Source organism: Rhodococcus opacus, assembly GCF_012396235.1.
GTDB lineage: Bacteria > Actinomycetota > Actinomycetes > Mycobacteriales > Mycobacteriaceae > Rhodococcus_F > Rhodococcus_F opacus.
In genome coordinates this window covers 56,190-106,064 of record NZ_JAAXPA010000032.1, presented here as the reverse complement: position 1 = coordinate 106,064, position 49,875 = coordinate 56,190, and the positions used below count along the sequence as shown (strand labels likewise).

General features: G+C 67.6%; 45 protein-coding genes, 2 pseudogenes and 1 riboswitch. Of the genes and pseudogenes, 35 read left to right on the top strand and 12 right to left on the bottom strand.

Features of this window, described 5'->3' with window-relative positions; genetic code table 11:
• Positions 1-440 (top strand): annotated as a pseudogene (locus tag HGB39_RS31585) (anti-sigma-D factor RsdA); the annotation flags it as partial.
• An 85-nt stretch (positions 441-525) separates the two neighbouring features.
• Here HGB39_RS31585 and HGB39_RS31580 read toward each other — a convergent pair.
• Positions 526-930: a DUF5319 domain-containing protein gene (locus HGB39_RS31580; protein ID WP_005239778.1), complete on the bottom strand. Its 405-nt coding sequence runs from the start codon at positions 928-930 to the stop codon at positions 526-528.
• Between the two features lie 243 nt (positions 931-1,173).
• Between HGB39_RS31580 and guaB the strand changes: the two genes are divergently transcribed.
• The 4 genes from guaB to guaA all read left to right on the top strand — a co-directional run bounded on the left by guaB (position 1,174) and on the right by guaA (position 7,459).
• The gene (gene guaB / locus HGB39_RS31575) at positions 1,174-2,697 is read left to right on the top strand and encodes an IMP dehydrogenase (RefSeq protein ID WP_005570999.1); all 1,524 of its coding nucleotides are present in this window, start codon (positions 1,174-1,176) and stop codon (positions 2,695-2,697) included.
• Between the two features lie 33 nt (positions 2,698-2,730).
• On the top strand, positions 2,731-3,870 hold the full coding sequence (locus HGB39_RS31570) for a GuaB3 family IMP dehydrogenase-related protein (RefSeq protein ID WP_005257142.1): 1,140 nt from the start codon (positions 2,731-2,733) through the stop codon (positions 3,868-3,870).
• Between the two features lie 210 nt (positions 3,871-4,080).
• A complete protein-coding gene (locus HGB39_RS31565; RefSeq protein WP_005257140.1) occupies positions 4,081-5,823 on the top strand; it encodes a GMC family oxidoreductase N-terminal domain-containing protein in 1,743 nt (580 codons plus the stop codon).
• 64 nt (positions 5,824-5,887) lie between these two features.
• Positions 5,888-7,459, top strand: coding sequence for a glutamine-hydrolyzing GMP synthase (guaA, locus tag HGB39_RS31560; RefSeq protein ID WP_005570997.1), 1,572 nt, complete (start codon positions 5,888-5,890; stop codon positions 7,457-7,459).
• Between the two features lie 60 nt (positions 7,460-7,519).
• Here the strand turns inward: guaA and HGB39_RS31555 are convergent, their stop codons facing one another.
• Both HGB39_RS31555 and HGB39_RS31550 read right to left on the bottom strand, forming a co-directional pair.
• Positions 7,520-7,747 (bottom strand): hypothetical protein, encoded by a 228-nt coding sequence (locus tag HGB39_RS31555; RefSeq protein ID WP_005570995.1) that lies wholly within the window; start codon positions 7,745-7,747, stop codon positions 7,520-7,522.
• Positions 7,740-9,257 (bottom strand): PspC domain-containing protein, encoded by a 1,518-nt coding sequence (locus tag HGB39_RS31550; protein ID WP_043792227.1) that lies wholly within the window; start codon positions 9,255-9,257, stop codon positions 7,740-7,742. Before HGB39_RS31550 ends, HGB39_RS31555 begins: the two co-directional genes overlap by 8 nt.
• A 68-nt stretch (positions 9,258-9,325) precedes the next feature.
• Here HGB39_RS31550 and HGB39_RS31545 point away from each other — a divergent pair, with 68 nt between their 5' ends.
• The 6 genes from HGB39_RS31545 to HGB39_RS31520 all read left to right on the top strand — a co-directional run bounded on the left by HGB39_RS31545 (position 9,326) and on the right by HGB39_RS31520 (position 13,757).
• Complete coding sequence (locus tag HGB39_RS31545; RefSeq protein WP_210753098.1) at positions 9,326-10,708, top strand: ATP-binding protein; 1,383 nt, start codon at positions 9,326-9,328, stop codon at positions 10,706-10,708.
• 157 nt (positions 10,709-10,865) lie between these two features.
• Positions 10,866-11,369, top strand: a complete 504-nt coding sequence (locus tag HGB39_RS31540; RefSeq protein ID WP_005570989.1) for a YbaB/EbfC family nucleoid-associated protein — start codon at positions 10,866-10,868, stop codon at positions 11,367-11,369.
• Complete coding sequence (locus HGB39_RS31535; RefSeq protein ID WP_052024043.1) at positions 11,366-11,680, top strand: WXG100 family type VII secretion target; 315 nt, start codon at positions 11,366-11,368, stop codon at positions 11,678-11,680. The genes HGB39_RS31540 and HGB39_RS31535 overlap by 4 nt, the downstream gene beginning before the upstream one ends.
• A complete protein-coding gene (locus HGB39_RS31530) occupies positions 11,680-12,537 on the top strand; it encodes a WXG100-like domain-containing protein (protein ID WP_005570984.1) in 858 nt (285 codons plus the stop codon). The genes HGB39_RS31535 and HGB39_RS31530 overlap by 1 nt, the downstream gene beginning before the upstream one ends.
• Before the next feature lie 52 nt (positions 12,538-12,589).
• Complete coding sequence (locus HGB39_RS31525; RefSeq protein ID WP_005570983.1) at positions 12,590-13,057, top strand: RDD family protein; 468 nt, start codon at positions 12,590-12,592, stop codon at positions 13,055-13,057.
• Positions 13,058-13,097: 40 nt separating this feature from the next.
• Entirely contained in the window at positions 13,098-13,757 is a 660-nt protein-coding gene (locus HGB39_RS31520) for a response regulator (protein WP_005257121.1), read from the top strand.
• A 12-nt stretch (positions 13,758-13,769) separates the two neighbouring features.
• On the opposite strand, the gene HGB39_RS31515 is transcribed toward HGB39_RS31520, so the two are convergent.
• The gene (locus HGB39_RS31515) at positions 13,770-14,981 is read right to left on the bottom strand and encodes a serine/threonine-protein kinase (RefSeq protein ID WP_005257120.1); all 1,212 of its coding nucleotides are present in this window, start codon (positions 14,979-14,981) and stop codon (positions 13,770-13,772) included.
• Between the two features lie 211 nt (positions 14,982-15,192).
• Here HGB39_RS31515 and imuA' point away from each other — a divergent pair, with 211 nt between their 5' ends.
• From imuA' to HGB39_RS31500, 3 genes are read left to right on the top strand one after another with little or no spacing between them, the layout of a single operon-like run.
• A complete protein-coding gene (gene imuA', locus HGB39_RS31510) occupies positions 15,193-16,032 on the top strand; it encodes a DnaE2-dependent mutagenesis accessory factor ImuA' (protein ID WP_005570981.1) in 840 nt (279 codons plus the stop codon).
• Complete coding sequence (locus HGB39_RS31505) at positions 16,029-17,582, top strand: DNA polymerase Y family protein (protein WP_064080778.1); 1,554 nt, start codon at positions 16,029-16,031, stop codon at positions 17,580-17,582. Before imuA' ends, HGB39_RS31505 begins: the two co-directional genes overlap by 4 nt.
• The gene (locus tag HGB39_RS31500) at positions 17,575-18,177 is read left to right on the top strand and encodes a dihydrofolate reductase family protein (RefSeq protein WP_005572772.1); all 603 of its coding nucleotides are present in this window, start codon (positions 17,575-17,577) and stop codon (positions 18,175-18,177) included. The genes HGB39_RS31505 and HGB39_RS31500 overlap by 8 nt, the downstream gene beginning before the upstream one ends.
• 341 nt (positions 18,178-18,518) lie before the next feature.
• Here HGB39_RS31500 and HGB39_RS40370 read toward each other — a convergent pair whose 3' ends face one another.
• Complete coding sequence (locus HGB39_RS40370) at positions 18,519-18,575, bottom strand: hypothetical protein (protein ID WP_372448445.1); 57 nt, start codon at positions 18,573-18,575, stop codon at positions 18,519-18,521.
• A gap of 176 nt (positions 18,576-18,751) precedes the next feature.
• Here HGB39_RS40370 and HGB39_RS31490 point away from each other — a divergent pair.
• The 7 genes and pseudogenes from HGB39_RS31490 to HGB39_RS31460 form a co-directional block, all read left to right on the top strand.
• A pseudogene (locus tag HGB39_RS31490) lies at positions 18,752-19,822 on the top strand (RNA-guided endonuclease InsQ/TnpB family protein); the annotation flags it as partial.
• Positions 19,823-19,991: 169 nt separating this feature from the next.
• Complete coding sequence (locus HGB39_RS31485; protein WP_043793368.1) at positions 19,992-20,363, top strand: VOC family protein; 372 nt, start codon at positions 19,992-19,994, stop codon at positions 20,361-20,363.
• A 40-nt stretch (positions 20,364-20,403) separates the two neighbouring features.
• Positions 20,404-21,189, top strand: a complete 786-nt coding sequence (locus tag HGB39_RS31480; protein WP_005572774.1) for an alpha/beta fold hydrolase — start codon at positions 20,404-20,406, stop codon at positions 21,187-21,189.
• Positions 21,190-21,341: 152 nt separating this feature from the next.
• The gene (locus HGB39_RS31475) at positions 21,342-22,316 is read left to right on the top strand and encodes a R2-like ligand-binding oxidase (protein WP_005257095.1); all 975 of its coding nucleotides are present in this window, start codon (positions 21,342-21,344) and stop codon (positions 22,314-22,316) included.
• A 62-nt stretch (positions 22,317-22,378) separates the two neighbouring features.
• Positions 22,379-22,891, top strand: coding sequence for a hypothetical protein (locus tag HGB39_RS31470; protein ID WP_005572775.1), 513 nt, complete (start codon positions 22,379-22,381; stop codon positions 22,889-22,891).
• A gap of 10 nt (positions 22,892-22,901) precedes the next feature.
• Complete coding sequence (locus HGB39_RS31465; RefSeq protein WP_005572777.1) at positions 22,902-23,480, top strand: YdeI/OmpD-associated family protein; 579 nt, start codon at positions 22,902-22,904, stop codon at positions 23,478-23,480.
• A 29-nt stretch (positions 23,481-23,509) separates the two neighbouring features.
• Complete coding sequence (locus HGB39_RS31460) at positions 23,510-24,388, top strand: ferredoxin family protein (protein ID WP_054248810.1); 879 nt, start codon at positions 23,510-23,512, stop codon at positions 24,386-24,388.
• A 5-nt stretch (positions 24,389-24,393) separates the two neighbouring features.
• Here the strand turns inward: HGB39_RS31460 and HGB39_RS31455 are convergent, their stop codons facing one another.
• Together HGB39_RS31455 and HGB39_RS31450 are read right to left on the bottom strand one after the other, a co-directional pair.
• Complete coding sequence (locus tag HGB39_RS31455) at positions 24,394-26,388, bottom strand: SDR family oxidoreductase (protein WP_054248809.1); 1,995 nt, start codon at positions 26,386-26,388, stop codon at positions 24,394-24,396.
• 32 nt (positions 26,389-26,420) lie between these two features.
• Complete coding sequence (locus HGB39_RS31450; RefSeq protein WP_005561683.1) at positions 26,421-28,541, bottom strand: MMPL family transporter; 2,121 nt, start codon at positions 28,539-28,541, stop codon at positions 26,421-26,423.
• A 102-nt stretch (positions 28,542-28,643) separates the two neighbouring features.
• A riboswitch (cobalamin riboswitch) is annotated at positions 28,644-28,775 on the top strand.
• Between the two features lie 95 nt (positions 28,776-28,870).
• Here HGB39_RS31450 and HGB39_RS31445 point away from each other — a divergent pair.
• The 7 genes from HGB39_RS31445 to HGB39_RS31415 all read left to right on the top strand — a co-directional run bounded on the left by HGB39_RS31445 (position 28,871) and on the right by HGB39_RS31415 (position 37,080).
• Positions 28,871-29,866, top strand: a complete 996-nt coding sequence (locus tag HGB39_RS31445) for an ABC transporter substrate-binding protein (RefSeq protein WP_005561685.1) — start codon at positions 28,871-28,873, stop codon at positions 29,864-29,866.
• On the top strand, positions 29,863-30,951 hold the full coding sequence (locus HGB39_RS31440) for a FecCD family ABC transporter permease (RefSeq protein ID WP_005561687.1): 1,089 nt from the start codon (positions 29,863-29,865) through the stop codon (positions 30,949-30,951). Before HGB39_RS31445 ends, HGB39_RS31440 begins: the two co-directional genes overlap by 4 nt.
• The gene (locus tag HGB39_RS31435; protein WP_005561689.1) at positions 30,948-31,724 is read left to right on the top strand and encodes an ABC transporter ATP-binding protein; all 777 of its coding nucleotides are present in this window, start codon (positions 30,948-30,950) and stop codon (positions 31,722-31,724) included. The genes HGB39_RS31440 and HGB39_RS31435 overlap by 4 nt, the downstream gene beginning before the upstream one ends.
• Positions 31,717-32,460, top strand: a complete 744-nt coding sequence (locus HGB39_RS31430) for a (2Fe-2S)-binding protein (RefSeq protein ID WP_005561691.1) — start codon at positions 31,717-31,719, stop codon at positions 32,458-32,460. Before HGB39_RS31435 ends, HGB39_RS31430 begins: the two co-directional genes overlap by 8 nt.
• Positions 32,461-32,603: 143 nt before the next feature.
• Positions 32,604-35,858 carry an error-prone DNA polymerase gene (locus HGB39_RS31425; protein WP_168442983.1) on the top strand — a complete coding sequence of 1,085 codons (3,255 nt, stop codon included), beginning with the start codon at positions 32,604-32,606 and terminating at the stop codon, positions 35,856-35,858.
• Positions 35,859-35,881: 23 nt separating this feature from the next.
• Positions 35,882-36,775, top strand: coding sequence for a DUF4349 domain-containing protein (locus tag HGB39_RS31420; RefSeq protein WP_043786659.1), 894 nt, complete (start codon positions 35,882-35,884; stop codon positions 36,773-36,775).
• Positions 36,772-37,080, top strand: coding sequence for a rhodanese-like domain-containing protein (locus HGB39_RS31415; RefSeq protein ID WP_005560188.1), 309 nt, complete (start codon positions 36,772-36,774; stop codon positions 37,078-37,080). Before HGB39_RS31420 ends, HGB39_RS31415 begins: the two co-directional genes overlap by 4 nt.
• Positions 37,081-37,102: 22 nt before the next feature.
• Here the strand turns inward: HGB39_RS31415 and HGB39_RS31410 are convergent, their stop codons facing one another.
• The gene (locus tag HGB39_RS31410) at positions 37,103-38,152 is read right to left on the bottom strand and encodes a TDT family transporter (protein WP_005560186.1); all 1,050 of its coding nucleotides are present in this window, start codon (positions 38,150-38,152) and stop codon (positions 37,103-37,105) included.
• 89 nt (positions 38,153-38,241) lie between these two features.
• Between HGB39_RS31410 and HGB39_RS31405 the strand changes: the two genes are divergently transcribed.
• Positions 38,242-39,186: a LysR family transcriptional regulator gene (locus HGB39_RS31405; protein WP_005560184.1), complete on the top strand. Its 945-nt coding sequence runs from the start codon at positions 38,242-38,244 to the stop codon at positions 39,184-39,186.
• Here HGB39_RS31405 and HGB39_RS31400 read toward each other — a convergent pair.
• Positions 39,167-39,634: a tRNA (cytidine(34)-2'-O)-methyltransferase gene (locus tag HGB39_RS31400; RefSeq protein WP_064080565.1), complete on the bottom strand. Its 468-nt coding sequence runs from the start codon at positions 39,632-39,634 to the stop codon at positions 39,167-39,169. The genes HGB39_RS31405 and HGB39_RS31400 overlap by 20 nt on opposite strands.
• Positions 39,635-39,654: 20 nt before the next feature.
• On the opposite strand from HGB39_RS31400, the gene HGB39_RS31395 reads away from it, so the two are divergent.
• Entirely contained in the window at positions 39,655-41,490 is a 1,836-nt protein-coding gene (locus HGB39_RS31395) for a recombinase family protein (protein WP_064080564.1), read from the top strand.
• A gap of 206 nt (positions 41,491-41,696) precedes the next feature.
• Here HGB39_RS31395 and HGB39_RS31390 read toward each other — a convergent pair whose 3' ends face one another.
• Entirely contained in the window at positions 41,697-42,260 is a 564-nt protein-coding gene (locus HGB39_RS31390) for a hypothetical protein (RefSeq protein ID WP_081276571.1), read from the bottom strand.
• Positions 42,261-42,427: 167 nt separating this feature from the next.
• Between HGB39_RS31390 and HGB39_RS31385 the strand changes: the two genes are divergently transcribed.
• The 4 genes from HGB39_RS31385 to HGB39_RS31370 all read left to right on the top strand — a co-directional run bounded on the left by HGB39_RS31385 (position 42,428) and on the right by HGB39_RS31370 (position 46,358).
• Positions 42,428-43,291, top strand: coding sequence for a hypothetical protein (locus HGB39_RS31385; protein WP_155756053.1), 864 nt, complete (start codon positions 42,428-42,430; stop codon positions 43,289-43,291).
• 391 nt (positions 43,292-43,682) lie between these two features.
• Positions 43,683-44,699, top strand: coding sequence for an AAA family ATPase (locus HGB39_RS31380; RefSeq protein ID WP_064080562.1), 1,017 nt, complete (start codon positions 43,683-43,685; stop codon positions 44,697-44,699).
• A 394-nt stretch (positions 44,700-45,093) separates the two neighbouring features.
• Complete coding sequence (locus HGB39_RS31375; RefSeq protein ID WP_064080561.1) at positions 45,094-45,870, top strand: hypothetical protein; 777 nt, start codon at positions 45,094-45,096, stop codon at positions 45,868-45,870.
• 83 nt (positions 45,871-45,953) lie between these two features.
• On the top strand, positions 45,954-46,358 hold the full coding sequence (locus tag HGB39_RS31370) for a hypothetical protein (protein WP_155756052.1): 405 nt from the start codon (positions 45,954-45,956) through the stop codon (positions 46,356-46,358).
• Positions 46,359-46,475: 117 nt separating this feature from the next.
• On the opposite strand, the gene HGB39_RS40620 is transcribed toward HGB39_RS31370, so the two are convergent.
• A complete protein-coding gene (locus HGB39_RS40620) occupies positions 46,476-47,939 on the bottom strand; it encodes a zinc-ribbon domain-containing protein (RefSeq protein WP_162276245.1) in 1,464 nt (487 codons plus the stop codon).
• 222 nt (positions 47,940-48,161) lie between these two features.
• Between HGB39_RS40620 and HGB39_RS31360 the strand changes: the two genes are divergently transcribed.
• Positions 48,162-48,473 (top strand): hypothetical protein, encoded by a 312-nt coding sequence (locus HGB39_RS31360; RefSeq protein WP_064080558.1) that lies wholly within the window; start codon positions 48,162-48,164, stop codon positions 48,471-48,473.
• A gap of 690 nt (positions 48,474-49,163) precedes the next feature.
• Here HGB39_RS31360 and HGB39_RS39705 read toward each other — a convergent pair.
• On the bottom strand, positions 49,164-49,871 hold the full coding sequence (locus tag HGB39_RS39705; RefSeq protein WP_064080568.1) for a toll/interleukin-1 receptor domain-containing protein: 708 nt from the start codon (positions 49,869-49,871) through the stop codon (positions 49,164-49,166).
• Positions 49,872-49,875: the final 4 nt, after the last annotated feature.

The following is a 49,875-nucleotide window of genomic DNA, read 5'->3' as shown; positions in this document are numbered from 1 at the left end:
TGCGCAACGAACTCGACGTGTGGCGTGCGAAGCTCGCCGCGGAGGTCGAGAAGATCGCTCCCACCACGCCGCCCGCGGCGACGACGCCCGGTACCACCACCACCGACGCGCCGACACAGACCACCGAGTTGCCGGCCACGGTGCCGGGGACACCCGGTTCCACGACCGCGCCGGGAGTCGAGCAGTTGCCGGGAACCCTGCCCACGGATCTGCAGATTCCGGGACTGCCGCCCATTCCGCTGCCGCAGCTGCCCACGCTGCCGCCTCCGCCCGAGACGTTGCCGTCCACGAGCCCGGATCCCACGATCATGTTGGTTCCGACGCTGCCCTCGGACATTCCGGCGACGGAGCCATCCACCCAGCAGCCGCCGCAGGAGCCTTCGACGGTGCCGCTACCCACCACCACGACCCCGGTCCCGGTGCCGCCGCCCACCAGCTAGCGGTTCGTCGGCCCTTCCGCACAGACCACTGTGGCCCGACACTTCGCGTGTCGGGCCACAGTGGTCTGTATCGGGGTGTGCCGGATCAGGCGTCGAAACCGTCGCCGTGCAGGGCGTCGTTCATCGAGGCGTCCGCGTAGCCGCGGCAGTAATCCCAGGTGACGTATGCCTCGGGTGTCGGGTCGTAGGCGGGCTCGTGCGGGCGCACGGTGCCGTCGACCAGAAGCTGGAGGAGGTTGGCACGGAGCATGTCCCAATCGTGGTAGTGATCTTGCTGGCAGTCTTCGCAGCAGACGACGAGACCGCGGATCCCGCGATGCGCCAGCAGCGCCTCGTACACGGCGAGGTCGGCCAGATCTTCCTCCACGGCGAGACGCTCGTGGGGGTCGAGTGGCTGGCCCGGTTCGATCGCATCGAGAGCTGCGGAGGGGTCGGCGGGGTCGCCGGCGAAGGGGTCCGGGGGCAGACCTGGAGGCAGTTGATCGCGCACAGCACCACGGTACGCAGGTCAGCCCGGTCTGCGCCAGCCGTTCGGCGTACGCCCAGCGTGGGTGGGCTCCGTGGTGATCGCGTCGAGCCGATATCATGGTTTGTGGAGCTGGGAATATCGATCGTCGCTCCGGCCTTTTTCTTGTATCCGTGTTCCCGAAAGTTTCCACCAGATCGAAGATCTGAATGTCCACAGACGGCGCCACCGGCGCCGCACCTATGTTCCATGGAGGGCCCGAACCGCATGACAAGTTCAGCAGGGCATGTACACACCGGCGGTGACGACCCGAACAAGGTCGCGATGCTGGGTCTCACGTACGACGACGTCCTGCTCTTGCCGGCGGCGTCGAATGTCATCCCCGGCCAGGTCGACACGTCCAGCCAGCTGACCAGGGACATCCGGCTGCGAGTGCCGCTCGTCAGCTCCGCGATGGACACCGTCACCGAGGCGCGGATGGCCATCGCCATGGCCCGCGCCGGCGGGATGGGCGTCCTGCACCGCAACCTGTCGGTCGAGGCGCAGGCCGGGCAGGTGGAGACGGTCAAGCGGTCCGAGGCGGGAATGGTCACCGACCCGGTCACCTGCAAGCCGTCGGACACCCTCGCCGAGGTCGACGCCAAGTGCGCCCGCTTCCGGATCTCCGGACTTCCGGTGACCGACGAGGCCGGGCAGCTCGTCGGCATCATCACCAACCGCGACATGCGCTTCGAGGTCGATCAGAACCGCGCCGTGTCCGAGGTCATGACGAAGGCCCCGCTGATCACCGCCCAGGAGGGTGTGACCGCGGAGGTGGCGCTGGGCCTGCTCCGCCGCCACAAGATCGAGAAGCTGCCGATCGTGGACGGTCAGGGCAAGCTCACGGGCCTCATCACGGTCAAGGACTTCGTGAAGACCGAGCAGCACCCGGACGCCACCAAGGACCGCGACGGCCGGCTCCTCGTCGGCGCCGCCGTGGGTGTGGGCGACGAGGCGTGGAGCCGCGCAATGGCCCTCACCGACGCCGGGGTGGACGTGCTCGTCGTCGACAGCGCCCACGGTCACTCGGCCGGCGTGCTGGACATGATCTCGAAGCTCAAGGCAGAGGTCGACGAGCGTGTGCAGATCATCGGCGGCAACGTCGCCACCCGCAGTGGTGCGGCCGCTCTCATCGAAGCCGGTGTGGACGCGGTGAAGGTCGGTGTGGGCCCCGGCTCCATCTGCACCACCCGTGTCATCGCCGGTGTCGGCGCCCCGCAGATCACGGCGATCCTCGAAGCGGTCGCCGCGGCCAAGCCGCACGGTGTGCCGGTGATCGCCGACGGTGGACTGCAGTTCTCCGGCGACATCGCGAAGGCCCTGGCGGCAGGCGCGTCGACGGCCATGCTCGGTTCGCTGCTCGCAGGCACCGCGGAGTCGCCGGGCGAGCTGATCCTGGTCAACGGCAAGCAGTACAAGAGCTACCGCGGCATGGGTTCCCTCGGCGCGATGCAGAGCCGTGGCGCCGCGAAGTCGTATTCCAAGGACCGCTACTTCCAGGACGACGTGCTGTCCGAGGACAAGCTGGTTCCGGAGGGCATCGAGGGCCGGGTCGCGTTCCGCGGTCCGCTGTCCCAGGTCACCCATCAGCTCACGGGCGGTCTGCGGGCCGCCATGGGTTACACGGGAGCGTCGTCGATCGAGGAGCTGCAGAACGCGCAGTTCGTGCAGATCACGGCTGCGGGTCTGAAGGAGAGCCACCCGCACGACATCACGATGACAGTCGAAGCTCCCAACTACACCGCTCGCTAGCAACCAGTCACGATTCACGAGAAAGGGGCGCGCGTGCGCGACCTCGTTGAGATCGGCATGGGCCGAACAGCCCGACGAACCTATGAGCTGGACGACATCGACATCGTCCCCTCCCGCCGGACCCGCTCCTCCAAAGAGGTGTCGACGTCCTGGCAGCTCGACGCATACCGGTTCGACATTCCGGTGCTGGCGCATCCGACCGACGCGCTGGTCTCGCCGTCGTTCGCGATCGAACTCGGCAAGCGTGGTGGCCTCGGGGTCATCAACGGTGAGGGTCTGTGGGGCCGGCACGCGGACGTCGAGGCGAAGCTCGCCGAACTCGTCGCACTGGCCGAGTCGGACGTCGACGTCGAGGCGCCGATCAAGAAGCTGCAGGAACTGCACGCGGCGCCGTTGCAGCCGGGACTTCTGGCCGCTGCCGTGGCCCAGGTCCGCGATGCAGGTGTCACGACCGCGGTGCGGGTCAGCCCGCAGAACGCCCGGGCGCTCACCCCGCAGTTGCTCGAGGCGGGCATCGACCTGCTGGTCGTGCACGGCACGATCATCTCCGCCGAGCACGTCGCGCACGGCGACAGCGAGCCGCTGAACCTCAAGACGTTCATCTCCGAGCTCGACGTCCCCGTGGTGGCCGGTGGGGTGAGCGATCACCGCACCGCACTGCACCTGATGCGCACGGGCGCGGCCGGTGTGATCGTCGGATACGGCTCCACCGAGGGCGCCACGACCACCGGTGAGGTGCTGGGCATCGGTCTTCCGATGGCCACGGCGATCGCGGACGCCGCTGCTGCCCGCCGCGACTACCTCGACGAGACGGGTGGACGCTACGTCCACGTGATCGCGGACGGCGACATCACGTCCTCGGGCGACCTCGCCAAGGCGATTGCCTGTGGCGCGGACGCCGCAGTCCTGGGCGCACCGCTGGCCGTTGCCGCGGAAGCTCCCGGCGGCGGCTGGTACTGGCCGTCGGCCGCGGCGCACCCCTCGGTTCCGCGCGGCACGATGCTGCCGGTCTCGTTCGGTGACCGTCCGTCGCTCGACCGGGTCCTCACGGGTCCGTCCGATGACCCGTTCGGTTCGCTGAACTTCGTCGGCGGGCTGCGCCGGTCGATGGCGAAGTCGGGGTACTCGGATCTGAAGGAATTCCAGAAGGTGGGCCTGACGGTCCGCGCCTGAGGCGTCCGTCCGTCACTGCTTTCTCTCGTCGCCCGATGTCACATCGGTGCAGTTCAACTGCACTGGTGAGGCATCGGGCGACGTGCGTTTGCGGGTATCGCGACCGTTCCTGATACCTCTCGTTACAGTTAGGTGACCCTTGTGGCAGCTGTCACAGCCGCGGGGTGCATACTGGCGAGTAATAACTCAGGTGTCGTTGGAGGTCGAGTGATGAGCAAGCAGCGCGCAACGGAGTACGACGTCCTCATCGTCGGTTCCGGATTCGGTGGCAGTGTCACCGCGCTCCGATTGGTCGAGAAGGGCTACAAGGTCGGCATCCTCGAGGCGGGCCGTCGCTACGCCGACGCGGACTTCGCGAAGACCAGCTGGGATCTCAAGAAGTTCCTGTGGGCGCCCGCTCTCGGTTTCTTCGGCATCCAGCGCGTCCACCTGCTGCGCGACTGCCTCATCCTCGCCGGCGCCGGCGTCGGTGGCGGTTCGCTCAACTACGCGAACACGCTCTACAAGCCGCCTGCCTCCTTCTTCCAGGACAAGCAGTGGTCGCACATCACCGACTGGCACGACGAGCTCACGCCGTACTACGAGCAGGCCCGCAAGATGCTGGGCGTGGTCCAGAACCCGCACATGACCCCCGCCGACGAGATCATCAAGTCGGTCGCGGAGGACATGGGCGTGGGCGACACGTTCATCCAGACCCCGGTCGGTGTCTTCTTCGGTGAAGCGGGAAAGACCGTGCCCGACCCGTACTTCGGTGGCGTCGGCCCCGACCGCACCGGGTGCATCGAATGCGGCGAATGCATGACCGGATGCCGGCACGGCGCCAAGAACACCCTGCTCAAGAACTACCTGGGCCTCGCAGAGAAGGCCGGTGCCGAGATCATCCCGATGACGACGGTCACCGGTCTGCGCGAGGCGTCCGACGGCACCTGGGACGTCTTCACCCGGCGCAGCGGGCCGCGCAAGAACCGGAACCGCAAGACGTACACGGCCGCGAACGTCGTCCTGGCCGCGGGCACGTGGGGCACTCAGCATCTGCTGTTCGACCAGAAGGAGACGGGCGCGCTGCCCAAGATCTCCGACCGCCTGGGGGTACTCACCCGCACCAATTCGGAGTCGATCCTCGGCGCCGCCAAGAACAAGGTGGACCCCGCGCTCGAGCTCACCAAGGGCGTCGCCATCACGTCGTCCTTCCACCCGACGTCCGACACCCACGTCGAGCCGGTGCGCTACGGCAAGGGGTCGAACTCGATGGCCCTGCTGCAGACGCTGCTGACCGACGGTGGCGGCAGGCGGTGGGTGACGTTCCTCAAGGAACTGGCCAAGGATCCGACGGCTCTGAAGGTCCTCACCCCGTACAAGTGGAGCGAGCGCACCATCATCGCCCTCGTGATGCAGAACCTCGACAACTCCATCACCACGTACACGAAGAAGGGCCTGTTCGGTCGGCGCAAGGTCACCAGCAAGCAGGGTCACGGCCAGCCGAACCCCAGCTGGATCCCGGCGGGCAACGAGGCGACCCGCCGGATCGCGGAGAAGATCGACGGCCGCGCGGGCGGCACCTGGGGAGATGTGTTCAACATCCCGCTCACCGCGCACTTCCTCGGCGGCTGCACGATCGCGTCGGAACCGTCGAAGGGCGTCATCGACCCCTACCACCGCGTGTGGGGTTACCCAACGCTGAGCGTGGTCGACGGTTCGGCCGTGTCCGCGAACCTGGGCGTCAACCCGTCGCTGACGATCTCGGCGCAGGCCGAGCGTGCGGCTTCGCTGTGGCCGAACAAGGGCGAGAAGGATCAGCGGCCGGCGCAGGGCGAGGGATACCGGCGCCTGAACCCGGTCGCCCCGGTCGCCCCGGTCGTCCCGGAGGGGGCGCCCGCCGCACTGGTGCTGCCGATCGTCGAGATCCGCAACAGCTCTGTGGTGCCCGACACGCAGAAGCACGGCGTTGCATAGGACCCGAGAGGGCCGGGTCATGGGGTCGCGCAGACCACAGAGCTGCGCCGATTAGACTGACCCGGTGGCAGATATCGAGCAACAGAGACCGGTCCTCGTCGTCGACTTCGGCGCGCAGTACGCGCAGCTGATCGCCCGACGGGTGCGTGAGGCCAAGGTCTATTCCGAGGTGGTTCCGCACACCGCGACCGTCGAGGAGATCGCGGCCAAGAATCCCCTCGCCGTGGTGCTGTCGGGCGGGCCGTCGAGCGTCTACGCAGACGGGGCGCCCCAGCTCGATCCGGCACTGTTCGATCTGGACATTCCGGTGTTCGGCATCTGCTACGGATTCCAGGCCATGGCCGGCGCGCTCGGCGGGACGGTGGCGCACACCGGCACCCGTGAGTACGGCCGGACCGACCTCAAGGTGCAGGGTGGTCTGCTGCACGAGGGACTTCCGTCCAGCCAGCCCGTGTGGATGAGTCACGGCGACGCGGTCACCGAGGCCCCGGCGGGCTTCGAGGTGACGGCCACCAGCGAGGGCGCACCCGTCGCCGCGTTCGAGGACCGGGCCCGCAAGCTCGCCGGTGTGCAGTACCACCCGGAGGTGCTGCACTCGCCGCACGGCCAGCAGGTGCTCAGCCGGTTCCTCCACGAGATCGCAGGCATTCCTCCCGCATGGACGGCCGCGAACATCGCCGACGCCCTCGTCGAGCAGGTCCGCGAGCAGGTCGGCGACGGCAAGGCGATCTGCGGACTTTCGGGCGGTGTCGACTCCGCTGTCGCGGCGGCACTCGTGCAGCGCGCGATCGGCGACAACCTCACGTGTGTGTTCGTCGACCACGGTCTGATGCGTGCGGGGGAGCGTGCCCAGGTCGAACAGGATTTCGTTGCCGCCACCGGCGCCAAGCTGATCACGGTCGACGCCGCCGACACCTTCATCGGTGAGCTGGCCGGGGTGTCCGACCCGGAGACCAAGCGCAAGATCATCGGCCGCGAGTTCATCCGCAGCTTCGAGGGCGCGGTCAGTGACGTGCTGGGCGAGAACGCCGCGCACGGCGACACGGTCGAATTCCTCGTGCAGGGCACGCTGTACCCGGACGTCGTGGAATCCGGCGGCGGTACCGGCACGGCCAACATCAAGAGCCACCACAACGTCGGCGGACTGCCGGAAGACCTGCAGTTCACGCTCGTGGAACCACTCCGCCTGCTGTTCAAGGACGAGGTCCGGGCGGTGGGACGCGAGCTGGGTCTGCCCGAGGAAATCGTGGGACGCCAGCCGTTCCCCGGTCCCGGGCTCGGCATCCGCATCATCGGCGAGGTCACCCAGGAGCGGCTCGATATCCTGCGTCACGCGGATTCCATTGCGCGCGAAGAGCTGACGGCCGCCGGGCTCGACGGTCAGATCTGGCAGTGCCCGGTGGTGCTGCTCGCTGACGTCCGCAGCGTCGGCGTGCAGGGTGACGGACGCACCTACGGTCACCCGATCGTGCTCCGCCCGGTGTCCAGCGAGGACGCGATGACGGCGGACTGGACGCGACTGCCGTACGACGTTCTCGAGCGGATCTCCACCCGGATCACCAACGAGGTGCACGACGTCAACCGTGTCGTGCTGGACATCACGAGCAAGCCGCCGGGCACCATCGAGTGGGAGTGACGCACTGTGCGCGGTGAGCGAGTCCGACGACTCGCTCACCGCGCACATGCGCTTGCGCCCCTATCGCCGCCGGTTCGGGGCGAACACGAGCACCACGCCGACCAGCACCGCCACCACCACGAACAGCCAGCGGAACTCGACCTTCGCGAGCGGTTCCAGCGAGAACGGCCCGGCGAGCGCCCAGCCGCTCACCAGGAGTGCTGCCAATCCTGCGAGGAGCAGGAGCGGCGACGGGCGCTTCCGCGTCCCGGTCTGCTCGCTGTCCTGAGTGTCGTCGATGTCATCCACGGCGCACCTCCACACTTCCGAACTGGACATCTGCATTGAGGTTCAGAACGGGGCCGTCCGTGCCGTCGACGCCACCGTCGAGACCGTCCGGGAGGCACTGCGCGTCGCCGAACTGGGCGGTGCAGTGGTTCTCGACGTTCATGCCGGGCGGCAGGAGCACCACGACCTCACCGAACTGCCCGCTGACGTCGACCGTCTTGTCCTCGGTCAGAGTGACGTTCCGGAGGTCGAGCGTGAAGCTGCCGAAGCCACCGGAGTAGGCGGGCTCGATGGCGGCCGCTGTCGTCGGGTTCCAGGTCCGGTCGCCCATGTTCTCGCTGTTCAGGTCGAGGGACCCGACGATCGAGGCGAGGATCACGAAACCGATCAGGGGACCTGCGACGACGAGAAGGCCGTAGCCCTTGCGCAGGAATCCGCCGATCAGCAGCCCCACTCCGATGACGGCCAGCGCGACGGCGCCGATGCGACCGGGGTTCAACCAGTCGGATCCGGTGGCGACCGACAATGCCGTCGCCGCCGCGGCCGCCAGGATGGCCAACCCGATCACCATGGTGGTCAGACGGGAGTGGGTGCGCTCCGGTTGGACTGCGGGAGTGGTGGTCCTGGCCGGCTCGGGCAGGTCCCACGCGAACGGGGCTACACCGAGCGGATCCCACGCCGGCGGTCGCGGTTCGAGCGGCGCGAACGGGGCCGAGGGTGCGTCGACCTGCGGACCGGGGGCCGGGGACTTCTCGAACGACACCGGATCGGATTGGGCGGCAGCGGTTTCGGGATTCAGTGCCTCGGTGGGCGCGTCGGCCGTCTTGTCGTCCGAGGTGGGAGGTGTGCTCGGCGTGTAGGAGTCGGGAAGCTTCGTGTACGGACCGTACGCACCCGGACCGTACGCACCCGGACCGTACGCACCCGGACCGTACGCACCCGGACCGTAGGCACTCGGACCGTACGTGCCCGGGCCGAACGGGTTGGCGCCGAACTGACCCGGCGAGAAACTCGTCCCGGGATAACCGGTCCCGACACCCGGGGCAACGGCTCCGGCGGGCAACGGCGGAGGTATCGGCTGCCGCTGGTACAGCAACCACAGGCCGCCGAGCATCAGCGCCATGCTGATCAGCCCGGAGCCGCCGAGGCCGACACCGAACGGGCCGACGGTGGTCAGCGCGATGGCCAGTGCGACGAGAAGGACGATGGTCTTGGTGCCCGAGTCGGAGCTGTGACCGCGTCCCACCAGCGACTCCGCGGGTGAGGCCGGGTCGCCCGACTTCGTGAGGGCGAGCCAGCACGCCAGGTAGAGGAGCACACCGGCGCCACCGAAGATGGTGGACACGACGAAGGCGACTCGTATCAGTACGGGATCGACGCCGTAGCGGTAGCCGATTCCCGCACAGACACCGGCGACGTGACCACGGCCCGGCAACCGCACCGGTCGGGTCCGCCACAGATCCTGTATCTGCTCTTGGAAGCTCCCATTGCTCATATGACCATCGTTCCGGTCGGCGCGGCGGGCGTACATCGGGAACTACCCTGATCTTTCCGGTCGGGGTGGGCCGGAACGCGTGCCGAAGTCAGGGTTGGACCCTGATGCCGCGGCCCGGGGATCGTGCCAGTATCGAAGATGTGCACCCTGTGTCGAACACGTCCGCGGGCGGCGCCCAGTACGCGGGCGCCGTGACCGCGCCTGTCCCATCCGGCGGCATCCCCATGCCGCGGCTCGAACGCCGGACCGGTGGTCGCATCGTCGGCGGCGTCGCGGGTGGTATCGCCGATCAGCTGGGTGTCGACGTGATGAAGGTGCGGGTGGCGTTCGCCTGTCTCGCCGCGCTCGCCGGTGCGGGCATCGTCGCCTACGGACTGTTGTGGATCTTCACGGCCGCGGGTTCCGACACCGAGAAGCCCAGTGCGTCCGAGCGACGGAGAGCGTACGGACTGATCGCGATCGGCCTGGCCGGTGCGTCCGCGCTGTCGTGGTTGTTCAGTGGCCGCGTCGGTTCGGTGATCGCACCGATCATCGTGGTGGCGGTCGGCGCGGCCCTGGTGTGGCGCGAATTCGATTCGGAGGGCCCGCGCACCGTCATCGGGCTACCGCAGCGTCCCACCGTCCTCACCTGGGCGCGGGTCCTCGGCGGCGTGACGTTGATCGTGTCGGGTCTCGGTGTGGTGATCCTCGCGCAGGTCGATCTCGCTGCGCTGCGTTCGTCGTTGCTGGCGGTGGTGGTCACCCTGGTCGGCGCCGGGTTGCTGACCGTGCCCCTGTGGTTGCGACTGTGGCGCGCGCTGGGCGCGGAGCGTGCCGCCAGGATCCGCAATGACGAGCGTGAGGAGATCGCGTCACACCTGCACGACTCCGTCCTGCAGACCCTGGCGCTGATCCAGAAGCAGGCCGACCATCCGCAGGAGGTCGCGCGGCTGGCCCGGGGGCAGGAACGGGAACTGCGGAAGTGGTTGTTCGGTGGGGGAGACGCCGACCATTCGAGTCTCGCGGAGGCGTTGCGCATCATCGCGGGCGAGGTGGAGGACCACCACGGCGTCACGGTGCGGCCGGTGACGGTCGGCGATGTGGCGATCGACGTCGACGACACGGGCGAGGGTCTGTCGAAGGAGAGTTTCACGGCGGTGCTGGGTGCGACGCGGGAGGCTCTGGTCAACGCGGCCAAGCATTCCGGGGAGACGGACATCAACCTGTTCGCCGAAGCGGAGCGCGAACAGGTCAGCGTGTTCGTCCGGGACCGCGGCGTCGGATTCGACGTCGACGAGGTGTCCCCGGACCGTCAGGGCCTCGCGAAGTCGATCCGTGGACGGATCGAGCGGCGAGGCGGGCACGTCGACGTGCGGTCCGCACCCGGCAAGGGCACCGAGGTGCGAATCCACATGCCGCGGAACGGCCGGACGTGGGCGGCAGCGGGCGCTTCCGAGGACTCGGATGCTGCCGGCGTCGAGGACGTGCCGTTCAGTCAGGGTGCGTGAGCACCACTTTCGCCGTGTCGGCGCACTGGTGCGCGGTGTCTGCTCGCATGCTGTCCCGGTGAGGGGGTAATGTTCGCCGGCGACACGACTGTGGGGGTCGTGTGGTCGCATCCTGCTGTGGCGGGGTGAGACGCGCGAGATGTCAAGGGGGGATTTCATGTTCGACCGTGAGGGTCTGCGCGTGCGCGAGCACGAGTTGCAGAATCAGATCGATTCGATGCTGGCCACGCTCGACCGGCAGACGCAGGATCTGCATGCCGCTCAGCAGCAGGTGGCGCAGCTGCGGGTGAGTGGGGCGTCGGCCGACGGACTGGTGCAGGTGGTGGTGAACTCGGTGGGCGGCGTAGTGGACGTGCACTTCGCCCCCGACGCGTTCCGGCGGTCGACTCCCGAGTCGCTGGGGCGTGCGATGACCGAAGCCGCCCGGCGGGCGGGCGAGGCCGCGCACAGCGAGTCGATGCGCATCATGGGATCGATCGTGTCCGCGACCGAGACCCTGCCGGATCTGCCGGACCTCGTTCCCGGTGCTCCGAGCCTGCGGGACTTCCTCCCGCGCCTCGAACCCGACGTCGGCGGCGTCCCGGCCGATCGGGAACCGGACCCGGATAATCCCGACGACCCGCGGTGGAATCGGCCGGTCCTGCGGGACGGATGGCAGTGAGCGCGCAACTGTGGGTGGACTCGGCGCATCTGCGCAGCGTCGCGCCCCGATTCGAGGCGCTCTCGCAGCGGATGGCAGAGGTCGCCGCCGCACTGCATTCGACCCTCGAGGCCGAGGGGGAGTGCTGGGGCGGCGACGAGACCGGGACGACGTTCGCGAGCGGGTATCTGGCGTCGGCAGACGTGGCCGGGCGGTCGCTGGGGTTCGCGGCCGGGGCGCTCGCCGCGCTCGGATCCAGGCTCAGGAGCACCGCCGACTCGTTCGACGACACCGACCGCGGCACCGCATCCAGCCTCGCCGGGCTGTTCTGATGGGCATCGAGGTTCCGGGCAGTGTCCGGTGGCTGGCGGAGAAGGTGGTCGGGGCGGACTGGCCCGACGCGGACGAAACGGCGATGGAGCGGCTCGGGCAGGGGTGGAAGGACGCCGGAGCCTCGCTCGACGACATCATCGAGGAGGCCGACGCCGCCATGCGGTCGGCGAGATCCGGGGTCAGTGGTGACGTCGACACCGCGATGGCGCAGCAATGGGCGCGGATCGGTGCGGACGGGGCGCTACGCGAGTTGTCGGGGTTGCTCCACGAACTCGGCGACACCCTCGACTGGTCGGCCGACGACGTCCGGGTCGCGAAACTGTCGATCATCGCGGCGCTGGTGGCGCTCGCGGCCGAACTCGTCGCGGTAGCCGCGGCCAGCGCGATGACGTTCGGTGCGGCGAGCCCGGCCGCATTCGCGGCGGAAGCGGCCACACAGGTCACCGTCCGAATGATCATCCGGCAGCTGATCACCTCGATCCTCACCCGCGCCGCCATGGGCGCTCTGAAGGGCGTGGCAGGGACGGCGGCCATGCAGGCGACGTTGGAAGCCGGCCTGCAGTGGTACGAGAAGGAACACGGGCGACGCGACAGCATGGACTGGGGCAACGTCGCCGAAGCGGGCGGCAAGGGTGCGGTTCAGGGAGGCTTGAAGGGGGCCGTCAACGGTGCGTTCGGGCTGAAGCTCACCGACCCTCGTTCCCAGTTCGGGGGCATGCTCGGCTCCTACGTGCAGGAGGACACCGTCGGCACACCGAGGTTCAGCGACGCCGTCGTCGACGAGATGCTGGACCGGACCGGACTCGATGACGACGTCCGGCGTGCCCGCGACGAGATCGACGGGCGTCTGCCGTGAACGGGGACAGCCATAGCTTCCGCCGGGAGACCGACATGACGGTGAGACCGACATGACGGTGGATTCACGCCGGGGCGTACCGAGCAGGCACGGCGTGCACGGTGACCCCCGCTACCCCTCGCCCCGCAGGCTGCGGCGGGCGACCGCCTTCGCGATCGACTGGCTCCTCCATATCGGCGTGGCGATCGGGGTGTCGGCGGTGTGCGAGGCATTTCCGGAACTCACGCCGTGGTCTTTCGCTGCGGCAGTGTCCTCCTGGATTGCAGTGTCGTTCGTGCACCGAACCGTTCTTCAATCGGTGTTCCATACAACGGCGGGGAAAGCACTGTGTGGACTGTGCATCCTGAAGTCCGACGGATCGTGGCCAAGGTTCGGCTTCCTCACGAAATGGTGGGTGATCGGTGCATTCTCGACCGTTCTCGTCGCCTTTTCCGGCGCGGGTGGCGACAGTGACGAGGAGGACGACTGGTTTCCTCCGGTCGTTCGGCTCCGAGACGTCCGGCGCCTGCACGTCACCTAGAGTGGGGTGACACTACCCGTCCACGCGAGGAACAGCCGCAGTGACTTTGCCTGAAACACCCCCGTACCGTGTCTTTCTCGTCGATGATCATGCCGTTTTCCGTTCCGGTGTCCGCGCCGAGCTCGGCAGGGAACCGGACATGGAGGTGGTGGGCGAGGCGGGCGGTGTCGCGGAGGCGGTGTCCGGCATCAACGCCACGTCACCGCACGTCGTGCTGCTCGACGTCCATATGCCCGACGGCGGCGGTGTCGCGGTGCTGCGGGGTATCGAGTCGGGTCCGGTGTGCCTGGCGCTGAGTGTGTCCGACGCTGCCGAGGACGTGATCGCCGTGATCCGCGCGGGCGCCCGCGGGTACGTCACCAAGACGATCTCGGGCGCGGAACTGGCCGACGGCGTGCGCCGGGTCGCCGGCGGTGACGCCGTGTTCAGCCCGAGGCTCGCGGGATTCGTGCTGGACTCCTTCACCGGACGTTCCAATGCTCCTGAGCCGCAGCTGGATCCGGAGCTGGATTCGCTGACGCCGCGGGAGCTGGAAGTGCTGCGGCTGCTCGCACGCGGTTACACGTACCGGGAGATCGCCGAGGAACTGGTGATCTCGGTGAAGACGGTCGAAACGCACGCGTCGAACGTGCTGCGGAAGACACAGCAGTCCAACCGGAATGCGCTCACGAGGTGGGCGCACCGCCGGCGGATCGACTGACCTCCCGGGGTGTCAGGGCTGGGCGAGGAGGACGATCACGGCCACGAGCACGGCCAGGATCAGGATCGCGACCATGACACCCATGGCGATCGGCGCCCACGCCACCACCTGATCGCGGACAGTGGGGGCCGGCGAACCGGGAGCGGGTTTCGTCGGGCGCGGCGGCCACTGCAACCGGCCGAGCGGACGCGGCACGTTCTTGAGCGGTGTGCTCTGATGCACCGCGGGCAGACCGGCCTGGGTGGAACTCACCAGTTTGCTGCGCCGGCGTGAGTCGGGCAACGGCGTCGAGCGGTGTGCCCACGCCGGGATGGTGCCGTCTGCGGAATAGACGGGCGAGCCGACGAGGTGCGCGACGTTTCCGTCCCCGGCCATGGCCACCCGGGCCAGGGCATCGCGGGCCTCGGCCATCGTCGGACGACGCGCCGGGTCGGGCTCGAGCAGGTGCAGCAGCGTGTCGGTGAGCGGCCCGGCCTTACTGGGACGGTAGATCTCGGCCTTCGCGACCCGGTGCAGGAGTGCGATGGAATCGGAGTCGATCCCGAACGGCGGCTGGCCCTCGACGACGGTGTACAGCGTGGAACCGAGCGAGAAGACGTCGCTCGCCTCGGTGGGGTCCTGACCGCGGGCGACCTCGGGGGAGAAGTACGCGGGTGTGCCGGTGATGACCCCGTTCGTGGTGTCGGCGGAGTCTCCCTTGGCGCGGGCGATGCCGAAGTCGCTGATCTTGACGGTGCCGAGTTCCCGGCCGCGGTCGGCGACGAGGATGTTGCCCGGCTTGATGTCCCGGTGCACGATCCCGGCGGCATGGGCGGCCGTGAGTGCGTCGGCCACCTGCGCGCCGATCTGGGCGACCTCGAGCGGGGGCAGTGTGTCGGCGATGTTCATCGCCTGGGCGAGGCTGCGGGACGGCAGGTACTCCATGACCAGCCAGGGCTCGCCTGCCTCGAGTGCGACGTCGTACATCGCGATGGAATGGCGGTGGGCGAGTTTGGCGGCGTTGCGACCTTCCCGCATGGTGCGTTCGCGGACACGGCGGGCCTCGTCGGGGTCGAGTCCGGCCGTCGTGGTGACCTGTTTGATGGCGACGTCGCGGTGCAGCAGGGTGTCCCGGGCGAGCCAGACCGCGCCCATTCCACCGCCGCCCAGTTTGGACCGCAGGCGGTATCTTCCGGCCACCAGGTATTCGGGTCCGATGCCCCTTTCGCTCTGCTCCTGCTCCATCACGCGTTCAGGTTAGAGGATTGTGCGGACACGAGATGTGCGACGGTCCTGACCTGGCCATTCGGGGTCCACTTGACGGGCCACCACCGACCGGCTTTACTTGAAATGAGTTCGAAAATACGTTCGAACAAAGCGTCTGTTCGAGCCGCGTCTTCCCCGTGGTTGCCGACCGCTGTTGGTGCCGAGTGTCAGGGGTGTCGAGTTGGCTGAAGTGGCCGGCGAGCCGGGGTTTCCGGTGCCGGGGTCTCCCGAGTTGTCCGGGCTGTCCCGGCAGGAGCGTCTGGACTACCTCCGACGACGGATGGCCGCTGTTCCCGCGCGCGGTGAATCGGTGGCGAGCCGCGCCCCGGTGGAGAGTGCGTTCCCCACGACGGGTACTTCCACAGCGCCCGATTCCCATGCTGCCGGGGTACTCCCGGTTCCGGCTGCGCTGGCCGAACTCCTTCCCCGAGGCGGGCTGGTGCGCGGTTCGGTGGTGTCGGTGTCGGGTGCCACGTCGCTGCTGCTGGGGTTGGTCGCGTCCGTGACCGCGGGCGGCGGACACGTCGCGGTGATCGGGCATCCCCGGCTCGGGGTGCTGGCAGCGGTCGAGATGGGGGCGCAGCTGGAACGGCTGGCCCTGATCCCCGACCCGGGCGCTGATCCGGTGGAGATCGCCGCGGTGCTGCTGGACGGAATGGATCTGGTGGTGCTCGGACTGGGAGGGGCGTCGGTGGCGCCGTCCCGGGCGCGTGCGGTGGTGGCCCGGGCCCGGAGCAAGGGGTCGACCCTGGTCGTCACGGACGGGCACTGGGACGGCGCGGAGATGCGGCTGGAAGCCCGGGTGCACGGTTACGCCGGACTGGGCAACGGATCTCAGGACCGGGGATGCGGGCGGTTGCGTTCTCTCAGCCTGGCGGTGTGCGCCCGGGGGCGGTCGTTCCAGCCGCGCACCACCCGGCTGGACGTGCGGTCGGCGCAGGGCCGGGTGGAATGGGTGAGCACTCCGGAACCGGTGGCGTCCCTCGAGGCCGCCCCCTTCCCGGAGCCGGTGGAGGTGGTGGGTCTGTGAGCCGGGTGCTGGCGTTGTGGTGCCCCGACTGGCCCGCGATCGCGGCGGCCGCCTCCGCGGACCTCCCGCCGACGCATCCGGTGGCGGTGACGTCGGGCAATCGGGTGATCGCCTGCTCGGCGCCGGCCCGCGCGGACGGGGTGCGCAGAGGGCTGCGCCGCCGCGAGTCCCAGGCCCGGTGCCCCCGGTTGCACGTGGTGGCAGCCGATCCCGACCGCGACGCGCGGCTGTTCGAGCCGGTCGCCTCGGCCGTCGACGCGGTGGCGCCCGGTGTCGAGGTGCTGCGACCCGGGCTCGTGGTGCTGTCCGCTCGGGGCGTCGCCCGGTATTTCGGTTCGGAGGAAGCCGCCGCGGAACGGTTGGTGGACCAGGTGTCGGCGGTGGGGGTGGAGTGCCAGGTCGGTATCGCCGATCAGCTGTCCACGGCCGTGATCGCCGCGCGCAGAGCAACTCTCGTGTCACCGGGTGAGGGGGCCGCCTTCCTGGCGCCGCTCCCGATGCGGGAACTGGCCGCCGAGCCGAGCCTCGCGGCACCCCACCGCGGTGAGCTGGTCGATCTGCTGCACCGGCTCGGGTTGCGCACGATCGGCAGTTTCGCCGCGCTGTCGGCGGGCGATGTGGCTTCGCGGTTCGGAACCGATGCGGTGCTGGCGCATCGGGCCGCGCGGGGTGAGCCGGAGCGTCCCCCGTCGGGGCGGTCGCTGCCTCCCGACCTGGAGGTCGAGGAACGGTGCGATCCCGTCATCGAACGGGTCGACGCCGCTGCCTTCGCGGGGCGTGCGCTGGCGGAGAAGCTTCATCGCACACTGTCGGACGCCGCGGTGGCCTGCACCCGGCTGGCGATCTCGGCGAGCACCGGCAACGGTGAGCAACTGTCCCGGATCTGGAGATGTGCGGAACCGTTGACGCCGGAGGCGACGGCGGACCGGGTGCGGTGGCAGCTGGACGGGTGGTTGACCGGGCGCAGCGAGAAGCGGCCCACCGCCGGTATCGCCGTCCTGCGACTCGAACCGGTGGAAGTGGTGGCGGCCGGAGCCTTGCAGCTGGGTCTGTGGGGTGGGGTCGGTGACCAGGACGAGCGGGCCCGGCGGGCTCTGGTGCGGGTGCAGGGCCTGCTCGGTGGGGAAGCCGTGCAGGTGGGTGTCCTCAGCGGTGGGCGGGGCCCGGCGGAGCGCATCACGTTGCTGCCGTTGGGCGACGAGTTGATTCCTCGCAACGATCCGTCGGAGCCGTGGCCGGGCACGTTGCCGGAACCGGCGCCTGCCGCGGTGCTGACCGCGTATCCGGAGGTGTGGATGTCGGACGAGCGGGGTATGGCTGTGACGGTCACGGAACGTGGTGTGTTCAGCGCGCCTCCCGCGCGGTTGCGGTGGGGGAGCCGAGAGTGGGCGGTGTGCGGATGGGCCGGACCGTGGCCGGTGGACGAGCGGTGGTGGGACCCTCCGGCCGCCCGGACGGCGGCCCGGGCCCAGGTACTGCTGGAAGAGTCGCGGGCGCTGCTGGTGATCTGCACGGCAGGCCGTTGGTCGGTGGAGGGAATCTATGAGTGACACGGAGCGGGACACGCTGCACCGCAGGGTCGTCGTCCAGGAATTGACGAGCCTCGACGGGTTCGTCGCCGGGCGGTCCGGCGAGCTGGACTTCTTCGATGCGGTGCCGGATTACGGTGAGGTGGACCGGTACAACCTCCGTCTGCTCGCCGACACGGACCTCGCCCTGCTGGGGCGCAAGACGTATCAGATGTTCTCGGACTACTGGCCCACCGAACAGGCTCAGGGCGAGGTCGTGGCCGAGACCGTCAACGCGATCCCGAAACTCGTGTTCTCCTCGACGCTGGACAGTGCCCCGTGGGGGGATCGGGAGCCGGCGCAGCTGTGGCCGGGCGACGCCGTCGAGAGGGTGCAGCAACTCCGGCAGGAGCCGGGGGGCGACCTGATCGTGTGGGGAAGCATCACCCTCGCGCGATCGCTGCTCGCCGCCGAACTGGTCGACGAAATCCAGTTGCACGTGGTGCCGATCCTGCTGGGACAGGGACGCAGGCTCCTCGACGAGGACACCGGGATGCATGCGCTGACGTTGCTGGAGTCGAAGGGTTACGACTCCGGGGTCGTCACGTTGCGCTATCGGGTGGGGCGGGCGGCGTAACCCGCCCAGCCGATCTCCCTTGCGAACCGACCGTTCGAAATGCTTTGCTGTGCAGAGGGTCGCGTGCCGGTGGCGGACAGCGTCAGGCATGGAGGCCGGCCACGGCTGCATCGTCGGGCTCGTGGCATACCTCGAAAGGGTCGACTGTGCCCATTTCTTTCAACTGAGCTATCAGCGGGATCCTGGCCGTTCAGGGCACGGGAGGAAGCTGATCTGTGGTGCGGGGGTGTTTCGGGTGGATGTAGGTGTGGTTGGCGGGTCGGGTCGTTTCTGGTTGGTGATGTATTCGGCGATGAGCGACAGCGGCGCTTCGCCTGCGGACGCAGGCGAAGTAGGAGCGACTAGAAGTGGTTGCCCTGCAAGTATTTGCGTATGTGTTCGGGGAACTCCTGCCGCAGGCGGCGGGCGGAGACGCCTTTGAGGCTGTTGACCTGGGTGGATCAGTAGGTGCGCTCGGTGTCGCCGTCGAATTCGGTGAGGTGAGTGTTGCCCCGAACTTGTCGTACCCCTCTGTCATGATCTGTTCACACATCGGGTCGGTGAAGGCTAGTCGACTAGGGGAGGCGGTGGGTGCGTGGTGAGAAGGGTTGTCGTGGTCAAGCTCGTACCCACTGCGGATCAGTTCGCGGCGCTGGAATCGACGTTGGTGTTGTGCAACGAGGTTGCCAACGAGGTGGCCGGGTTGGCGCAGTCGATGGAACTGCGGTCACGACGGGCGCTGCAAGTCGCGCTGTATCCGGAGGTGAAGGCACGGGGGCTCTCCGCGCAGCCGGCGTTGCATGTTCTGCGGAAAGTGGCCGACGCGTACACCACCCGGCAGGCGACCCTGACCAACGGAAACTACGGTCGGCCGGGGTCGACACGGTATACGGCGGTGGCGGAGACCGCGGTCGCATTCCGGCCATGTGCTGCCCAACCGTTCGACGACAGATGCCTGTCGTGGCAAATGGACGTATCGACCGTGTCGATCTGGACCACGGCTGGCCGGATGCGGGGTGTGCGGTTCGTGTGCGCGCCGTGGCAACACAAGCTTCTCGCTTCCCGCAAGGGTGAATCCGACCTCGTCTACCGCGACGGGCACTTCTACCTGCACGCCACCGTCGACGAGCCCTCACCGGAACCGGCCCCGCCGCCGGACACCGCCGAAGGCTGGCTGGGAGTGGATCTGGGGATCGTGAACCTCGCCGTCACCACCGACGACGATCCGGCCACCCTCGACGTGCGGTGGTCCGCAGGGGCGGAGACCGCGCGTAGGAAGAAGAACGCCGCCCTGCGCGCGAGTTTGCAACGAGTCGGCACGAAATCCGCGAAACGGAAATTGAAGGCACGGCGACGAAAGGAACAGCGGTTCGCCACCGACATCAACCATCAACTGTCGAAAACTATTGTTGCCAAGGCACAACGCACCGGTCGTGGGATCGCGGTGGAAGACCTGTCGGGTATCCGCGACCGGGTACGGCTAGCCCGGAGGCAACGGACCCAACTGCACTCCTGGGGATACGCCCAGCTACGCGCGCAGATCACCTACAAGGCCGAGAGGTCTGGGGTACCTGTCGCTGTCGTTGACCCCCGGAACACCTCGCGAACCTGCTCACACTGCGGGTACTGCGACAAAGCGAACCGGGTCTCGCAAGCAACGTTCCGATGCCGACACTGCCAGTGGACCGGTCATGCCGACCACAACGCGGCCCGCAACATTGCCGCACTCGGACATCGCACGTACAGGGCCGCCCAATCAACCGCGCCCATAGCAGCCACCCCTCCCGCAGCCAGTGGGAACGTGAGCACAAACCCGGCCCTTCAGGGCCGAGTAGTTGATCCACACGATCGTCGCCGCCAAGAACAAGCAGGAGTCGGCGACATTCTTCACCACGTTGTTCGGACTGCCGGACGCCGTGCCCGCCGGCCATTTCCTGGCGGTCGCCCTCGACAACGGGGTGTCTCTCGACTTCGCGGAACCGCCGATCGAATTCCAGCCGCAGCACTATGCGTTCCTCGTCGGCGAGGACGACTTCGACCGGATCTACGGCCTGATCGTCGAGTGGGGTCTCGATCACTGGGCGGATCCGCGGCAGACGCTGCCGGGCACCATCAACACCAACGACGGCGGGCGAGGCGTCTACTTCCTCGACCCGTCCGGTCATTATCTGGAGATCATCACCCGCCCGTACGGGTCGGGTCGGTAGTTCGCGGCCAGGGTGCCCGTACTCGCTAGTCTGGATTCTCGTGGAGACGAGCAGGACTACCCCGACGCGCACCGGTATCGAGATCGCCTACCGAGACAGTGGCGAGTCCTCGGTGCCGGGGTCGTCGGACGTCCATCCCGTGCCGGTGGTTCTGGTGCACGGGATGGGCGGTGACGGCGGTACCTGGGACCGATTCGCCCGCGCACTCGTCGCCCGCGGGCGACGCGTCCTCGTCCTGGATCTGCGGGGGCACGGTCGCAGTGCCCGCGCCGGGTCGTATCTGTTCGAGGAGTTCGGTGCCGACGTGGTGGAGGTGTGCGACAACCTCGGGCTGACGCGGGTGGATCTCATCGGCCATTCCCTCGGTGGTCATGCGGCGTCGCTCGCGGCTCAGGCCACTCCCGGGCTGGTTCGCCGGCTGGTGATCGAGGAGGCACCGCTCCCGTTGCGTCCCGGTGACCCGGAACAGGTCTTCGCGAATCGGCTGCCGTCGCTGCCGGAACTGTGGCACGCAACGACGAGCCTGATCCGGCATCCGCGGGCGGTGTTCGCCTTCGATCGGTCGATGACGGGTTCGGCGCTCGAGCAGTTCCGCCGCCCGGATCCGTTGTGGTGGGACAGATTGCCGGACATCGAGGCCGACACGCTGATTCTGCGGGGCGGTACGGGCGGAATGGTGGATCCGCGCAGACTCGAGTCCGCGGTGGCGGCGATACCGAACTGCCGGGTGGTGGTGTTCCGCAGCGGGCACAGCATTCATCGCGACCGCTACGACGACTTCGCGGCGGCGGTCCTGCCGTTCCTGATGAAGCCCGAGAAGAGCTGACAAAAAGTCCGAAAATGTAAACCGTGACGGCTTCGGCAGGACTAGCGTGGGAACCGAAGCGGGGCCTCGGAACGAGACGGTAGTCACGACGAGCGACCCGAAGCTGCGGGGCGTCCGACGACGTCTTCCGCACGTCCGGAAGAAGGCCAACGATGTCGACACTCACGCCCGGACGCCCCTACGCGCCCGGCAGGCAAGGGTTCAGCTCGCTCCGCGCGGGGGGCCTCAACTGGGACGCGTTCCCGCTGCGGCTGTTCACGAAGGGCAACGCCAAGTTCTGGAACCCAACGGACCTCGACTTCGGCCGGGACGCGGAGGACTGGGAGGGGCTGAACTCGGAGCAGCAGCGCAACTCCACGTATCTGGTCGCACAGTTCATCGCCGGTGAGGAAGCGGTCACCGAGGACATCCAGCCGTTCATGAAGGCGATGGCCGCCGAGGGGCGCTTCGGGGACGAGATGTACCTGACGCAGTTCTGTTTCGAGGAGGCCAAGCACACCCAGGTGTTCCGGTTGTGGATGGACGCGGTGGGCCTGACACGCGACCTGCATCCCTTCGTCGCCGAGAATCCGTACTACCGGCAGTTGTTCTACGAGGAGCTGCCGGGATCACTGAAAGTGCTCGAGAGCGATCCCAGCCCCGCCAATCAGGTGCGGGCCAGCGTCACCTACAACCACGTCATCGAGGGCAGTCTCGCACTCACCGGGTACTACGCCTGGCAGAAGGTGTGCACCACGCGCGGGATCCTGCCGGGGATGCAGGAACTCGTCCGCAGGATCGGCGACGACGAACGACGCCACATGGCGTGGGGGACGTTCACCTGTCGCCGGCACGTCGCCGCCGACGACAGCAACTGGGACGTCGTCCAGGAGCGGATGGCGGAGCTGATGCCGTTGGCCCTGGGCATGATCGACTGGGTCAACAAGCAATTCGAGGTCCAGCCGTACGGGCTCGACGACCAGGAGTTCATCGCGTACGCCGCAGACCGGGCGCAGCGCCGGCTGGGGGCGATCGAGTCTGCGCGCGGACGCCCGGTCGAGGAGATCGATCTGGATTACTCACCCGAGGCCCTCGAGGAGAAGTTCGGCGAGGAGGATGCCAAGGCGATGTCCGAGGCCGCAGGCTGAGGCACGCGTCGCGGTGCGCAGGCTGAGGCACGCGTCGCGGTGGCAGATGGCAGGATCGGCTCATGGCGCTCACCGCACTCGACCGCAGACTCATCGGCTGGTCTGCAGCATTCGTGATCTCGCAGGCGAACATCGTCCGGCTTCTCGGTCCGGTGGCACCCCGGCTCGCCGACATCCAGACGGCCCGGTCCGCCCGGTCCTACACGGCGATCCTCGACGGAATGACCGCCGCCGACACGGCACGCTACCGCAGCCACTACTACCCGGACTTCGTCCATCCCGTGATCTACGCGGTCGCGTTGCGCACGGGCGCACGACGTCTGGCGGAGCTGACACCACTCTCGGCGAGAACGCAGAGGGTGCTGGCGGCGGCCCCGGTGATCTCCGCGGTGGGCGACTACGCCGAGAACGTCGTCGGGCTGTACCTGCTGTCTCATCGCGAGCACATCACCGATGCGACTGTGCGCACCACCAGCGCGGTCAGCGTCACCAAATGGGTGCTGGCGCTCGGGACGCTCGGATATCTCTCCCAGGGATTCGTCCGGGTCTGGGCGGGACAGCTGTTCTCCCGCTAGATTCGGGCACATGTGTGCCGCCGAGCTCAGCGTCGAGTACTTCTCCGGACACGCCGAGTTCCGGGAATGGCTCGGCGCTCATCACGACTCCTCACCCGGCATCTGGCTCAAAATGGCCAAGAAGGGGTCGGCGTATACGTCGATCAACTACGACCAGGCTCTCGAGGTCGCGCTGTGCTACGGCTGGATCGACAGCCAGGTCCGCCGCGTCGACGACGACTTCTTCGTGCAGCGGTTCACCCCGCGCTCGTCACGAAGTCCGTGGTCGAAGCGGAACCGGGAGTTCGCAGAGAAACTCGCCGACGCCGGTCTCCTCGAGCCTGCGGGCGCGGCGGAGGTGGAGCGGGCCAGGGCCGACGGCCGCTGGGACCGCGCGTACGCGGGACAGAAGGCGGCGGAGATACCGCAGGACTTCCTGGACGCCCTCGCGCAGAACCCCGAGGCCGAGGCCTTCTACGCGACACTCGACAGCCACAACCGGTACGCCGTCTACTACCGCCTGCAGGACGCCACCCGCCCGGAGACGCGTGCCCGCCGTATCGAGAAGTTCGTCCAGCAGTTGTCGGAGCGCAGGAAGTTCCATGACTGACCGATTGTCGCGACTGACACAATGGCACCGTGCCTGACACGATCACCGCCACCTGCTCCGCCCTGTCCGCGACCGACGAACCCCTCGCAGGCACCGCTGCGCACGTCACGGGCTGGGTGTGCCTCGAGTTCCCCGGCGCGTGGGGCCGGGACGTACTCGACGGCACCGCGCTCGGACCGGACCTGGCCCGTGAGCTGGACGCCCGCGCCGACGCCGCCGGGGTGCGGGTCATGTTCATCCGCCGGCCGGGCCGCAGCACCGCGGCCCCGGATCGGCGGACGGTGCTGCTGGCGCAGTCGCATCCCGCGCGGTCGTGGTGCGAGCGGCTCGAGATCGCCTTCCCGGAAGACCTGCTCGACCTGGACCTCGGGCTGATCGCGGGAAACGCACCCGGGCTGGGCACCCCGGTGACGGATCCGGTCGTCCTGGTGTGCGCGCACGGGAAGAGGGACCAGTGCTGCGCCGTCCTCGGACGGCCGGTCGCGGCGGGTCTGGCCGCGGAGTTCGGCGACGCGGTGTGGGAGTGCTCGCACACGGGTGGGCATCGGTTCGCGCCCTCGCTGATCCTGCTGCCGACGGGTTACACGTACGGCCGGCTGTCGACGCAGGGGAGTGTCGACGCGGTCCGCGCCGCCGCTCGGGGCGAGGTGTACCCGACCGGGCTGCGCGGCCGCAGTTGCTGGGACGCGCCGGGGCAGGTGGCGGAACTCGCCGTCCGCGATCTCGTGGACGCGGCCGCGGACGAGCTCACGGTGGACGCGAATTCGGTTGTCGCGCATCGTGACGGGCGCTGCTGGGTCGTCGACCTGGAGGAGCGGGAACTGCCGCCCCGGCCGGCGAGTTGCGGGGCGGCGCCGAAGCCGGTGCGACCCGTCGTCGCCACCGGAGTCCGCCCTTTCGCCCCCTGAGGCGGTCACCAGTGGGTGCCGGGCACCAGCCTTCCGACCTTCCGGGCGGCGCGGCCGAGCACCGACGACGTGTGGTGCCGGGGTTCCGGCGTGTGCTGAGGGGCCGGCCCCGCGTCGTCCGTGCTCTGCCCCTTCGCCGCCGGGGAATCGGGGAACATGCGATACATCTGGTGCATCACGCGATCCTTGACGGCGGGTGCGAAGACGTGGCCGAGTTCCCCGAGCGTGCCGGTCGGGACGTCGATGCGCTTGGGGCGTTCGATCAGCGCCCGGACGACCATCGCGGCCGCCTTCTCCGGAGAGGTGATCGGTCCGACGTTGTACCGGCCGGTGGGCGCGATCATCGGCGTCTCGACCAGTGGCATGTGGATGGTGGTGAACGTGATTCCGTCCGAAAGGGTTTCGGACGCCGCGACGTCGGTGAAGCCGTCGAGGGCCGATTTGCTGGCGACATAGGCGGCGAACCGCGGCGTCGCGCCCTGGACCCCGGCGCTGCTGATGTTGACGATGTGCCCGAACCGCCGCTCGCGCATCTGCGGGAGGAAGGCGAGGACGAGCCGGACCGCGCCGAAGTAGTTGACGGCCATGGTCCGCTCGAAATCGTGGAGCCGGTCCGTGGAGTGGTAGAGGCCCCGACGGATCGACCGGCCGGCGTTGTTGACGAGCATGTCGACGTGATCGTGCTCGGCGAGAACGGCTTTGACGGTGTGCTCGACCGACTCGTCGTCGGTGATGTCGCAGGGGTAGCCGTAGGCGTCGCCGCCCGTCGCGCGGATCTCGGCCACCACGGCGTCGAGTTCCTCGGTGCGCCGGGCGAGGAGAATGACCTTCGCGCCCTTGCGGGCCGTCGCGATCGCGGAACTCCGGCCGATCCCGGACGACGCCCCGGTGATCACCACGTGTCTGCCCACGAGCGGTCCGGCCGGATGGGGCCGGCGCGCCCGATCGGGATCGAGGTTCTCGCGCCAGTACGACCACAGCCGGTCGGCGTACGACGCGAACCGCGGGACGTCGATGCCTGTGCCGCGCAGCGCCTCCCGGGTGTCGTCGTTCACGAACACTGTGGGCAGCGTCATGTTCTCGACGAGTACCGGAGGGATGCCGAGCGCGCCGAGCACCGCCTTGCGGCCCGTGTCGAGGGCCGAGTCGGGGGTGGGATTGAGGAAGGGGCGGACGAGTCCGCCGGGCAGTCCGGCCGCGGGATGCGGCGCCCCGGCAGCCTTGGCGAGCGCTGCGTAGATCTCGCGGACCGGCTGCGGACGTGGATTGACGAGATGGAACGTCTGGCCGTCCCTTCCGGGTGCGGACATCAACTCCACGATGGCCGTGGCCACGTAGTCGACGGGTACGACGTTGGTCGATCCGATCCGGGGGACGGCCACGGGGAGGGCCGCGGGGAGTTTTGCGAGCGCCGCGATGGCGGGGAAGAGGTAGTACGGGCCGTCGATCTTGTCCATCTCGCCGGTGACCGAACTGCCGACCACCGCGGAGGGCCGGTAGATGCGCCATCGCAGGCCCTCGGCTTCCCGCACCAGCTTCTCCGCCTCGAACTTGGTGCGGTGATACGGGGTGGGGAATCCCTGCCCGAGATCGAAATCCGTTTCCCTGAACGGACCTTCGTGATCCCCCGCGACGGCGATGGACGAGACGTGATGCAGAGTCGCATCCAGTTCCCGGGCCAGCGCGATCACCGAGCGGGTGCCGTCGACGTTCGTGGTTGCCTGTTCGTCGCCCGCCGTGAGGTCGTAGATCGCGCCGAGGTGCAGGATGTGATCGGCTGCCGGCGCCGCGGCGAGTCCGAGGCCGGGCTCGGTCAGGTCGCCGATCAGCGGATGCACTCGTTCGCCGCCCGGCATGCCGTCGACGAGCGCCTCCCAGCGCGCGACGGACGCGCGCCGGACGAGGACGTGGATCTCGGCTGATGCATCGCGGTCGAGGATGAGGGGCAGCACGTGCCGACCCAAAAATCCGGTTCCGCCGGTGACGAGGTAGGTGGCCATGACCCGAACTTACTCCAAAGTAAGATAATGCACTAGTGGCCCAGACCCACCTTGGCGTGCACCTTCTTCATCCAGGCCGGGGCCCACCAGTTGGCCTCGCCCATCAGCTTCACGAGGGACGGAACGAGGAGCATGCGGACCACCGTCGCGTCGACGACGAGTGCGACGATCATGCCCACACCGAGGAACCGCATGATCGACAGACCGGAGATGGTGAACGCTCCGGTCACCACCACGAGCAGCAGCGCCGCGGCCGTCACGATGCGGCCCGTGCGCTCGGTGCCGAAGCGCACCGCCTCCTCCGTGGTCGCGCCGGCCTCGTGCGCCTCGACCATGCGTGACATCAGGAACACCTCGTAGTCGGTCGACAGGCCGAAGACCACGGCGAGGATGAGGACCACGAACGTCGCCTCGAGCGGTGCCGGACTGACCCCGAGCAGACTCGCGCCGTGGCCCAGCTCGAAGATCCAGGTGAGTACACCGAACGTGGCGGCGAGGCTCAGCCCCGCCATCGCGACCGCCTTGATCGGCAGCACCACCGAGCCGAACGCCAGGAACAACAGCACGAGCGTCGAACCCACCATGATCGCGATCATCACCGGCATCCAGTGCACGATCGCCGCGTTCCCGTCGTCGACGGTCGCCTGACCGCCGCCGACGAGGAGTTCGGTTCCCTCCGGCGGCGTGATGGCACGGAGTCCGTCCACTGCGGCGCTCTGGTCGTCGGTGGTGACGCCTTCGGAGTAGACGGCCTGGACCGCGACCAGCTCGTTGCCGGACGCGACGACGGTGGCCGCCCCGATGCCCTCCACCCGGCCGGCGGCCTGGGCGACCGCGGCGCCGTCGGCGGCGGTCGGGGCCGTGCCGTCGGTGCCCCGGAGGATGAGGGTGGCGCCGTTTCCGGTGGTGGGAAATTCGGTGGTGAGAGTGTCGGTGGCGATGCGGGCGGGGTCGTTCTCCGGCAGCGCCGTGTACGTGACCTCGCCGAGTGACGCGCTGAGCAGGGGCGAGGCGAGGACCATCAACCCCGCGACGATGCCGACCGCGATGGCGACCGGCCGCCGCATCACCCACGTGACGACGGAGCCCCAGAACGTGCGGGCGCGAACCTCCCCACGCTGCGCCGCATCCTTGCGCCAGGTCAGTGCGTTGATGCGATGACCCAGGATCGCGAGCAGCGCCGGGACCGCGGTGAGTGACAGCAGCGCCGCGCTCGCGACCGCGGCCATCGCACCGAACCCGAGCGACTTGATCACGTCCTGCGGAAACACGAGCATGCCCGAGAACGCGCACACGAGAAGCAGACCGGAGAACAGCACGGTGCGGCCCGCGGTCAGGACGGTGCGCCGGGTCGCCTCCGCGACGTCGGCACCGGACTCCAGTTCCTCGCGGAAACGTCCGACGATGAACAGGCCGTAGTCGATCGCGAGCCCCAGTCCGAGCAGGGACGCCACGTTGATTGCGAACGAACTGACGTCGGTGAAGAGGGTCAGCAGGCGCAGGGTGGCCAGGGCGCTGAAGATCGAGAGCAACCCGACGAACACCGGAACGGCCGCGGCCACCAGTCCGCCGAAGATGAAGACCAGCAACACGAGAGTGATCGGGAGCGCGATCGCCTCCGCCAGCACCAGGTCCTGTTGCAGCCGGTTGTTGAACGCCACACCCACCACCGAATTTCCCGCGAACTCGGTGTCGATGCCCTCCACCTCGAGCTTCGGCAGCAGGTCGTCGAACGTGGCGGCGGTGATCCCGGCGTCGGGGTCGACGGTGATCGCGGCCGACGCCTTGGTGCCGTCCTCCGACACCATCAGCTGCTTCCTCGCCGCGTCCGCGGTCCAGTACGACGTCACCGAGTACGTCGGCACCTCGGCGGCGAACCGGTCGAGACTCGCGGTGACCTCGGGGCCGATGTCGTCCAGGGTCTTCCCGTCGGGTGCCGTGTAGATAGCGATGATGTCCGGCGTCTGCGGACCCAGGTTGTCCTGGACGATCCGGGCCACTTCGGCGGATTCGCTACCGGGATCGGTGAACCCGCCCGAGCTGAGTTTCGCGAAGACACCGGTGCCCCACGCGCCGCTCACCAGAACGGCGACGACGGCGAGGCTCAGGACCCACCATTTGCGTGAAACAACGGTCGAGGCCCAACGTGTCATGCGTCATCTCCGGCTTGTCTGGGGCGGGCAGCTGCGACTGCCGACTGTAGTGCGGATCGGGGTGTCACCGACGGGGGTGTGATGCGGCTCCCGGCAAATCGTGCATACTCGGCATCGCACTTGCAGCCACACGCACGGGGGAAGCCGGTCCGAATCCGGCGCTGACCCGCAACGGTAGGCCACCAGATCATTTCGGTGGCGAGCCCGATTACCCGGCGTGGGGTGTGTGACATCCTTTTCGTCGTGGTCTACGAAGCGGAGTCCTGCAGGCGCCGCACAGGGCGTCTGCTGACTTCTCATTCGTGGCTCTGAGCCGCAATGAGGTTTACATGCACGGTCAGTTGTTCAGAAGTACCGGTCTGGTCACGCTCGCTGTGGCCGCGCTGGTGGTCGCCGGGTGTTCGCGCGGGGAGTCCGTGGGGCAGACCGCTTCCGCCGAATCCTTCGCCGAGCCGGTGTCCGTCACGAACTGCGATCGAACGGAGACGTTCGACGCCCCGCCCCAGCGCATCGTCAGCATGAACGATCATGTCACCGAGGTGCTGATCGAGATGGGGGCCGGCGACCGCATCGTCGGCACGGGGTACGGCGACGCGACCCCGCTGCCGGAGTTCGCGGACGCCTTCGCGACGATCCCGAAACTCGCGAAGGAATACCCGACCCGGGAGCAGATCCTCGACCTCGACCCCGACCTGGTGGTCGGTGGAATGCGGAGCGCGTTCGACGAGAAGGAGGGGCGGTCGCGCGAATCCCTCGGCGACCAGGGCATTCCCACCTTCCTGTTCTCCGAGTACTGCGGGCAGGGTTTCCCCGACATCGGTCTGCTGCGCAGCGACTACACGCAGCTCGGCGAGATCCTCGGAGTCCCGGACCAGGCGCGGGCGATCACCGACCGGGTGACGTCCGGATTGCAGGCAGTGCGTGACGAGATCGCAGGCACCGCACCGGTTCCGACGTTCTTCTACGATTCCGGCGAGGACGTCCCGCTGACGATCGGCGGTGTGGGAGTCGGCCAGCTCATCGCGGACCACGCGGGTGCGGCCAACCTCTTCGCCGAGGGGGAGAAGCCGTATTCGAAGTCCACCTGGGAGATCATCGGTGAACGCGCCCCGGAGGCGATCGTCGTCCTCGACTACGGTACGACGAGTGCGCAGGCGAAGATCGACTTCCTGAAATCGCACCCGATCATGTCGACGACACCCGCCGTGAAGGCCGGCCGGTTCGTCGTGGTGCCACTCGACGACTTCTTCGAGAGCCCGCGCCTGGTGCGGTCGGTGGAGACGATCGCGCGGGCACTGCATCCGGACGCCGTCGGCGCGCGATGACCGTCACCGTCGAACGTGCGGCACCACCGGCGCAGGCGCCGCACCCGGCCCGTGCACGCCTCGGCTTCGTGGGCCTGATGGTGCTGCTCGCACTGACGACCCTGTTCGTCGTCGGCCTCGCGGTGTCGTTCGGTTCGGTGCGCATCCCGGTCGGCGACGTCTGGGCGATCGTCGCGCACCGGGTGGCCCCCGGCGCATTCGAGTCCTGGTGGTCGCAGGCGCGGGAGTCGATCGTCCTCGACTCCCGGCTGCCGCGGGCGCTGACCGCGGCGGCAGTCGGTGCCGCGCTGGCCCTGGCAGGCGCCGTGGCGCAGGCGGTGACCCGCAATCCATTGGCCGATCCCTATCTGCTCGGCGTGTCCTCGGGGGCGGGGTTCGGCGTGGTGGTGGTGACGGTGCTCGGGCTCGGGGTGGGAGCACTCGGCGCGTTCACCGTTCCCGTCGCGGCGTTCCTGGGCGCGATGGTGCCGCTGTTCCTGTCGCTGGCGATCGGCGGACGGTATCCGCAGCCGACGGCCGTCATCCTCGTGGGTGTCGCATCGGCGCAGGTGTTCTCGGCGCTCATCACGTTCTCGATCCTGGTCGTCGCCGACGAGCATCAACTGAGTTCGGTGATGCACTGGCTGGCTGGCGGGTTCGGCGACTCCCGCTGGTCGACGGCGATCTTCCCGGCCGTGGCACTCGCGACGGTGGGGGCCGCGATGATGCTGAGCGCGAGCCGTATCGACCTGCTGCAGGCGGGAGACGACGGCGCCGCCGCCCTCGGCATGAACGTGCGGCGCTTCCGCGTGGTGCAGTTGCTCGGTGTGTCGATGCTGGCCGGGGCCGCCGTGTCCGTCGCGGGCGGCATCGGCTTCATCGGTCTGCTGGTGCCGCACCTGGCCGGGTACGTCGTCGGTGCACGGGCGGTGAGGCTGCTGCCCGTCGCCGCATTCCTCGGCGCGATCGCGATGGTCGCTGCGGACACGGCCGCGCGGTCGGTCGCACGGAGCATCGAGATCCCGGTCGGCGTCGTCACCGCGTTGGTGGGAGCGCCGATCTTCGTCTGGATGCTCTACCGGCAGTACCGGACGGCCGAACAGTGACCGCGCTGAGTCTGCAACGGGTCCGCGCCGAACTCGGGCCGCGGGAAGTGCTGCACGGCGTCGACTTCTCCGTGCGTCCCGGTGAGGTGCTGGCGTTGGTCGGGCCCAACGGTTCCGGGAAGACCACCGCGCTGCGCTGCTGCTACCGCGCGCTCACCCCGACCGGGGGCGCCGTCGTCGTCGACGGAGCGGACACAGCCGATCTGGGCCGGCGGGCACTGGCCCGCACCATCGGGGCGAGCACCCAGGAACCGCGGGTGTCCGCGGGACTGACTGTGCGCGAATCCGTTTCGCTCGGACGCGTCCCGCACCGGGGCTGGTTCGAACGGGCGAACGGCGCCGACGGCGAGATCGTCGAGACGTGCGTCCGTCAGGTGGGGCTGGCCGAACTCGCCGGTCGCGACGTCCAGGCACTGTCGGGCGGGGAGCGTCAGCGGGTGTCGATCGCCCGGGCTCTCGCGCAGCAGCCGAGGGTGCTGCTGCTCGACGAACCCACCAACCACCTAGACCTGCGGCATCAGCTGACGGTGATGAACCTGCTGCGTGACCTCGCGTGCGACGGTCTGGCGATCGTCGTGACCATGCACGACCTCCGGCTGGCCGTCGAGTACTGCGACACGCTGGCCGTGATGCACGATGGACGGGTGATCAGCACCGGTCCGCCCGCCGACGTGCTGGACGACGCCGTCCTCGGCGGGGTGTTCGGCATCCGCGCGATCATGCGGTCGACGCCGCGGTTGTCGATGGAGATCCTGGGGTTGGCCGATGGATGAGCAACTGCGGCGTGTGTACGAGCTGACCGCCCGCCGCGTCCCGATGATCGCCGATCAGATCGAGTACTCCGGCGCCTTCTCGTTCCCGGCCGTGTGCCTGACCGATCCGGGCTGGCTCGCGGACCGGGTCGCGGACACGGCGAGGCGGTGGGGCAGCGACGACCCCCGGGTCAACGGCACCCTGTGGTGGTACTCGGCCAGCTCGACACTGACCGGGATTCCGATCGCGACCGCGCTCGTCACGGGTGTCGCCGCCCGGCCGCGGCTCGGCGACGCCGTGGCATTCCTGCGGGACGACGGGTACCTCGGCGGCCTGACCGCGTCGTCGGCACTGCCGGTCACCGAGGGGCTGTCCGAGCTGGCGTCCGACATGGCCGCCGCGCTGACGCCGATCATCGACGCTCTCGCCGCGGCGTCCGGGGTGCGGCAGGCCGCGATGTGGGCGATCACGACGGATTCGATCGCCAACCGGGCACTCGACGCGGGAACGGCGTGCGGCGATCGCGCACGCGGCAGCATCTTCGCGCGGGGGCTGGTGGACGCACTCCGCCGCGTCGGTGTGGTGATGCCGGACCCGCGGTTCGTCGACGTCCGGGCCGGGGCATCGTCGCGCCGGTTCACGCAGCGGGCGTCGTGCTGCCTGATCTACGAGACCCCCGGGTCGGGCAAGTGCGTGAGCTGCCCGAGGAGGCCGGTCGAGGACCGTCTGAGAGGCCTGACCGCGCTCGTGACGTGAATCCGGGTGGCCCGCGTTGACCGCTCCGCGCGTGTGATGGCACACTGAAGGCATTCGAACTCCCGTTCGAATGATGCGTCTTCCCCAGCGGCATCTTCCATGGTTTCGGCACGGCACGTGCGCGATATGAAGAGGTGTGCCCGATGGGTTGGGGAAACGGTCCGCCGACGTGGTCCGAGATGGAGCGCGTCCTGTCGGGCAGGCCGGGGCGGGTCAGCCCGGAGTCGCTGTATCCGGGCGACGGCGGCGACAGCCCCGCGTGGTCCCGCAAGCGGGGGGAGTACCGGGCGGGCCGTCAGGAGCGCACCGGCTCCACCGTTCCGTACGCCGAACTCCACGCGCATTCGGCGTTCAGTTTCCTCGACGGCGCCTCCCCGCCGGAAGAGTTGGTGGAGGAGGCCGTCCGGCTCGGTCTCGAGGCCATCGCACTCACCGACCACGACGGGTTCTACGGTGTGGTCCGGTTCGCGGAGGCGGCGAAGGAACTGAACATGCGCACCGTGTTCGGATCAGAACTGACATTGGACGACGCCCATCTGCTGGTACTGGCGCGAGGTCAGGACGGGTACCGGCGGCTCTCCCGGGAAATCGCGGCGGCGCATCTCGCGGGCGGGGAGAAGGGCAAGCTGCGCTACGACCTCGACCGTCTCACCGACGCGGCCGGGGGGCACTGGCAGATCCTGACCGGGTGCCGGAAGGGGCATGTGCGTCAGGCCCTGGCCGACGGTGGCCCGGACGCCGCGGCCGCCCGGCTGCGGGAGCTGATCGACCGGTTCGGGGCCGACCGGGTCACGGTGGAACTCACCCATCACGGCATCGCGGAGGACGGTGAGCGCAACGCCGACCTCGCCGAACTCGCACAGCAGCACGGACTTCGGGTGATCGCGTCCACGGCGGCGCACTTCGCGGGACCGCCGCGCCGGAGGCTGGCCATGGCGATGGCCGCCGTCCGGGCCCGGCAGAGCCTCGACGACGCGGCCGGGCACCTGGCGCCCGCCGGGGGAGCGCACCTGCGGTCCGGTGAGGAGATGGCGCACCTCTTCGCCGCGTACCCGGAAGCTGTGCGCGGTGCGGCGGACCTCGGGCTGGAGTGTGCGTTCGACCTGCGGCTCATCGCGCCGCAACTGCCACCGTTCGACGTGCCCGACGGGCACACCGAGGCGAGCTGGCTGCGGCAGCTCACGATGGACGGGGCGCGCCGCCGGTACGGTGCGCCGGCGGACCGCCCGGAGGCCTACCGGCAGATCGAGCACGAACTGGACATCATCACCGCGCTGAACTTCCCGGGCTACTTCCTGGTGGTCCACGACATCGTGTCGTTCTGCAAGAACAACGACATCCTCTGCCAGGGAAGGGGTTCGGCGGCCAACTCCGCCGTCTGCTACGCCATCGGCATCACCAACGTGGATCCCGTCCGCAACAAACTGCTGTTCGAACGGTTCCTCTCACCCGAACGCGACGGCCCCCCGGACATCGACGTCGACATCGAATCCGATCGCCGGGAGGAGGCCATCCAGCACGTCTACGCCAAGTACGGCCGCCAGTACGCGGCGCAGGTGGCGAACGTCATCACGTACCGCGGAAAGTCCTCGGTGCGGGACATGGCCCGGGCACTGGGTTTCTCGCAGGGGCAGCAGGACGCGTGGAGCAAACAGGTCAGCCGCTGGGGTGGCATCGGGAAGGAGGTCGGCACCGACATTCCGCCCGCCGTCCTCGAACTGGCCGCTCAGATCGAGGGGTTTCCGCGGCACCTCGGCATCCACTCGGGCGGCATGGTGATCTGCGACCGGCCGATCGCCGACGTGTGCCCGGTGGAGTGGGCGCGCATGGAGAACCGCAGCGTTCTGCAGTGGGACAAGGACGATTGCGCGGCGGTGGGTCTGGTGAAGTTCGACATGCTGGGCCTCGGCATGCTGTCCGCGCTGCACTACATGATCGACCTCGTGGCCGAGCACAAGGGGATCGAGGTGGATCTGTCGCAGCTGGACCTCTCCGAGGAGGCCGTCTACGAGATGTTGCAGCGGGCGGACTCGGTGGGGGTGTTTCAGGTGGAGTCACGGGCCCAGATGGCCACCCTGCCGAGGCTGAAACCACGGAACTTCTACGACCTGGTGGTGGAGGTGGCGCTCATCCGCCCCGGTCCGATCCAGGGCGGATCGGTGCACCCGTACATCCGCCGCCGCAACAAGCTCGAACCGGTGACCTACGACCACCCGTCCCTGGAGAAGGCGCTGAAGCGGACGTTGGGTGTGCCGCTGTTCCAGGAGCAGTTGATGCAGATGGCGGTCGACGTGGCGGGTTTCAGCCCGGCCGAGGCCGACCAGCTCCGCCGGGCCATGGGTTCCAAACGGTCGCCCGAGAAGATGGAACGGCTGAGGGGGCGGCTCTACCGGGGCATGCGGGAGATGCACGGGATCGGCGACGATGTGGCCGACCGGATCTACGAGAAGCTGTTCGCTTTCGCGAATTTCGGTTTCCCCGAAAGTCATTCGCAGAGTTTCGCCGCCCTGGTGTTCTATTCGTCGTGGTTCAAGTTGCATCACTCGGCGGCGTTTTGCGCCGGTCTGCTGCGGGCGCAGCCGATGGGGTTCTACTCGCCGCAGTCGCTGGTGGCCGACGCCCGCAGGCACGGGGTGCAGGTGCACGGCGCAGACATCAATGCGAGTCTCGCCCACGCCACCGTCGAGGCGGGCGGGACGGAGGTGCGTCTCGGGCTCGGGGAGGTGCGGCACATCGGGACCGCGCTGGCCGAGCGGATCGTCGAATCCCGCGGCGACGGAGGGCCGTACACGTCGTTCCTCGACCTCGCCGGCCGGGTGGAACTGAGCACGGCGCAAGCCGAATCGCTGGCCACCGCAGGTGCTCTCGACAGTTTCGGGTTGTCCCGCCGGGAGGCGTTGTGGGCGGCGGGCGCCGCGGCGGGGGAGCGCCGCGACCGGCTGCCGGGGATCGGGGCGTCCACCCGCGCGCCGACCCTGCCGGGGATGAGTGATCTCGAACTGGCCGCGGCGGACGTGTGGGCCACCGGGGTGTCCCCGGACACGTACCCCACCCAGTTCCTGCGCCCGCAACTCGACGCGCTCGGGGTGGTCCCGGCGGCGCACCTGCTCGATGTCCCCGACGGCGACCGGGTTCTGGTGGGTGGGGCGGTGACCCACCGGCAGCGCCCGGCGACGGCCGCGGGGGTCACGTTCATCAACCTCGAGGACGAGACCGGGATGGTCAACGTGGTGTGTTCGGTGGGGTTGTGGGCGAAATACCGCAAGCTCGCCAACACGGCGCCCGCACTGCTGGTCCGCGGCAAGGTGCAGAACGCGGAGGGGGCGGTGACGGTGGTGGCGGATCGGCTGCAGCTGATGGATTTGCGGGTGTCCGCCAGATCCAGGGACTTCAGGTGAGCCGGCACCGCTAGCATTCGGACATGAGGAGATACGTCTTGTCGGCGATCGTCGTGGCTTCGCTGGCGCTCGCGGGGTGTGGTGGTCCCGGCAGTGATTCCTCCCAACCGTCGCCCGCCCCGACACCGGGGGACTCGAGCCAGATGGAAATCGGTGGCGCAGTACAGCAACCCGCGAAGGACCAGGCGCCCACCGACCGCCAGGAGATCATCACCGGTCAGGTCGCGCTCACGGCGGACGACCCGGTGGCCGTCGGCAGGCAGATCGTGGACAAGGTCGACGATCTGGGCGGACGCGTCGACCAGCTCACCGAACAGCCGGGCTCCGATGATCAGGACGCGAGCAGTTCCCTGACCATCCGGGTGCCCGCCGATTCGCTCACCCGGACGTTGGACGATCTGCGGGAACTGGGCACGGTCACCAGCGTCAGCGTCACGAAGAGCGACGTGACGATGCAGTCGCAGGATCTCGACGCCCGGATCGGCGCGTTGACGGCATCCGTCACCCGGCTGCAGGGGCTCATCACGTCGGCGGCGAACACCGCGGATCTGATCGAAGCCGAGAGGGCGCTGTCGGAGCGTCAGGGCGAACTGGACAGCCTCACCGCCCAGAAGCGGTCGCTGAGCGACCAGGTGGCACTGGCCACGCTCATGATCGACGTCACCTCCACGGATGCCGAGCAGCCCAGTCCCGGTCCGGACAACTTCTGGGAAGGGCTCGTCGCGGGCTGGCACGCCCTGCTGTCGGCGATCAAGGGCGGCGCCGTGGTCGTGGGGGCGCTGATTCCCTGGTTCGGATTCGTGGCCGTCATCGCACTGGTCGTGTACGGCGCGTACCGTCTGCGCCGGATGTACAACAGGCCGCCCGGCCCACCGTCGGGCCCGGCGCCGGAACGAGAAGAGGCGAAGACGCAATGATCGAAGTCGACCTGAATGCCCTGGACGGCGCATTGGCGTCGGGCGCACCCGTCATCGATGTGCGCGAGGCCGACGAGTACGCCCAGGCGCGGGTGCCGGGTGTGACGCTGATTCCGCTCAGTGAGTTCGTCGCGCGCGTGGACGAGATCCCGGAAGCCGAGGTCGTCTACGTGATCTGCGGGGTGGGCGGCCGGAGCCTGCAGGCGGCGGAGTACCTGAACGCACGGGGGATCAACGCCGTGTCGGTCGCGGGCGGCACGTCCGCGTGGATGCAGTCCGGACGTCCCGTCGATTCGGGCGCCTGACACCCGAAGCACCGGTTCGCGGTCAGCGGACCGCGCTGAGGGCGTGGGCCGCGGGGTCGTCGCGGACCACGCGCCCACCCCGTTGCCCGGCGGCGTGCCGCAGTGTGCGGACCGCGACGGTGCTCCAGATCAGGACAAGAGCGCACCACAGGGTCACGCCTGCGCCGACGATCACGACCGAGTCCAGCGCGACGCCCAGCGAGTTCGCGCCCAGCGCGCAGGTGCCGACGGGGAACGTGAAACTCCACCAGCTGGGCGTGAACGTCAACCCGCGGCGAAAGGCCCTGGCGGTCACCGTGACCAGGGTCACGAGGGCGAGGATGCCGAGTGCGCCGACCGTGGTCCCGTAGACCACGCCCACCGAGTGGAGCCAGGTGTGGCCGGATGCCCCGCCGAGCAGATTGATCGCCGCCACCGACTGTCCGATCACGCCGAGCGGAATCCAGAGCGTGGGCACGAGCGGGGTGTCGGGGAGCCCGTTGCTTAGCAGATGGCGTCCGACGACGACGGCGACGGTCAGCGCGGCGCCCAGCGCCAGCGCGAACAGGGTGTAGCAGACCGCCAGCATCGCGATCTGCGGCGCGCCGTCCGGGAGGTGCTTGACCAGTGCGGCACCGGTGGCGGCCGACACCATGGGCGGCACGACGGGCATGAGCCAGGACGGCACCGGGGTCACCTGGTGGGGCCGGGTCAGCCGGCGCGCCATCACGACGTAGGTGACGAGTCCGATGACGGTCCCGACCGTCCACAGGGCGGCCGACGCGGGGACGGCGACACCGCCGAGAAGTTCGCGACCGGCGGATCCGGTGCCGGCGCCGACCGTCAGCACCGCCATCGACACGGCACCGTAGAACGGGAACATCGTGTGGCTGCGCGCGTCCGCGAGTGCGTCGTCGCGGCGACGGATCCAGTGCCGCACCAGTGCGGTCGTCAGCACGACGAGCAGCGTCACGGCGATCAGCCAGAAGATCTCGGCGGCCGTCCGGGCGACCGGAAGGCCCGCCGGAAATGCCGCGGCGACGACTGCGAGGATGCCGGTGCCCATCACTGCTGCGAACCAATTCGGGGTCATACCTAGAGCTTGCCGACGCATCGTCGTGGCCGGTAGAAGGCTTGTGGTTGAATACCCACAAATCGCGTTTGTGGGACTAGCCTAGGGTTGTGCCGCTGTCCCCCCGAGTACCCGAACTCAGTGCCCTCGACGTCCTGCTGTCCGTCGAGCGGCTCGGAAGCATGGGCGCGGCGGGGCGCGAACACGGGCTCAGTCAGCAGGCCGTCAGCGCCCGGGTGCGTTCGGCCGAGCGGCAGTTCGGTATCAAGGTGTTCAGCCGCGGCGCCAGCGGGGTACGCCCCACATCGGAGGGTGCGCTCATCCTCGAATGGGCGAGTCACATCCTCGCCACGGCCGAGGAACTGGCGTCGGGAGTCGCGGCGCTGCGCGGCGAGCGGCAGGCCGGGCTGACGGTGGCGGCCAGCATGACGATCGCCGAGTACCTGGTCCCCGGGTGGACCGTCGCGATGCGGCGCAAGTACCCGAACGTGGTCACCAACGTGCGGCTGCTCAACTCGTCCGAGGTGACCGCCCGGGTGCTGTCCGGTGAGGCGGATCTCGGGTTCGTCGAGGGCCCGGACATTCCGGCGGGACTGCAGGTGCGGGAGATCGGCCGCGACCATCTGGTGGTCGTGGTGCCGCCGGAGCACGAATGGGTCCGACGGTCGCCGATTCCCGTGTCGGAACTCGCCGCGACGCCGATGATCCAGCGGGAGTCCGGTTCCGGGACGCGCACTACTCTGGAGAACGCGGTGCCGCAGTGCGTCCCGCCGTTGCTCGAGTTGACGTCGTGCACGGCGGTGAAGGCGGCCGTCGTGGCGGGTAACGCTCCGGCAGTGCTGTCGTCGCTGGCGGTGGCCGCCGACCTGACGGACGGCCGCCTCGCCTCCGTTCAGGTGGAGGGGTTGACGCTTCCGCGGCGGCTCTCCGCCGTCTGGGACCCGGTGCGCGGCGTTCAGGGTGCGGCGCGCGATTTCCTCGACATCGCCCTCGGTGCCGGCGCGGCCGCGGGTATCGGGGCCGCAGCCGTCGGAGCTACAGCGCAGCCCCTTTGAATCCGTGCTGCCGCCACGCCTCGTACGTGACGAGGGCGGCGGCGTTCGACAGGTTCAGCGACCGCCGGCCGGGCAGCATGGGGATGCGGAGTCGCTCCGTCACGTGGGGATCCGCCAGCACTTCCTCCGACAGTCCGGTGGGTTCGGGACCGAACAACAGAACGTCGCCGGGCCGGTAGGCGATGTCGGCGTACGACACGGTGGCGTGGGCGGTGAAGGCGTACACCCGCGCAGGCTCCACCGCGGCCCAGGCCGCCTCCAGGTTCTCGTGCACGGTCACCGACGCCAGGTCGTGGTAGTCGAGCCCGGCGCGTTTGAGTTTCGGCTCGGACAGGTCGAATCCGAGTGGACCCACGAGGTGCAGTTCGCAGCCGGTGCCCGCCACCATGCGGATGGCGTTGCCGGTATTGGGTGGGATTCGGGGTTCGTGGAACATCAACCTGTACACAACACGCTACCGTACAGGACATGAAGCCGTCTTCTCCAGGTCTGCGTGTCCTCGGCAGGCTCCGACTGTCCAGGCTCACAGACGAGTCGACCTCCATCGAACGCCAGCGCGAGACGATCCAGCACTGGGCCGATGTCAACGGCCATACCGTAGTCGGTTGGGCCGAGGATGCGGACGTATCCGGTGCAGTCGACCCGTTCGATACTCCGCAGCTCGGGCAGTGGCTGAAGCACCGTGTCGAGGAATACGACGTGATCGCCGCCTGGAAGCTCGACCGACTCGGTCGTAACGCCATCCAACTCAACAAGCTGTTCGGCTGGTGTTTGGACCACAACAAGACGCTGGTTTCCTGTTCTGAGTCTATCGACCTCAGCTCGTGGGCTGGTCGGATGCTGGCCAGCGTCATCGCCGGCCTGGCAGAGGGGGAACTGGAGGCCATCCGCGAGAGGGCAAGGGGCTCCCGTGTGAAGCTGAGGGAGTCCGCTCGGTTCGCAGGTGGCAAACCCCCGTTCGGGTACCGCAAGAAGCAGCGTCCTGGTGGCGGCTGGATGCTCGAGATTGACGAGCTGGCCGCCGGCCTGGTCGGAGAGATCGTAGCCGCCGTGCTGGACGGCAAGCCTGTATCGCGGGTGGTGTCGAAGTTGAACGATGACGGTTATAGGACGCCACGGGACTACTACGAGACGGTGAAGGTAGGGAAGCCGTCGCTGATCTTGGCCGAGGGGGAGAAGCGGACTTTGCACTGGCGGTCTACTGCGCTCCGCAACCTACTTACGAACCCGGCGCTGCGTGGATACGTCCATCACCAGGGTCAGGTTGCCCGTGGTGATGACGGTATGCCGCTACAGCTTGCGGATGTTCCGCTGGTGGACGCGGACGAGTGGGAGGCACTCCAGTCGATATTTGACGGTCACCGCGAGCGCCGGAGTCACTACCGGCGACCGGACGCCAGCCCGCTCGTCGGGCTTGTCTTCTGCTACTGGTGCCACTCGCCGCTGTGGCACAACCGCAACGTATCGAGGGGCCACGAGTACTTCTATTACCGCTGTCCAAACATCCAGCAGCACGAGCGGGCATCGATGATCCCTGCCGACCAGGCCGAGAAGGCCGTAGCGGAGTCGTTCCTGGATGAGGCTGGCGACCTGCCGGTGATGGAACGGGTCTGGGTGCCAGGGGATTCGGCTGAGCAAGAGCTGAAGGAGGCGACTACTGCGCTGGATGACGTGTTCGCGGAGCTGGAGACTGCCAAGTCGGAGATCACCCGGGAACGCGCCCGGAAGCGGATCGCGGCTCTGGATGAGCGGATCAGCATCCTGGAGGCGAAGCCGAAACAGGAAGCTCGGTGGGAGTACAAGCAGCTCGGAGGCACGTACCGGGAAGCATGGGAGGCACTGGGGGAGAGTGACCGTTGGCAACTCATCCTGAAGTCAGGAATGACTTTCGCATTCGGCCTCACAGACCGAGGGCGAGGACCGAACTCCGTATGGGTCAGCAGCGTCTACACCCCTGAGCCGCTGAAGCACACACTGGTTTCAGGGGTGAAACAGCGTCGTACGTTGGCTGACGCTGACCCGAATCGTGACGTGAACCCGGCAGACCACACCACGTGGCTGCCGGAGCATTGGGCGACAATGCGAGAGGCCGGCATCGAGGGAATCGAGACCCACCAGGACAAGACGGTCGTTGTCATGAAGTCCGGCGAGCGGGTCGAGATCCCGCGTTGGCTGGACGAGATTGGGATATCCGAGATCACGAACGACGACGATGTGAGGATCGCCTGGACCACAGACGGCAGGGGCTTCTACCACCAGCCGGCCGGTGAGTGGATCGAAGTCCCGTTGGGCGACGCCGAGTAGTTCGGGCACCGGGGTCGGCCAAAAGCAGGCAGGCCCCTCGGAACCTGGGAGCATCACGCCGCGTCTGAGTAGGCATGGATGACGAACGGGAGCATTCCTCGCTGTGGGAGCTGGAGATCCTCCGACGCCGTTGGAAGTCCAGGAGGATCCCGGCAAGCCCTCAGATCGATTTTGAGCCGGGTGTTTTGATGTTTGGGTGCCTCGACTCAGTCGTTCTCGTCCGAGAGCACCGGCTCAAGAACGGCCCTGCCCTTCTCGGTCAGATGACCGCCCGCACGGCCTGGCGATCGCTCCAGCAACCCCTTCCGGGTGGCGTGCCACAGGTGATTCTTGATTGCCGCCGCTGACTTCCCCGTGAGCGCGGCAAGGTGCTCCAGCGGCTTCTCCTGTCCGTTGTTCACAGCGCCGATGTAGATCCGCGACAGCAGCGCTAGATACTCGGGCGTGATCGCACCACTCGCCGCATGACTGGCCAGCAGCCCGGTCAGCTTGTCCTCGGTGTCCTGTCGGACTCGTTGCCATCGTTTCGAGGCGGCCAACTTCCCCCGCAGTCGGTCAAGTGCGTCCTTGAAGTCCACGTCCCTCAGCACCGTCTGCGACAGTCCACCCGGCGGGCAGGTGTCGGGGTCGGATGGGTAGATCACCAGCACAGCCGGCCCGCCCTGCGTCTCTCCCTCGGGCCACTGCATCTCCGCGACCCATTCGTAGTTCGGGCCGAAGTCCGTCGTCACGGAGTACTTGCTGTCGCGGTCCACCTGCCAGTTCGTCATTTCGCCACACTAGCACGGTTAACTAGCTTGACTGACAAGTTAGACACACCGTATATTTCGGTTGTCGGCGATGACGACGGCTCAGATCGAGCAAACCCACGGCAGCGGGACGAACTGCCACCAACACCCAAGGAATACGAATTGACCAACTACACGGTGGTGCTCACGTGAGTCGTCAACAGAAGTCGCGTCAGCAGAAGCCGTGGCAAAGAGTCCTGGACGAGGACATCGACGACCCCGGATCGACCATTGGCGCGACGGACAACGCGGTCGATCCGACCGATCTCCCGGAGGTGGCGACCCCACTTCACGGCGGCTTGGACGACGTTGTCGATGTCGACGACCAGGGCAAGAAGTGCCTCGTCGAGCAAGCCCCGGTCGTGATGGGCGACGACGGCGACGACAGCCCGGAGATTGCACACGTACGTCCGAAGGCCGACAACGAAAAGCTCGAGAGCGGCGACATCAGCGAGCCAGTGCAGTCGAAGCCTGACACGCTCGACAACCCGGCTGGGCAGATGATCGAGGCGGGACACGGTTTCACGGTCGATGATCGCCGTAGCCGACCGTGGAAGACCACCAAGCGCACCAACTGCGCCTTCTGCGGCGGGCCGATGCCTGCCCCGGCTGTCAGCCGGTACCGCTGCGAGTTCGACCCAGATGCCAGCGACGCCGAGTTGGCGCTGATTGGCTCCGACCAAGGTCGAGACGATCACCCTGGCCCTCTTTGGGACTTTTGGCCCGGACAGCAGCGCCAAGAACGACTGCACCAGGGGTGCCAGTGCTCCGGATGCAACCTGCGCTGGCAGGTAGCCAACGGGGCGGAACGCAACCGGGGCCAGCCGAAAAAGTACTGCTCCAAAGATTGCACGCGGCGTGCTGGCAACGAACGCAACGCCTGGAAACGGGCCGTGGCCACTGCTGAGAAGCGAGGCTTAGCGCCGCCGCAGGAGCCCGAAGATCGGGGCCTGAAGTTCGTACTTCGTCGAGGCCCTAGATCCTGCGCCGAAGGTGCATGCCGCCGGGCGTAGCCGCCGAAGTATTCCGTAACAGGTAGCGGGATGGCTGGTTACCATCCCGCTCTCTTGTTGGGGAGTGACTCAAGAGACCCGGTCTGCCCTCGTCGGCAGACCGGGTCTTCTTCGGCCACCAACGACTACCCGTATCCGATCCCAAAGGAGGTGGCGACACGCCCGCCCGCAGATGCACAGACCACCCGCACGACGGCCCCCACCGTCGGAACGGACGATGCCAGCTTTGCCAGAAGGCGGCCCGCAAGCGGTACGCGGCCCGATGTCGCGAGGCCCGCCGAGCGACGAAGGCCGATCAGAAGGCCTAACCGCACATAACCCGGACCACGTGGTCCAGGACTCACAACCGCGCCGACGTTCGGCGCATAACCGACCCGAGGAGGTCAACCGTTTGAGCCACACCATCGACATCGCGAGGCGGTTCCCGCGCTCCACGACCAAGGAAGCGTACGAACGCTCCAAGCGAAATGAGCGTTGGGTGTTCCCTGATGTGATCTGCTCGTCGGTGACGATGATCTACGGCAGGTCGAACGTCGGGAAGTCGTACCTGGTCAGCTCACTGCTGTTGTCGTTGCTGGTCGAGGACCGCGACTTCCTCGGCATCCAGCCGACCGACAAGACCAAGCTGTGGAGGCCGGCGATCTTGTGGACCGATCCCGGCTCGGATGAAGAGTACGGCGACCGTATCCATACGGCGCTGGCCGATGTCGATGTCGACGTTCCCGCGTACCACATCGGGCGCACTGCACGGGCTGACGAGTGGGAAGCGCTGGCAGATCATCTCCTGGCCGAGGGCAACAACTTCGTGGTGCTCGACAACCTGATGGGTGCCACCGGGGATACCAACGACGCCGCCGTGATGACGACGGTGTTCGACGGGTTGACCCGTCTCACGAACCGAGGGGTTCCCGTGGTGGTCCTCCACCACGAGTCGGAGAAGGGCATGACTGTCGCCGGTGCTCCTCCGATGGGAGCGTCCGCAGCCGTCCAGAAGTCTCGTGTTTGGATCCAGGTACGCCAGACCAACAAGCGCAGACTTCGCGGCGGCAACACTGCGCTGGTGGTCCAGTCCAACCTGCTCGACCAACCGCAGGAGATCGTTGCCGAGCCGATGACCGGCCCCGACTACAAGGTTCTGAAGCGTGGACCGTGGGTCTCACGAAACGACATCGACGACAGGCCGAAGCAGAACCGGTCGCAGGAGACCCTGGACGAGAACGCCCGCATGGCCCACTGGGTGGTCGAGAACCTCCAGGGTGTCGGAGTCAACCAGGCCGCGGTTCGGGTCGCGGACGAGTTCAACAAGTCGCGGGCAACCTGTAAGGACAAGCTCACTCGAGGTGCCGTAGCGGCGTTGCTGCACCGCACCGGGGAAGGCGAGTCGACCACGTGGGAATACGTCGCGTAGGTGGTGGTCGTCCACCACCAGTCGCAGGACGTTTCCGCAGGTGGCGGGCTGGTGGTGGTGGTGGCCCCCCCTATAGGTGTGAACAAGTTCCCACCACCCCCCACTCCTCAACCGCCTCGTAGCGGTTGGGGAGAGATCAGATGACTAGGCCGGCGAGGGCCGGCCTCATCAGGTGATCGACCTCGATCACGTCGATCACTGGCAGCCGTCTGAATGCGGCTGCCACTCTGAACAATCCGGTGGATCACCGGCCATCCGGTGATCTTTTGTCCGGTTGTCCTGTCGGACAACCGAACCCCACACTGGCCACCCCGAAACGGGTGGCAACCCAAGCTGCCAACAGGCAGCTCCCATCAGGGTGTGCGACAGCACACCCCACAACAGTTAGGAAACTATGTACGACAACATCAGCACCGCCGACGCCGTCAGCCGCTGGAACAGCTTGGGCGTCAAGCTACCCAAGGAACTCGCGACCGCCGTCGAGGTGTTCGAAGCGATCCGTTGGGTCGAGACCGGTCACACGGTCCCGTTCGACCTGGCCGACATCACCGCCGCCAACGCAGAGGAGAAGCTTGTCGAGTTCGCCAACCGGCTGTTGCCGGCGTTGAAGACCGGCGATCACCTCAGCCGCACCCCGCTGGAAGAGGCCAAGCGTCGAATGCTCGACGCCGCCGCACGTGAAGTGTTGGGCAAGGCGACTGCCGCCGTTCCAGTCGTGATTGAGCAGCTGACTCCGGAGTTCGACAAGCATGCAGCGGCGTATGTCGCCGCCGTCGCCAGTCTCCCCGACATCGTCGACTCTGACTCGCTAGTTCAGGCGGGTCCCCTTGCGGTGCAGGCGTACATGACCGCTCAGACCGAAGCCGCCTACCTGGACAAGGTCTCGTCGTGGGTCGCTGGGACCAGAGACCTTCCAGGCTTCGCCGGTCTCGATGTCGAGGTTGCGCTTCGTACCCTGCGGCCTGCGGATGCGTTGCAGCTTGCCAAGCTCGACGCCGCCCAGTACAAGAACGTGAATCAGACGTTGGGTGCGCTCGACAAGGTGTTATACACCGCGGCTCGCGAAGGCATCGAGTTCGGGATCAACACCCTGCGCGAGTGCGCTGAGATTCGGCGGTCGTTGGCGATCACGCCGCAGAATGTCAGCAGCCGCGTGACGATGGTCCGCTGAACAGCCGCCGCGAACGGCCCCCGGCGATCGACAGCCGGGGGCCGTGCCCCCACACACTCGAATTGCAATGCCAGGAGAATCCATTGACAACCCGAAAGAAGTCCAGCGCAGCAGCAATGCTCACCCGCCAGATCCATTCGACCAAGCAGAAGCCAAATGCCGTCGAAGCTGGCCTGGCTCACGCGGTCGCTCGCCGGCTGGAGGAGCGCAACATCGCGAAGATCCCCGGCCTCCCCGACGATCACCCGGATCCAGAGTGGTACGACATCGCCATCGAGCTCCACCGTCAGCACGAGGAGTTCCTCGCCGAACGCGAGGCCAAGAATCAGGCCGAACAGCATGCAGCGCAATCGACACCGGACTTGATCCGCTCAGCACTCGCAGGGTCTACCCAGCAGCGTTCATCGACCATGCCGCTCAACGGCACTCGTGTCCTCCACGCGGCACTAGCCGGCGGGGGCGGGACGATAAACAGCACTCGCACGTGACGCCGCAACGGAACTGACATTGCTCGCAGTCGAGGGGGCTGGTCCTGATGCGGGCCAGCCCGTCGGCAAGCATCAACGATGTACGGCGATCAAGTTGGTTGCTAGAAGCGGAGCGACCTACCAAAGGCTCATTTGTCCTGACTCTTGCTCAATCCAGTCGACGATCTCAGGGAGTGTGGATTCCACTGGATTGCGTATCAGACGACGAACCTGCAGGAGATTCGCGTGACTGATTGCCAGATTCGGCAAGTTACCCTCACGGACTCGGACAACCCAGAACCCCGCGTCGAGTAGAGCGAGCGTTTTTGCCGTGTCCTTGTCGAGCTTTGTGCCATGCCAGAACTGACCGTCATACTCGACGGCGACTTCGGCGTGCCCTAACCGAACCAGGATGTCGATGCGTGAGGTCCTGTGCGCTCCCCATCTCACGGCTATACGGGCATCATGCTCGACGTTGCTGAAGGCTTCGGATATTGCTGCGAAAAGCGCCTTCTCAGGAGCTGACGCGCTGCATTTTGGGCAACCGACGCGGGGGAACACCGTCCGCGTGCGGACGATTGATCGCCACTCATGACCAGATGAGCATCTCCACCACACATGGCTAGTCGACGCAAAATTGACCTCGCGGGGATGCCGGGTATTGCGAGTTGGATGCCACTCGTCGGCGATCGCGGGTTCGCGGCTTGCGAGGTCATTGACGCCCTGGACGACTTGCGTGCCATGGCAAACACCGCATCCGTCGCCGCGCGTACGAGAGCTGATCATAGACTGAAATTCGTGGTTGCAACCGTTGCCGAGCCACCAGACCTTCATCTCCGAACCCGCGGTGACCTCGAACTGCGTCCTCGGCAAGTTGCGCTGGGGGTGCCATTCGGCCGCGATGTGGGGATGGGTTGTTGCCAAGTCATTCATTCCTGCAACGACTTGAACCCCAGCACAGATCGGGCAACCATAGCCCGCACTTCGTCTGTCAACCCGCCCCTTGAACGAGTGGCCGCAGCTTCCAAGCCACCAAACTACTCGGCCAGAGCCCGTCGTCACCTGCCGAGGCGTGAGTGGTGCATTGAGATCGGGGTGCCATTCGGCCGCCAGTCGCGGATTCCGCGATGACAGATCGTTAAATCCTTCCAATGCACTCTGGCCACTGCACACAGCGCACCCACGACCGCTGATCGTCCGCTTCGACACGGTGTTTTCGTAGTCGTGTCCAGCGGGACACCGCCACCAGACCTTCTTGTCCGACCCGGGCGAAACATCCTCGGCTGTAAGCACATTCCGTTCCGGATGCCAGTCCGCTGCAATCTCGGGTCTCAGCGAAGCAAGATCGTTGACACCTGGTTGAACCCGCTTCCCCGCGCACACCGCGCACCCCTGGCCCCCCGTTCGATGCGAAACGGTTGCCGGCCACTCGTGCGTCTTCCCATCCTCATCATGATGGAACCACCACACTTTCCGAGGGGATCCGGTGCTCAACGAGGAGACATCGACCGTGTTCAGGTCTGGATGAAACTCCGCGGCGATGACTGGGTGCGTGTCGACTAGGTAGCTCTGAGGCGGCCGACCACCCTTACTCGTTGACATCGATCTTGAAAGTATCACCGAGCCCATTGACAGCGTGCTCAGTCGTGGGTGTCCACGCCACTATCAGCAAACCTGGCGAAGTGAGGAGTTGAAACCGCTGAAGGATCAGGCCCCAGGACTGGCACATGCACATTCGCGGGCTGCGGCAGGACACGGGGCCAGCAGAGCCGGGCACCGCCGTAGACTCAGTAGGCTAGGCGGACAAGTGGAGGCCAATCTCAAATGGGCAACTTCGAAGACAAGATGGACAGCCAGGCTGAGAGTGCTGTCTGGGTTGACGGGGGTTACGAGGCAGTTCCGCTCATCGGCCCTGGCCGGTGGATGACGTTCCCAGACGGAACGATCATCTACACCGACGACGACACCAAGCTGTTCGCGAAGAACGACGAGAGCTTCACGTACGGACTCATGGAGGCCATCCTCGCGATCGAAAACCTCTGGAAAGCAGGAAAGACGGCAACCGAGGCGTTTGAGACGCTGAGGGGCAACATTCCTGTTCCGGTGGCATCCGGAGATCTCTCCGAGATCGCGTGAGCTGGGCCAGCTCCACAAGCTGCTCACTACGTGCCCAGTAGGCCGGGTACTCGAGCAGGCACCCAGTAGTCCCTGCTCTGCCTAGGTAGTGGTGGTGGTGCGCTCGCACGCACACTGCACAGGTTGAGCTGCTCGGGTATGCAGCACACGCTGCACACACAGGCTGGACACGGGAGGGGCCGCGTCGTCGCAGGTCGGCCCTCGGATCCGGCGTATCCGTCAGACCGCGCAGGCACCTCTGCACGTCTCACGCGGTCGACCCCACCAGGTCGACGAGCCTGATCGACCCATCTCTGCAGTTCAGTTCGGGGTGCCAGGGCACCCAGGGGAGCCTCCCCCTACCCCCGTTTTAGACCGGGACGTTATGCGCGTGAGCCCTCGTGTACGGGTTTCCAAGTCGATCAGGACAACCGGTGGCGTCAACGGCTCGACAGCCGGTACTCGTACCAGTTCAACGGCGAGATCTCCTCGGGGAGGGCCGAGACCCTCCCCGAGGAGTGGCACACGCTCGGGATCCGACCGAGCAAGGCATTCGCCATTGCTCCGAACCTGGTTGCACCCGTGTGAGGTTCGTAGTTCGGCTCAGCCGGCTAGGAACTGCCCCTCAACCCTGTGAGCAGGCCATCGAGGGCCGGCAGCGTCTGACAAGGACGGCGAGACCCACCTATGCCGGAACGATCGGAACCCGCCCTAGTCGTCCACGTCCACAGTCTCGGCGATCTTGGCGGCGACCTCTTCTAACGATGAGCTCTCGGTGCTCAACCCAGAACGAGCGGCAAGCAAGGGACTGACGTCCCGGAGTGCTTCGAACGTCGTTCCGTGTGCGACGGGGATGACAAGGTCGGTCGCGAGTAACGCAGAGAGTTCCTTGTCAGCGATGCCCTGCGCGTTGAGGCTGGTGAACAGCTCCGGGGTCACCAGCACGATGCCTGCCCGAGACTTACTCAGCCCCCTGTCGATCTCGCGGACCAATGACGTACCGAGTTTGACGGCAACCTCGCTGAACCAGACCTTCACGTCCAGGGCCACCAGGAGATCGTTCAACTCCTTCGCAGCACCCTGCCGATCACCCCAAGCATGGCAAAGAAAGAGGTCGTAGCGATCAGGGTAGGACTGTGCGGGGTAGGACTCCGCTTGCCTCTCGACTGCCTGGCGAACGGGGGCAAGAGTGCGGTCTTCTGCGACCGTGTACAACAACCCTCCTGCAGATCGACGCCGACTCCCGCCGCTGGACGGCCCACTGCCACTACCCCGGTACTGGGGGGCCGGCGCAGGGTAGGAGGGCGGCCGGGTGTACGACGTATAAGACGCATACGACCGGGATCCGGACCTGCACGCAGGGCAGTTCGCGCGCGCGCTCGCCGAGCGGTGTCCTTGTACTGGGGCAGTGCAACGCATGGAC

Bases quoted from the DNA above. Each gene is read 5' to 3' on its own strand.
- HGB39_RS31550 (WP_043792227.1), bottom strand. From the start codon at position 9,257: ATGTACGCCCGCCGCGCCGACCGGAACGATGGTCATATGAGCAATGGG.
- HGB39_RS31525 (WP_005570983.1), top strand. From the start codon at position 12,590: ATGACGGTGGATTCACGCCGGGGCGTACCGAGCAGGCACGGCGTGCAC.
- HGB39_RS31515 (WP_005257120.1), bottom strand. From the start codon at position 14,981: ATGGAGCAGGAGCAGAGCGAAAGGGGCATCGGACCCGAATACCTGGTG.
- HGB39_RS31530 (WP_005570984.1), top strand. From the start codon at position 11,680: ATGGGCATCGAGGTTCCGGGCAGTGTCCGGTGGCTGGCGGAGAAGGTG.
- HGB39_RS39705 (WP_064080568.1), bottom strand. From the start codon at position 49,871: ATGCGTTGCACTGCCCCAGTACAAGGACACCGCTCGGCGAGCGCGCGC.
- HGB39_RS31500 (WP_005572772.1), top strand. From the start codon at position 17,575: ATGAGTGACACGGAGCGGGACACGCTGCACCGCAGGGTCGTCGTCCAG.
- HGB39_RS31420 (WP_043786659.1), top strand. From the start codon at position 35,882: ATGAGGAGATACGTCTTGTCGGCGATCGTCGTGGCTTCGCTGGCGCTC.
- HGB39_RS31475 (WP_005257095.1), top strand. From the start codon at position 21,342: ATGTCGACACTCACGCCCGGACGCCCCTACGCGCCCGGCAGGCAAGGG.
- HGB39_RS31410 (WP_005560186.1), bottom strand. From the start codon at position 38,152: ATGACCCCGAATTGGTTCGCAGCAGTGATGGGCACCGGCATCCTCGCA.
- HGB39_RS31565 (WP_005257140.1), top strand. From the start codon at position 4,081: ATGAGCAAGCAGCGCGCAACGGAGTACGACGTCCTCATCGTCGGTTCC.
- HGB39_RS31545 (WP_210753098.1), top strand. From the start codon at position 9,326: ATGCCGCGGCCCGGGGATCGTGCCAGTATCGAAGATGTGCACCCTGTG.
- HGB39_RS31455 (WP_054248809.1), bottom strand. From the start codon at position 26,388: ATGGCCACCTACCTCGTCACCGGCGGAACCGGATTTTTGGGTCGGCAC.
- HGB39_RS31440 (WP_005561687.1), top strand. From the start codon at position 29,863: ATGACCGTCACCGTCGAACGTGCGGCACCACCGGCGCAGGCGCCGCAC.
- HGB39_RS31425 (WP_168442983.1), top strand. From the start codon at position 32,604: ATGGGTTGGGGAAACGGTCCGCCGACGTGGTCCGAGATGGAGCGCGTC.
- HGB39_RS31415 (WP_005560188.1), top strand. From the start codon at position 36,772: ATGATCGAAGTCGACCTGAATGCCCTGGACGGCGCATTGGCGTCGGGC.
- HGB39_RS31465 (WP_005572777.1), top strand. From the start codon at position 22,902: ATGTGTGCCGCCGAGCTCAGCGTCGAGTACTTCTCCGGACACGCCGAG.
- HGB39_RS31540 (WP_005570989.1), top strand. From the start codon at position 10,866: ATGTTCGACCGTGAGGGTCTGCGCGTGCGCGAGCACGAGTTGCAGAAT.
- HGB39_RS31450 (WP_005561683.1), bottom strand. From the start codon at position 28,541: ATGACACGTTGGGCCTCGACCGTTGTTTCACGCAAATGGTGGGTCCTG.
- HGB39_RS31430 (WP_005561691.1), top strand. From the start codon at position 31,717: ATGGATGAGCAACTGCGGCGTGTGTACGAGCTGACCGCCCGCCGCGTC.
- HGB39_RS31375 (WP_064080561.1), top strand. From the start codon at position 45,094: ATGTACGACAACATCAGCACCGCCGACGCCGTCAGCCGCTGGAACAGC.
- HGB39_RS31390 (WP_081276571.1), bottom strand. From the start codon at position 42,260: ATGACGAACTGGCAGGTGGACCGCGACAGCAAGTACTCCGTGACGACG.
- HGB39_RS31360 (WP_064080558.1), top strand. From the start codon at position 48,162: ATGGGCAACTTCGAAGACAAGATGGACAGCCAGGCTGAGAGTGCTGTC.
- guaB (WP_005570999.1), top strand. From the start codon at position 1,174: ATGACAAGTTCAGCAGGGCATGTACACACCGGCGGTGACGACCCGAAC.
- HGB39_RS31445 (WP_005561685.1), top strand. From the start codon at position 28,871: ATGCACGGTCAGTTGTTCAGAAGTACCGGTCTGGTCACGCTCGCTGTG.
- HGB39_RS31470 (WP_005572775.1), top strand. From the start codon at position 22,379: ATGGCGCTCACCGCACTCGACCGCAGACTCATCGGCTGGTCTGCAGCA.
- HGB39_RS40620 (WP_162276245.1), bottom strand. From the start codon at position 47,939: ATGTCAACGAGTAAGGGTGGTCGGCCGCCTCAGAGCTACCTAGTCGAC.
- HGB39_RS31395 (WP_064080564.1), top strand. From the start codon at position 39,655: ATGAAGCCGTCTTCTCCAGGTCTGCGTGTCCTCGGCAGGCTCCGACTG.